Origin of the sequence: Sorangium sp. So ce327, assembly GCF_051530205.1 — a bacterium.
In the GTDB taxonomy this organism is placed as follows: domain Bacteria; phylum Myxococcota_A; class Polyangia; order Polyangiales; family Polyangiaceae; genus Sorangium; species Sorangium cellulosum_B.
The window spans coordinates 11,641,780-11,699,450 of the sequence record NZ_CP150330.1 but is presented as its reverse complement, the minus strand read 5'-3'; the positions used below and the strand labels follow the sequence as shown (position 1 = coordinate 11,699,450).

42 protein-coding genes (2 of these 42 only partly in view) are annotated in these 57,671 nt (G+C 73.1%); 20 read left to right on the top strand and 22 right to left on the bottom strand.

Annotated elements, in window-relative coordinates:
- Window positions 1-807, top strand: the final stretch of a protein-coding gene (locus WME95_RS43945) for a glycoside hydrolase family 15 protein (RefSeq protein ID WP_437905164.1). Its footprint begins 1,023 nt before the window's first position; 807 of the gene's 1,830 nt are visible here — the last part of the coding sequence; the start codon falls outside the window, past its left edge; its stop codon occupies window positions 805-807.
- Between the two features lie 217 nt (window positions 808-1,024).
- Here WME95_RS43945 and WME95_RS43940 read toward each other — a convergent pair whose 3' ends face one another.
- Window positions 1,025-1,768, bottom strand: coding sequence for a hypothetical protein (locus WME95_RS43940; RefSeq protein WP_437905163.1), 744 nt, complete (start codon window positions 1,766-1,768; stop codon window positions 1,025-1,027).
- Between the two features lie 1,036 nt (window positions 1,769-2,804).
- Here WME95_RS43940 and WME95_RS43935 point away from each other — a divergent pair.
- Entirely contained in the window at window positions 2,805-3,428 is a 624-nt protein-coding gene (locus WME95_RS43935) for a hypothetical protein (protein WP_437905162.1), read from the top strand.
- Here the strand turns inward: WME95_RS43935 and WME95_RS43930 are convergent.
- Window positions 3,410-5,515 carry a carotenoid oxygenase family protein gene (locus WME95_RS43930; protein ID WP_437905161.1) on the bottom strand — a complete coding sequence of 702 codons (2,106 nt, stop codon included), beginning with the start codon at window positions 5,513-5,515 and terminating at the stop codon, window positions 3,410-3,412. The two genes, WME95_RS43935 and WME95_RS43930, sit on opposite strands and share 19 nt — an antisense overlap.
- A 244-nt stretch (window positions 5,516-5,759) precedes the next feature.
- On the opposite strand from WME95_RS43930, the gene WME95_RS43925 reads away from it, so the two are divergent.
- From WME95_RS43925 to WME95_RS43915, 3 genes are all read left to right on the top strand, one after another.
- Window positions 5,760-6,881 carry a site-2 protease family protein gene (locus WME95_RS43925; RefSeq protein ID WP_437905160.1) on the top strand — a complete coding sequence of 374 codons (1,122 nt, stop codon included), beginning with the start codon at window positions 5,760-5,762 and terminating at the stop codon, window positions 6,879-6,881.
- Window positions 6,882-6,973: 92 nt separating this feature from the next.
- Complete coding sequence (locus WME95_RS43920) at window positions 6,974-7,390, top strand: hypothetical protein (RefSeq protein WP_437546690.1); 417 nt, start codon at window positions 6,974-6,976, stop codon at window positions 7,388-7,390.
- Between the two features lie 33 nt (window positions 7,391-7,423).
- The gene (locus WME95_RS43915; RefSeq protein WP_437546688.1) at window positions 7,424-7,864 is read left to right on the top strand and encodes a hypothetical protein; all 441 of its coding nucleotides are present in this window, start codon (window positions 7,424-7,426) and stop codon (window positions 7,862-7,864) included.
- 152 nt (window positions 7,865-8,016) lie between these two features.
- On the opposite strand, the gene WME95_RS43910 is transcribed toward WME95_RS43915, so the two are convergent.
- The gene (locus tag WME95_RS43910) at window positions 8,017-9,429 is read right to left on the bottom strand and encodes a sensor histidine kinase (RefSeq protein ID WP_437905159.1); all 1,413 of its coding nucleotides are present in this window, start codon (window positions 9,427-9,429) and stop codon (window positions 8,017-8,019) included.
- Window positions 9,430-9,581: 152 nt separating this feature from the next.
- Here WME95_RS43910 and WME95_RS43905 point away from each other — a divergent pair, with 152 nt between their 5' ends.
- From WME95_RS43905 to WME95_RS43890, 4 genes are all read left to right on the top strand, one after another.
- Entirely contained in the window at window positions 9,582-11,774 is a 2,193-nt protein-coding gene (locus WME95_RS43905) for a putative metal-binding motif-containing protein (protein WP_437905158.1), read from the top strand.
- A 47-nt stretch (window positions 11,775-11,821) separates the two neighbouring features.
- Window positions 11,822-12,754 (top strand): ABC transporter permease, encoded by a 933-nt coding sequence (locus WME95_RS43900; RefSeq protein WP_437546682.1) that lies wholly within the window; start codon window positions 11,822-11,824, stop codon window positions 12,752-12,754.
- Window positions 12,751-13,404: a hypothetical protein gene (locus WME95_RS43895; protein ID WP_437546680.1), complete on the top strand. Its 654-nt coding sequence runs from the start codon at window positions 12,751-12,753 to the stop codon at window positions 13,402-13,404. Before WME95_RS43900 ends, WME95_RS43895 begins: the two co-directional genes overlap by 4 nt.
- A 261-nt stretch (window positions 13,405-13,665) precedes the next feature.
- Window positions 13,666-14,550, top strand: a complete 885-nt coding sequence (locus WME95_RS43890; protein ID WP_437905157.1) for a zinc metalloprotease HtpX — start codon at window positions 13,666-13,668, stop codon at window positions 14,548-14,550.
- A 19-nt stretch (window positions 14,551-14,569) separates the two neighbouring features.
- On the opposite strand, the gene WME95_RS43885 is transcribed toward WME95_RS43890, so the two are convergent.
- From WME95_RS43885 to dapA, 6 genes are all read right to left on the bottom strand, one after another.
- Window positions 14,570-17,689: a hypothetical protein gene (locus WME95_RS43885; RefSeq protein WP_437905156.1), complete on the bottom strand. Its 3,120-nt coding sequence runs from the start codon at window positions 17,687-17,689 to the stop codon at window positions 14,570-14,572.
- Window positions 17,690-17,867: 178 nt separating this feature from the next.
- Window positions 17,868-18,077: a hypothetical protein gene (locus WME95_RS43880; protein ID WP_437905155.1), complete on the bottom strand. Its 210-nt coding sequence runs from the start codon at window positions 18,075-18,077 to the stop codon at window positions 17,868-17,870.
- Window positions 18,078-18,228: 151 nt separating this feature from the next.
- Complete coding sequence (glyS, locus tag WME95_RS43875) at window positions 18,229-20,328, bottom strand: glycine--tRNA ligase subunit beta (RefSeq protein WP_437905154.1); 2,100 nt, start codon at window positions 20,326-20,328, stop codon at window positions 18,229-18,231.
- Window positions 20,329-20,516: 188 nt separating this feature from the next.
- Window positions 20,517-23,006, bottom strand: coding sequence for a hypothetical protein (locus WME95_RS43870; RefSeq protein ID WP_437905153.1), 2,490 nt, complete (start codon window positions 23,004-23,006; stop codon window positions 20,517-20,519).
- Window positions 23,007-23,111: 105 nt separating this feature from the next.
- Entirely contained in the window at window positions 23,112-23,909 is a 798-nt protein-coding gene (gene dapB, locus WME95_RS43865) for a 4-hydroxy-tetrahydrodipicolinate reductase (RefSeq protein ID WP_437911091.1), read from the bottom strand.
- Between the two features lie 71 nt (window positions 23,910-23,980).
- Window positions 23,981-24,886, bottom strand: a complete 906-nt coding sequence (dapA, locus tag WME95_RS43860; RefSeq protein ID WP_012240636.1) for a 4-hydroxy-tetrahydrodipicolinate synthase — start codon at window positions 24,884-24,886, stop codon at window positions 23,981-23,983.
- Between the two features lie 295 nt (window positions 24,887-25,181).
- On the opposite strand from dapA, the gene WME95_RS43855 reads away from it, so the two are divergent.
- The 5 genes from WME95_RS43855 (at window position 25,182) to WME95_RS43835 (ending at window position 28,534) form a co-directional block, all read left to right on the top strand.
- Window positions 25,182-25,868 carry a NuoI/complex I 23 kDa subunit family protein gene (locus WME95_RS43855; protein WP_437905152.1) on the top strand — a complete coding sequence of 229 codons (687 nt, stop codon included), beginning with the start codon at window positions 25,182-25,184 and terminating at the stop codon, window positions 25,866-25,868.
- A gap of 40 nt (window positions 25,869-25,908) precedes the next feature.
- Entirely contained in the window at window positions 25,909-26,424 is a 516-nt protein-coding gene (locus tag WME95_RS43850) for an NADH-quinone oxidoreductase subunit J family protein (RefSeq protein ID WP_437905151.1), read from the top strand.
- A gap of 3 nt (window positions 26,425-26,427) precedes the next feature.
- Complete coding sequence (gene nuoK, locus WME95_RS43845) at window positions 26,428-26,736, top strand: NADH-quinone oxidoreductase subunit NuoK (protein ID WP_012240633.1); 309 nt, start codon at window positions 26,428-26,430, stop codon at window positions 26,734-26,736.
- Between the two features lie 253 nt (window positions 26,737-26,989).
- Complete coding sequence (locus WME95_RS43840) at window positions 26,990-27,235, top strand: hypothetical protein (RefSeq protein ID WP_044967022.1); 246 nt, start codon at window positions 26,990-26,992, stop codon at window positions 27,233-27,235.
- A 255-nt stretch (window positions 27,236-27,490) separates the two neighbouring features.
- On the top strand, window positions 27,491-28,534 hold the full coding sequence (locus WME95_RS43835) for a glycosyltransferase family 2 protein (RefSeq protein WP_437546651.1): 1,044 nt from the start codon (window positions 27,491-27,493) through the stop codon (window positions 28,532-28,534).
- A 65-nt stretch (window positions 28,535-28,599) separates the two neighbouring features.
- Here WME95_RS43835 and WME95_RS43830 read toward each other — a convergent pair whose 3' ends face one another.
- The 6 genes from WME95_RS43830 to WME95_RS43805 all read right to left on the bottom strand — a co-directional run bounded on the left by WME95_RS43830 (window position 28,600) and on the right by WME95_RS43805 (window position 36,920).
- Window positions 28,600-31,194, bottom strand: coding sequence for a hypothetical protein (locus tag WME95_RS43830; RefSeq protein ID WP_437905150.1), 2,595 nt, complete (start codon window positions 31,192-31,194; stop codon window positions 28,600-28,602).
- 132 nt (window positions 31,195-31,326) lie between these two features.
- On the bottom strand, window positions 31,327-32,376 hold the full coding sequence (locus tag WME95_RS43825) for a lysylphosphatidylglycerol synthase domain-containing protein (RefSeq protein ID WP_437905149.1): 1,050 nt from the start codon (window positions 32,374-32,376) through the stop codon (window positions 31,327-31,329).
- Entirely contained in the window at window positions 32,373-33,116 is a 744-nt protein-coding gene (locus WME95_RS43820) for a class I SAM-dependent methyltransferase (protein ID WP_437546645.1), read from the bottom strand. Before WME95_RS43820 ends, WME95_RS43825 begins: the two co-directional genes overlap by 4 nt.
- Window positions 33,117-33,119: 3 nt before the next feature.
- Window positions 33,120-35,897, bottom strand: a complete 2,778-nt coding sequence (locus tag WME95_RS43815; RefSeq protein ID WP_437905148.1) for a protein kinase domain-containing protein — start codon at window positions 35,895-35,897, stop codon at window positions 33,120-33,122.
- 55 nt (window positions 35,898-35,952) lie between these two features.
- A complete protein-coding gene (locus WME95_RS43810) occupies window positions 35,953-36,384 on the bottom strand; it encodes a hemerythrin domain-containing protein (protein WP_437905147.1) in 432 nt (143 codons plus the stop codon).
- A 92-nt stretch (window positions 36,385-36,476) separates the two neighbouring features.
- Window positions 36,477-36,920: a hypothetical protein gene (locus WME95_RS43805; protein WP_437905146.1), complete on the bottom strand. Its 444-nt coding sequence runs from the start codon at window positions 36,918-36,920 to the stop codon at window positions 36,477-36,479.
- 461 nt (window positions 36,921-37,381) lie between these two features.
- Between WME95_RS43805 and WME95_RS43800 the strand changes: the two genes are divergently transcribed.
- Window positions 37,382-41,170, top strand: coding sequence for a transglutaminase-like domain-containing protein (locus WME95_RS43800; protein WP_437905145.1), 3,789 nt, complete (start codon window positions 37,382-37,384; stop codon window positions 41,168-41,170).
- A gap of 193 nt (window positions 41,171-41,363) precedes the next feature.
- A complete protein-coding gene (locus WME95_RS43795; protein ID WP_437905144.1) occupies window positions 41,364-42,284 on the top strand; it encodes a DUF2267 domain-containing protein in 921 nt (306 codons plus the stop codon).
- Window positions 42,285-42,328: 44 nt separating this feature from the next.
- On the opposite strand, the gene WME95_RS43790 is transcribed toward WME95_RS43795, so the two are convergent.
- Both WME95_RS43790 and WME95_RS43785 read right to left on the bottom strand, forming a co-directional pair.
- The gene (locus tag WME95_RS43790) at window positions 42,329-43,330 is read right to left on the bottom strand and encodes an NAD-dependent epimerase/dehydratase family protein (RefSeq protein WP_437905143.1); all 1,002 of its coding nucleotides are present in this window, start codon (window positions 43,328-43,330) and stop codon (window positions 42,329-42,331) included.
- Complete coding sequence (locus WME95_RS43785; RefSeq protein WP_437905142.1) at window positions 43,327-47,910, bottom strand: AMP-binding protein; 4,584 nt, start codon at window positions 47,908-47,910, stop codon at window positions 43,327-43,329. Before WME95_RS43785 ends, WME95_RS43790 begins: the two co-directional genes overlap by 4 nt.
- A 293-nt stretch (window positions 47,911-48,203) precedes the next feature.
- On the opposite strand from WME95_RS43785, the gene WME95_RS43780 reads away from it, so the two are divergent.
- Window positions 48,204-49,154 carry a deoxyribonuclease IV gene (locus WME95_RS43780; RefSeq protein WP_437905141.1) on the top strand — a complete coding sequence of 317 codons (951 nt, stop codon included), beginning with the start codon at window positions 48,204-48,206 and terminating at the stop codon, window positions 49,152-49,154.
- Here the strand turns inward: WME95_RS43780 and hutU are convergent.
- Window positions 49,069-50,742, bottom strand: a complete 1,674-nt coding sequence (gene hutU / locus WME95_RS43775; RefSeq protein WP_437905140.1) for a urocanate hydratase — start codon at window positions 50,740-50,742, stop codon at window positions 49,069-49,071. The genes WME95_RS43780 and hutU overlap by 86 nt on opposite strands.
- 188 nt (window positions 50,743-50,930) lie before the next feature.
- On the opposite strand from hutU, the gene WME95_RS43770 reads away from it, so the two are divergent.
- Window positions 50,931-51,266 carry a hypothetical protein gene (locus WME95_RS43770; RefSeq protein WP_437905139.1) on the top strand — a complete coding sequence of 112 codons (336 nt, stop codon included), beginning with the start codon at window positions 50,931-50,933 and terminating at the stop codon, window positions 51,264-51,266.
- Window positions 51,267-51,377: 111 nt separating this feature from the next.
- Here WME95_RS43770 and WME95_RS43765 read toward each other — a convergent pair whose 3' ends face one another.
- From WME95_RS43765 to WME95_RS43750, 4 genes are all read right to left on the bottom strand, one after another.
- Window positions 51,378-53,444, bottom strand: a complete 2,067-nt coding sequence (locus WME95_RS43765) for a protein kinase domain-containing protein (protein ID WP_437905138.1) — start codon at window positions 53,442-53,444, stop codon at window positions 51,378-51,380.
- A gap of 22 nt (window positions 53,445-53,466) precedes the next feature.
- Window positions 53,467-54,447: a hypothetical protein gene (locus tag WME95_RS43760; protein WP_437546623.1), complete on the bottom strand. Its 981-nt coding sequence runs from the start codon at window positions 54,445-54,447 to the stop codon at window positions 53,467-53,469.
- Between the two features lie 198 nt (window positions 54,448-54,645).
- Complete coding sequence (locus WME95_RS43755; RefSeq protein ID WP_437905137.1) at window positions 54,646-55,416, bottom strand: hypothetical protein; 771 nt, start codon at window positions 55,414-55,416, stop codon at window positions 54,646-54,648.
- Window positions 55,417-55,510: 94 nt separating this feature from the next.
- Window positions 55,511-55,816, bottom strand: coding sequence for a YfhL family 4Fe-4S dicluster ferredoxin (locus WME95_RS43750; RefSeq protein ID WP_012240614.1), 306 nt, complete (start codon window positions 55,814-55,816; stop codon window positions 55,511-55,513).
- 168 nt (window positions 55,817-55,984) lie between these two features.
- On the opposite strand from WME95_RS43750, the gene WME95_RS43745 reads away from it, so the two are divergent.
- Window positions 55,985-56,725: a hypothetical protein gene (locus tag WME95_RS43745; RefSeq protein ID WP_437905136.1), complete on the top strand. Its 741-nt coding sequence runs from the start codon at window positions 55,985-55,987 to the stop codon at window positions 56,723-56,725.
- A gap of 53 nt (window positions 56,726-56,778) precedes the next feature.
- Window positions 56,779-57,671 carry the 5' portion of a HEAT repeat domain-containing protein gene (locus WME95_RS43740; protein WP_437546617.1) on the top strand. 136 nt of this gene lie beyond the right edge of the window, so the window shows 893 of its 1,029 coding nt (coding positions 1-893); it begins with the start codon at window positions 56,779-56,781; its stop codon lies off the right edge, out of view.

Sequence of the window (57,671 nt, the reverse complement as noted above, 5' to 3'; positions counted from 1 at the left end):
CGCGGGTCGCGGCCGGTCCGCGTCGGCAACGGGGCGACGACGCAGCTCCAGCTCGACATCTACGGCGAGCTCATCGACTCGGTGTACCTCTTCGACAAATACGGATCTCCCATCTCTTATGATTTCTGGCGCGAGCTCCGGCGCATGGCTTACTGGGTATGTCAGAGCTGGGAGCAGGCGGACGAGAGCATCTGGGAGGTGCGCGGCGGCAAGCAGCAGTTCGTCTACTCGAAGCTCCAGTGCTGGGTCGCGCTCGACCGGACGCTGCGGCTCGGCGACAAGCGCTCTCTGCCGCTCGACTGGCAGCGCGTCGCGCGCGCGCGCGACGACATCTACGAGGCGATCATGGCGCGCGGCTGGGACGCGCAGCGGAGGACGTTCGTGCAGGCCTTCGGCTCGAGCGCGCTCGACGCGAGCAACCTGCTCATGCCGCTCATGCGCTTCATCTCCCCCACCGATCCGCGCATGCTCGGCACGCTCGATCGCACGCTCGAGGAGCTCGCGAGCGACACGCTCGTCCACCGCTACGAGCTCGGCAAGGGCGCGGGCGACGGCCTGACCGGCAAGGAGGGCACGTTCAGCATCTGCACCTTCTGGCTCGTCGAGGCCCTCGCGCGCGCTGGCCGCCTCGACGACGCGCGCTTCATCTTCGAGAAGATGCTGACGTACGCCAACCACCTCGGGCTCTACTCCGAGCAGATCGGGCCGAGCGGAGAGCTGCTCGGCAACTTCCCCCAGGCGTTCACCCACCTCGGCCTGGTCAGCGCGGCGTTCTACCTGGATCGCGCGCTCGGTCAGGGCGGCTGAAGGTCGGATCTGGGTCCTCGCGCGTTTCCCGCCGGCGAGCGGCGGGGCGTGGCTCCTGCGCGAGCGGTGGGAGGGAGAGAGCGGCTACCGGCAGCCCGGGATATCCAACCCCGGGCGGCCGGCGCCCGCGAGCCTCGTCAAAGGAGGGGGACTGGCGCGGCGCCGAGGGATCCTGCGACGTGGAGTCCCTGGCGCCGGCCAGCATGGTGGGGTCAGATCACCAGCCGCCGAAGCCGCCGCAGGGGCTGAAGCAGGGGTTGAAGGCCGGCACGAAGCTGGTGATCGACGTCGTGATCGCCGTCAGACCGCAGCCGCCGAAGCCGCCGAAGCCGCCGAAGCCGCCGCAGCCGCCGAAGCCACCGAAGCCGCCGCCCCAGCCGAGGCCGCCGAAGAAGCGCTCGCCCTCACGCTGCCCGGTCTCCTGCCCGACCAGGCCCACCTGCCCCACGCCGGCCTGGCCGATCTGCGCCGGTCCCGCCTGGCCGATCTGCGCCGGGCCCGCCTGGCCGATCTGCGCCGGGCCCTGCCCGAGCTGCGCCGGGCCCGCCTGGCCGATCTGAGCTTGCGAGAGGTCGGACGCCTGGCCGAGCTGCGCCGGGCCTTGCTGCCCGTATCCGCCCTTGGTCGGGTAGCCGCCCTTGGTCGGGAGGCCCTTGGTCGGAAACTCACCCTTGCTGGGAAGGAGCCCGCCCTTGCTGGGCAGCTCGCCCTTGCTGGGGAGCATCGGAACGCCCTTCGAGGGCAGACCCTTGCTGGGGGGCAGACCGAGCTTGCTGGGCCCCATCTGGCCGACCTGAGCCTGAGCCTGCGACTGGGACGCGTATCCGCCGCGCTCGTCCGCCTCGAGCGCGCTGTTCGCGGAGTCGACGCTCTCATCATCCATATCGAAGTCGTCGTCCGCGCCGACCGCGCACCCGGCACCGAGCGCCAGCATCATCGCGAAACCCATCGTCTTGTGCATCGAGATCATTGGTCCTCCCCGGTGTTCCTGATGAGCCTTGCGGCCCCCGAACACCTTGGTGCACCCAAGAGCAGGCTGTGTGCCTCGCTCTTCTGTGCAGAGGCTGCCGCTTCGCACAGCATGGATTCGCGGGATGGAGTCCGCGAATCAGGCGCTCCTCGCATCTGCGCTCCCCTGGGATTTCTCCGCGATTCAATCGCGGTGGATCCGGGCGAGCGCGGCGCTCGCTGGAGCGGCGTCGCGATGACGATGGATAGGATAGAAGGAGCCCCGCCGCGCGCCGCGGGGCCGCGCGGGAAGAAGGAAGACGCGAGCGCGGCGCCCCGCGGCGCGGATCGCGCGCTCCCGCGCCGTGGCCGCGGCGAGCGGAGGTGTCCTCAAAACAGGGTGGACCTCCCTCCGGATCCAGAAAAGAGCGGGCTCACGACGCGTCGACATCACGGGACGTGATCGGACGTGATCGAACCCAATCGGACGTGATCGGACGTGATCGGACACAGGCGGATGGGATCGGACACAAACGGACGTGATCGGGCGAATTCGATGGCGCCGTCCGGGCGAGAGATGCGCCCTGCGCCCTGCCTGCTCAGCGCCTCGCGTTCCGACACGTTTGTGCATCCCTCTGCCCGTGAGAGCGGAATTGTCTCTTCCGGTCGGAATTGTCCGCTGGGGCGCGACGCGACGCGGCGAGCGGGCGACGAGACCGCCCGCGTCGCAATAGGGCCCTCCCGCTGCGGCGCTTTCCTGCTCCGGCGGCGGACGGAGTCGAATCGACTGTTATTCCCACTTGCGCAGGACGTTCTGTAAATGGTCCAGTGGAGGATGTCGGTGACGGGGAGGGAGCATCTGATTGTGTAGTTTGCCCCACGGCTCTCGACGACTCGGTGGTGGGTTGTCTCATGTCGTCCAGGACGCTGGCTCTCCAGCGTGCTCGGCGTTGGCCGAACGGCGGTGGTGGAGCGCCGGATCGAGCTGCCCTGGCCAAGGTTTGCAGGATCGGCGCGCGTCGGTCGCGGCGCCGTAACAGAGCAGAAACATGGTCCAGCGTCGCATCGCGGCCGTCGCCGCCTATCTGCCGGAGCGCGTCGTCACCAACCAGGAGCTCATCACCAGCTACGGTCTCCCTCACGCTGCGGACTGGCTGCACGAGGCGACGGGGGTCGTGGAGCGGCGCTTCGCCGGCGCGACGGAGACCACGCTTTCCATGGCCGCCTCGGTGCTGCGGGAGCTCATCGAGGTGGGGCGGCTCCGCGATCCCTTCGTCGATGTCCTCATCATGACGGGCGACGACGGCGGGGGAGGGGACGCGGGCGCGGCGGCCTTCGCCGCGTGCATGGCCGGCCTCGTGCCCGCGCTGACGATCGATCTCACGCCCGCTCAGGGCGGTTTTTCCGCGGCCGTCGAGCTGGCGAATCGGCACCTCGACAGGGGGTGTCGGCGCGTGCTCATCGTGGCGAGCGACGTGCGGTCGCGGCGCCTGCGCGAGGGGCAGCCGTGGGGCAACCACCAGATCACGGAGATCCTGGGAGACGGCGCCACGGGCGTGCTGCTCGAGCGGGTCGACGGCCTCGGGGCCGAGGTCCCCCCGCGCTGCGCCGAGCCGCCCTCGTCTCGCGGCTCCCAGCCTTTCCTCTCCGCGGCTCACGCGAACCGCGGATAGACCTCCTCCTCGAAGAGCGCCTTCACCTGCTCCCCGGGGGCCTCTGCCACGAACTCCTCGTAATCCTCCCGCACCGGCACCCTGTATCCACCCCTCCACGGAGCGACCGAGTTGAGCCACGCCGTGTGGAGGGTCAGCCCCGGCCGGAACGACGGGTGTCCCAGCTTGCAGAGCGGCCCTCGCGCCAGGTTCGTCGCGTCGAAGATCCAGACCTCCGCGCGGCACGGCGTCGCGACGATCGCCACGACGTAGCCGTCCGTGTCGGCCCCGCTGCCGCCGCGCCGCGGGACGAACTGGAGCGAGCTGAGCCAGGACCCCACGGCGCGCCGCGGGAACTCGTAGCGATCCTCGATCCGCATCGCGCGGTGGTTGAACCGGAACAGGCTGTCGGGGTGGCCGCCCTCCGCGCGCATCCGGCGGAGCGCCGGGAGGGGGAGCGACCTGTGCGGGTGCGCCGCATAGAGCCGGTCGATGAACTCGGTCGACAGCTCATCCCATATCCCGCCGCCGCGCCAGTAGACGTTCTCGAGGCGATCGGGCGGCATCCACGACGCGCCCGTCTCCCGGTACGCATAGAGGCCGACGCCGAGCGCCCGCGCGGCATCGGCGAACACCGCCTGGTCCACGACGCGCTCGGCCGCCGCGTCGAGGGTATACCGGCCGATCCGGTTCACGTCCGCCTGCCCGAGCGGGAACAGGCCGCGCAGGCGCGGCGGCGCCGGCGTCCTGTCGGCGGCGTGCCGATCGCAGGGCCGGAGCCACTCCCCGTGATCCGTCGCGCAGTTGTGCGCCGCGTGCACGGTGATGCGGTCCCCCGCGTCCTCGTAGTCGACGAGGAAATGGAGAGTCTCCAGCGGGACGACGACCCGCTTCACCACGACAGGCCCGCCGCCCGGCCGCAGCGCGTCCCGCCGGACCAGGTAGAACGTCGTGCTCGGCTCGTGGGGCATCGTGAGCAGCGACCGGACGAGGCGCTCGATCCCGGGGCTCTCCTTGGAGCCCCGGAACGCCACGCTCTCCAGGCCGATCCTGAACGCCGTGTCCGCGAGCACGACCCAGCGCCGCGTCAGGCCGATCTGGTGCACGCTCTGCTCGATGCGCACCGGCGCGCCGCTCGGCAGGACCAGCGGGTGCCGCTCGGGCTCGTTGTGGCCGTCCCATCGCAGGAGAAACGCGAAGTCGCCCGCCGGCTCGTCGAGCGCCACGCCGCCGAAGCGCGCCGCCTGCCGCGCGAGGAGGTCGCCCGGCCCGGGCGGCGCGCTCGGGCGGAGGCGCGCGGGCAGGAGCTCGAGCGCCCGCTTGGCGAACGCCTCGATCCGGTCCGCCCTCGGGCGGACGAGCTGCTGCTCGATCATCGACGCGGCCGCCGCGGCGAGCCGATCCCACGAGCGCGGGAGCGCGCCGAGCTCGTCGAGCCGCGGCAGCGACGCGACGAACAGGTGGAGGAGCGAGCGGCCGTAGTTGACGGTGAGGAGCTCGCCCCGCTCCGCGTCGAAGCAGGGGTGCGCGCTCGAGAGCGTCATCGGAAAGGGGTGATCGACGGGCGCGGCCGGGTACCACGTGCTGTTGCGCCCGACCGGCGTGACGAGCTCCAGCGTGGCCGGGTCGATCTCGTAGGGCCTGCCCGTGTCGCTCGTGACGAGCAGGCGCGCGGGCGCGCGCGGCGCGTGCATGGGCACGAACGCGGTGTTGAGGTGGTTCCGCAGGCCGAGGTGCGGCGAGAAGCGGAGCAGCCCTGCGTCACGGAAGCCCAGCGCCTCGAAGCGCGTGCCGGGGCGCGAGGCGGCGTCCGCGTGATAACAGGGCGTGCGCGCGATCTTCGAGGTCAGCCGGACCGCCGCGCCGCGGCCGAAGTCGAGCCGGTAGATCATCCCATTGCCATTGAGGATCGGCGCGCCGTCCGCTCTGGGTAGGTCGCCGTCCACCGAGCCGACGGGCCCGATCGCGAACACGTGGCCCGTGAGGTCCCTCGGCACGCCGCCCGAGTGGGATGACTCAAGGACCGCGAGCTCGACCTTCGTCAGCTCTTCCGTGCTCGCTGCCATCAATGCATCGGGGACGCGCTGGCGCATGACGACCTCGGTCACACCAAGCTACGCCAATCCGCGCGCCGCGTGGGCGCCGCGCTGCGCCGAGCGCCTCCGAACACGCTCCCCTCCCCGTGATTCCCGCCTGGGACGGACGCGCGCTGGCGCCCTCGCAGCGCCGCGCGCCCCTCTGCATTGCGTGGCGGCGCCGCGCGGCTGCCCTGGTCTTCCGCGCAGTGGCGCTGTCTCGGCGGCTTGCGAAGGTGCTTGTCGGCCCCATCTGTACCTGTGGATCAGGAGGCACATGTTCGACCAGGGGCTGACAGTCCTGCGGATCCGCGGAATCCCGATACGGCTGCACATCACATTGCTGATTTTCCTGCCGTACGTGGCCTATGTGGCGTCGTCGCAGTTCTCGGTGATCGCGTCGTCGCTCGGGATTCCGCGCGAGGAGATGCGCCTGCCGCCGCTCGCCTGGGGGGCGATCCTGGCTGTCGGGCTGTTCGTGGCGGTGCTCGTGCACGAGCTGGCCCACTCGTTCGTCGCGCTCAAGAACGGGATCCGGGTGCGCGCGATCACGCTGATGATGCTGGGCGGCGTCTCGCAGATGGAGCGCGACGATCCCGAGCACGAGGCGTGGATGGCGTTCGCCGGCCCGCTCATGAGCTTCGGTATCGCGCTCGCCAGCTACGTCGCGTATCGGCTGCTCCCGGCGCCGGCGGAGATCGGCGCCGCGCTCGTGGCCTTCGCGATCACGAACGCTCTCCTCGGCGCGTTCAACCTGCTGCCGGCCTTCCCGATGGACGGCGGCCGGGTGCTGCGCGGGCTGCTCCTGCGCCGTCTCGGGCGGACCCGCGCGACGCGCATCGCCACGGCGACAGGCAAGGTGATGGCGGTGGCCTTCGGGCTCTTCGGCTTGCTCTCGTGGAACCTCATCCTGGTGCTCATCGCGATGTTCGTCTACATGGGGGCGTCGGCCGAGCAGGCGCGCTCCAGCACCAACGAGCTGCTCCGCGGCATCCCGGTCGCGCGGTTCATGACCGATCGGCTCGGCGAGGCGTACGCGGACGAGAGCCCTCGGGCGGTGGCCGAGCGGCTCCTGCGCCACAACCTGGTCGGCGCGCGGGTCATCGACGATCCCCGGGACGGCGAGGGGCGCCGCGAGATCGGCGTCGTCACGGTCTGGGATCTCGCGCGCCAGCTGCAGGGCGGCGCCGCGCCGGCGACGGTCGGCGCGGTGATGCCCGTGGATGTGCCGAGAGCGCACGCGGACGACGACGCGTCCCGCTCGTTCGACGCGCTGGCGAGCGGCGAGGCGAGCGTGATCGCGGTGCTCGACGAGGGCGAGCGCGTGATCGGCCTGGTGACGTCGGCGGAGATCCAGCGCGCGCTCGCGCTCGCCGGGGCGCTCCGCGCGGCGCGCTGAGCGCTGAGCGCCGCGCCGGCGGAGATCCGGAGATCTCGAGTCGCGCCGCGCTGGCACTCGCGTTGCTGAGTTGCGCTCGGAGGAGCAATGACGTGAAGCAGAGCAACAACGTGACTCCGCCCGTGCGAGGGCGGTCCAGATCTCTCGGTGTGACGAGGGCCTCGCTCGCCGCGGCTGCGCTCGTGGTCGGCGCCTCGCTGCTCATGGGGTGTATGGGCACGGTCGGGACCGAGGGGGGGTTCGTCGTGTCCGGCGTTCCGGCGGTGCGCGCCGAGGTCGTCCCGGTGGAGATCGCCGCGTATCCGCGCGTCTATTTCCGCGGGACGTATGCGTACCTGGTCGACGGCCGCTGGTATTACCCGACGAACCGGGGCTGGGTCATCTTCGAGGAGGAGCCCATGGAGCTCGAGCGCTACAGGCAGACGTTCCGGACGTCGCCGCGGTACGTGCCGGAGCGCGAGCTGAGCTATCCGCGCGAGCGGGGGCGCCGTTACTACACACCTCGTTGACAGCGGGGCAGCAGCGAAAGGACGGGTACGAGGATGAATCAGGAGAAGAGCGTCTTTCCCCTCTGCGGCCTCGCGTTATCGAGCTTCCTGGCCCTGGGGTGCATCGTCGACGTGGAGCCCAGCCCCCAGCGCCGGCCGCGGCCCGTGCAGGCCGTCGGGAGCCTGACGCTGGAGTGGACCGTGGCCAACCGGATCGATTCGCGGGCGTGCTCCCAGCACAGCCGCGGAGGAGCGGATTTCGAGCTGATCGTCTACCGGGGCAGCCGCGAGGTGGCGAGAGACTACGCGCGCTGCGACGACTTCAGCATCACCGTGGATCTCCCGCCCGATGAATACACGGCCACGGCGACGCTCGTGGAGCGCGGCAACGACCGCCCCGTCACCACGACGCTGACGGTGGACGACATCAATATCGTGCGCGGCGCCACGCTCAACCTCGACGTCGATTTCCCGCCGAGCTCGTTCCTGCGGTAGCAGGCGAGAGTTCAACGCAAAGGCGCAAGGGCGCAAAGGCGCAAAAAAGAACAGATTTTGTGCAGGTTTGCGCCTTTGCGACTTGGCGCCTTTGCGTTGAATCTCTCTCCGCTCGCGAGGCAGAGCCGTGGCGGGAGTTCTGCCACGAGGCGCTATCCCGATCGCGGGATCGTGAGCCGCACCCGCGTCTCGCCGCGCGGCCCGTCCTCGATGGCGATACCGTAGTTCGTATGGGCGGCGATCGCGTGCGCCGCGATGAGCGGCAGCGCCGGCGGGCGGCCCTGCGCGACCGCCTCGAAGTCGCGGCTCAGCACGACGCTCCGCGCCGCGGCCGGGAGCGGCGGACCGGCGTCGTCGAAGGTGATCTCGACCCCGCTCGGGCCCTCGGAGAGGGACACGAGCACCTCGCTGCCCGGCGGCGACGCGCTGATGGCGTGATCGAGCAGCGCGTGCAGCAGCACCGTCAGCGCGCCCTGCGGCACCACCTCCTGCGCGGTCTCCGGCGCCTCGACCACCACGCGCACGTCGTGGCGGGCCGCGCGCGCGAGATCGTCCTTCACGACGTCGCGCAGCACGTCGGCGACGTCGCAGTGGCGCGGGAACTCGTGGAGCGGACACGCGCCCAACCTGGCGAGATCACTGACAATTTCTGACGCCGCCGTCACGTGGCGCCCCACCGACGAGGCCGTCTCGCCCGCGTCGCCGCCGTGGGTCCGGAGCGGCGCGATGTCGCGGCCGATCGCCGACAGGATGCCGCGCAGCTGCGTGCCGAGCACGCGCACCGCGGCGACGAGCACCGCGAGGCTGTCGCCGCTCGGCGGCAGGTGCGACACCGGCTCGCTGCCGCCGAGCCGCGAGATGACGCCGGACAGCGACCCGCGCTCGCGCTCGCCCTCGACCCGCGAGAAGACCGCGGCGAGCTCGCGCGCGTACGCCTCGCCCTGGGCCTGCGCGGCGGCGAGCTCCTTCTTGAGGCTCTCGACCTCGAGGCGCTGGAGATCGACCTCGGCGGGCAGCGTCAGCGTCTGCATCAGGCCGTCGAGCTCGAGCCGGCCGCCGTAGCGCAGCGCCATGCGCGACAGCCACACCCGCTCGGTCTCGAAGTTCACGGGCGTCTCCGGGCCGAGGTTGACCCGGACGCTGACCTCGTCGCCGACGCGGTGGATGCTCACGTCGGGCGCCCCGGTCAGGCTCGAGGGGTCGCCGCCCTGCGCGATGAGCACCTGGAGCATCCGCCGGAGCTCGGTCTCGTCGCCGAACACGGTGGTCCCTTCGCCCATCTCGATCTGCACCCGCGCCTCGGGCGCGACCTCCCAGAGGAGCGCGGTCAGGTCGACGCGGCCGCGCCGCCCGCGCGGCAGGGGGCGGCCGTGGAGCGACGCGAGCATGCTCACCGCCTCGTCGAGCCGGTTGAGCGTGCTCTCGACGCCGCCCGAGCTGTCGTCGGGCGACGGCGTCGGCGGCGGCGCGCTCTCGGTCGCGATCATCCCCACGCCCTGGCGGAGCTTCTGGGCGGCGCTCCGCGCCTCCTGCGCCAGCAGCCACGTCAGCTCGGGTCGGGTCAATCTGTCGCTGGTCACCCTGTTTTTCCCTCTATCCGCGACGCTCGGCGGAATCGCGCGCCATGATGCCAGACGTGGCGGTGCCCTGCTACGCTCATTGCCGCTCACCTCGTTCGATGCGGACTCACACTTCCTCCTTCTTGACGCCTTCCTCCTTGACGCGTCTCGCTCTCCTCTGCGGAGCGGTCGCCGCGGCGGCGCTCTCCGGCGCCGCCTGCGCCTCGAGCGCCCCGAGCCCCTTCCCGTCGGCCGGCGGAGCGGGCGGCGAGGGCGGCGAGGGCGGCGCCGGCGGCGAGCAGGCTCCAGCGGACCCGACGCTGGGCGGCCCGTGCGTCGACGACGATCAGTGCGAGGACGGATTTCCCTGCACCTTCGATGCGTGCGACACCGCCCTCGGGCGGTGCCGTTTCACGCCGGACGACAGCGCCTGCCAGAACGACGTCTACTGCGACGGCGTCGAGCGCTGCAACCCGCGGCTCGGCTGCGTGCCCGGCGCGCCGGTCGCGTGCGACGATCAGAGCACCTGCACGATCGACGCGTGCGACGAGGCGACAAAGACGTGCTCGAGCGCGCCGCGCGACGCCGATCTCGACGGCGATCCCGACGAGCACTGCGGCGGGGGCGACTGCGACGACGCCGATCCCACGGTGTCGTCGGCGCAGCCCGAGGTCTGCGGCAACGATCGGGACGACGACTGCGACGAGCGCGCCGACGAGGGCGGCTGTGTGTCTCCGGAGCACGACACGTGCCTGGATGCGCTGGAGATCTCCGCGCCGGGCTCGTACGCGATGACGACGGCGGGCGCGGGCTTCCACTACGCGAGCTCGTGCGGCCTGCCCCGCCCTGCGAGCACGCACGACGTCGTGGCCGCGGTGATCTTGCCGCCGGGGCCGCCGGTCGACGTCGAGGTGACCGCGCGGACGGAGGCCCCCGATGCGGAGACGGAGGCCACCGACGTCGCCGTGACGCTCGCCGGCCAGTGCGGCGACGCCGCGACCGAGCTCGCGTGCGGGGGGCCCCACGAGACGGCGGACGGCGGCAAGCTCGCGAAGCTCCGGGCCCGCGGCCTCGGCGATCCGGAGCGGGCGACGGCGCTGCCGCTCTACGTGACGACGAAGATGGGCGCGCCGGTCATCGTCGACGTGGCGTTCCTGCCGCCGGCGCCGGCGCCGGAGAACGAGACGTGCGGCACGGCGGCGCCCCTCTCGCCGGGGGCGCCGGCGCTGGCGACGATCCTCGACGCCGCCCTGGATCTCGGGACCGCGTGCGAGACCGGGCTCGGGGAGCTCGTGTACACGTTCGAGCTCGCCGAGCCCCAGGACGTCGACCTCTACGCGATCTCGACCGACGGCGACGGCGATCCCTCGCTCTCGCTGCGGAGCGCGGCGTGCGCGCTGCCGGAGGACGAGCTCGCGTGCCAGACGGCGGCGGCGCCGCACCTCTTCCGGCGCGCGCTGCCCGCGGGGGTGTACGCCGTGGCGGTCTCCGCGACGGCGCCGACCTCGGTGCTCGTGACGCTGGAGCTCTCGCCGCCGACCGAGCCGCCGCCGGACGAGGCGTGCGAAGGGGCGGCCGAGCTCGCGCCGAACCGGACGGTCTCCGTGTCGCTGCTCGGCCACCAGGACGACGTGGATCTCGGCTGCGGCCCGGCGGCCGTCGACGCCGTGTACGCGCTCGAGCTGCCGGTCGCGTCCGACGTGCTGCTCGTCGAGAAGCTGTCGGCCGGCGACACCGGCGCGATCGCCCTGTCCACGCCGGCGTGCGGCGGCGAGGGCGATCGGCTTGCGTGCAGCGAGGGGGAGGTCACGCCGCTCCGGAGCGCGCGGCGCAACGTCGCGCCGGGGTCGTACCGGGTCGTGGCCGAGGCGCAGCTCGGCCAGCCCGTGAGCGTGACGGCGTTCGTCCGGCCGGCGGTGCCGCCCACGCTGGTGCCCTTCTCCGACGCGTGCGAGGGGGCGCTGGAGATCCCGGAGAGCGGCGGCTTCTTCCAGGGCAACACGGCCAACGCCGCCGCGGACTTCGACGCCGGCTGCGACCGCGCCGGCACGGAGGAGGGCGGCGCCCGCGACCAGCTCCTCCGGCTCACGCTGACCGCGCGCAGGCGGGTCGTGCTCGACATGGCCGGATCGAGCTACGACACGCTGCTCTCGGTCCGCCGCGGCCCGGGCTGTCCCGGCGTCGAAATGCCGCTTTCCTGCACGATCGGTACGGATCCCCAGCGGAGCTTCCTCGATCTCGTGCTCGATCCTGGCGTGTATTACCTCCAGATCGACGGCCACGCGCTCGCGCACGGCCTCTGGTTCCTGGACGTGCGGGTCGTCGACCCCGGGGACGGCGCCGGCCCCTGACCCGCGGCCCTTTCAAGCTCCCCCCGTCCCTTGCTAACGTCGCCCCGATGTTCGGCCGCATCTCTGCGATCGCCCTCAACACCTACCGGGAGTCGCTTCGGGCGCGCATCCTCATCGGCCTCGCCGGCGTCGCCTTCGCGGTCGCGTTCTACTCGATCATCGTCGGCGCCTACACGCTCCGCAACGGCGCGCGGGTCGTCAGCGACCTCGGCGTCGCGTCGATCTCGCTCTTCAGCATCGCGGTCGCGGTCATCATCGGCGCGACGTCGCTGTACCGCGAGCTCGAGCAGAAGACGATCTTCCCGATCCTGGCCCGCCCGGTGCGCCGCGGCGAGTACCTCGTCGGCAAGTACCTCGGCACGTTGCTCACGCTCGGGGTGTTCATCCTGGCCGACGCCGGGCTCGTGCTGCAGATCAGCGCGGTGCTGGCCGGCCGCTCGCTGGCCCTCGTGGCGGGCGCCGGGGCCGCCTCGCTCGCGGCGCTCGGGCTCGTGGCGTGGCGCTCGCCGATGGCGCGCACGTACGGGTTCGTCCCCTGGGCGGCGGTCTTCCTCCTGCTCGGCGTGCTCTTCGCGGACGGCGCGCCGACGGAGCGGCGCGTCGTGCTCGCGGGCAGCGCGCTCGCGTTCCTCGAGGTCGGCATCGTCGCCGCGGTGGCGACGCTGTTCTCGTCGTTCTCGACGCCGTTCCTGTCCTCGCTGCTCACGCTCGGCGTCTTCCTCATCGGGCGCAACGCCGACTCGCTCGCCCGGCTGCCGGTGAAGTACTTCGGCCCCCAGATCAGCGCCGCGGCGCGCGCCTTCTCCAAGGTGGTCCCGAACCTCCAGATCTACGTGCCGCCGCGCCCGTTGCTCGCGGGCGAGGTCGCCGACGCGAACCTGCTCGTGTACCTGGGCTGGGCGGCGATCACGTGCGCCGGGTGGGCGCTCGTTCTCCTGTCGGTGGCGGCGTTCGTCTTCAAGAGACGCGACTTTCTGTGAGGCTCTCGGTCGTGCTCGGCGTGCTGCGCGGCCTCGCGGTCGCCGGCTTCCTCGTCGGCGCGGCGTCGCTGCGGGTGGTGGCCGCGGGCGAGCGGGAGATCGCGGAGAGCACGGACGCCCTGCGCGCCGGCGACGCGCACGCGGCGGCGCTCCACGCGCGGCGGGCGGCGGGCTGGTACGCCCCCGGGGCGCCGCACGTCCGCGTGGCGTACGAGCGGCTGATCGCGCTCGCGACGGCCGCGGAGGGCCTCGGTCGGGCCGACACGGCGCTCTTCGCGTGGCGCGCGGTGCGCACGGCCGCCCTGGAGACGCGGTGGCTCACGACGCCGCACGCGGAGGACCTGGAGCTGGCCAACGCGGCCATCGCCCGCCTCTCGGCGGCCGCGCCGCGCCCGCCGGGCACGCGGACCGAGCCTGCCGCGACGGTCGAGCGGCAGCACCTCGCGGCGCTCGCGCGCGACGACGCGCCGCGGGTCGGCTGGGTGGTCGCCCTCGTCGGGGCGTTCGCGGCGTGGGTGGCGGGCGCCGTCTGGGTGGTGCGGCGCGGGGTCACGGTGACGGGGCAGTGGGTGTGGCCGAAGGCGGCGCCGGGGCTCGCGGTGTGCGCGGCGGGCGTCGCGGTGTGGCTCCTGGCGATCTGGCAGGCGTGAGGCGCGCTGGCGGGCGCATTCCGCGCTGAGCTCGCGTATCGCGGTGCCAGAGGTGGAATGGACCGCGAGGCGAAATGGGGCGGTGGGGCGAAGTGGGGCGGGCCAGCAGGGGTGGCGGTCAGGAGAGCCACAGGCGGGAATCCGCAGGACACGACGTCTGCTGATCGGGGGGCGCGCGGTATTGCAATGCGACGCGCGCGACACATCGATCTCGGGGGAGCGGCTCTTGCAGCGCTCCGTTCCGAGGAGGGAACGAAGTTCATGAAGAATCAGATCAAGACGATCCTGTTGCTCGGCGTCATGTCGGCAATCCTGGTGTCCATCGGCGGGGCGCTGGGGCCCGGGTACCTCGTCTTGTTCGGCGTGCTCGCGCTCGCGATGAACCTGGGTGCGTATTTCATGTCCGACCGCATCGTGCTCGCGGTGCACCGGGCCGCCGAGGTCTCGCCCTTCGAGGCCCCGGGGCTGCACCGGATGGTGGAGGAGCTCTCGAGTCGGGCGGGGATCCCGAAGCCCCGCGTCTATGTCATCCCGGACGCGCAGCCGAACGCCTTCGCCACGGGGCGCAACCCGGAGCACGGCGTCGTGGCGGTGACCGAGGGCATCATGCAGCTCCTGAGCGAGCGTGAGCTGCGCGGCGTGCTGGCGCACGAGATCGCGCACATCAAGAACCGCGACATCCTGGTCTCGACGATCGCGGCGGCGTTCGCCTCGGGCATCACGTGGGTGGCCCATGCCGTGAGCTTCGCCGGGATATTCGGCGGATCGTCGGACGACGAGGACGGCGCGAGCCCGCTCGGCGGGCTGGCCCTCGCGATCGTGGCGCCGATCGCGGCGACCCTCGTGCAGCTCGGCATCTCGCGGTCGCGCGAGTACATGGCGGACGAGCTCGGCGCCAAGCTGTCCGGGGACCCGGAGGCGCTCGCCAGCGCGCTGTCCAAGCTGGAGCACGGTGTGGCGCTCGTGCCCCCCGAGGCGGCGCGCCCGGCGACGGCCAGCCTCTTCATCGTCAACCCGCTTGCCGGGGCTGGCTCGGTGCTGAAGTGGTTCTCGACGCACCCGACGACCGAGGAGCGCGTGAGCCGGCTGCTCTCGATGGCGTCGAGCGGCCGGACGGCGCGGGGCTGGACGAGCGTGATGGCCTGACGGCGGGTAGCGGCCGCCTTCACTCCACGGATTGCGGATCCTCGTCGTCGTCGTCGTCGTCGCTGTCGCTGTCCTCGCCGTCCTCGCCGTCCTCGCCCTGCTCGGGGGGCTTCGGCGCGAGCGCCACGCGCGGGTAGCGCTCGCCAGAGGTGTCACGGCGCCCGGCCTCCCAGGCGTCCTCGAGGTTGACGAGCTCATACCAGCCAAGGCGATTCACGGCCTCGAAGAAGAACTTGCCGTCAGCGCTCGGCTCGAAGCTGAGCGGCTCCGGCTCGAGCTCGGCGAGCGTGCGGACGCCATCGTCGTAGACGCCCCAGACCCGGATGGGCTTGCCTTCGGAGGCCTCCAGCACGGCCACGCGGCCCCCCGCGGCGCTCTCCACGACGCGCAGATCCAGATCGCCGCGCGCCTCCAGCCTGGAGGCGCCGCCGCTGACCGAGAAGATCCAGGTCTCCGACGAGGTGCCCACGATCACCCGCCCGGAGGCGAGCGCCTCGAGCGTGTAGATCTCGTCCTCGCTCTCCTCCTTGCTGAAGTCGTGCACGAGGATCGGCTTGCCGTGCGGGAGGTCCACCCACCAGAGCTTGGCGTCGCCGTCGGTCGCCACGAGCGCGGCGCTCCGATCCGCGTTCACGAGGCACGTCGACGAGGGGGAGCTCGCCTTCACCGCGGTCTCGATGAGCTCCCCGTCCTTCAGCACGGCGAAGACGAAGGAGCGCCGGGCTTCCTTCTTCCACCCGATGTACACGTCGGCGGGGCGGTAGCGCTCGAGCTCCCGCGCGCCCGCTCCGAAACGCGCGCGCACGTCCCTCGGGACGTCCTCCTCGTCCTCTGGCAGCGGGCGCTGCTTGCCCAGGTAGCGCACGCCGACGCGGCCCGGGGCGGGCTCGATGGCGTACTCCTCGGGGGCCTTCCTCGGGCCTGACTCCGGCGCCTCGTCGTCGTCATCGTCCTCCTCGGACGGCGTGTACACGGCGACCTCGGGGAACGCGTCGGGGTTCGTGGCCAGCCGCTCGACCAGCGCGTCGAGGCCGAGCAGCTCGTAGGTGTCGCCGCTGTGATCCATGAAGGCCCGGCCCTCGGCGATCCGGACGTCGCCCACGGAGGCCTTCACGCGGCCCACGCGGCGCAGCTTGCTCCCGTCGAAGCCGACGAGGGTCAGCCCGTCCTCGGAGTCCTCGCCCTCGTAGCTCTTGACGAGGAGCAGCCGGCCGCCGAGGGCGGGGGTCAGGCCGTAACCGTTCACGCCCCAGCGCTGATCGAGCACGGCGCCCTCTCCCTCGCGGCGGTAGACGTCGAGAAACTCGTCCGTGGCGAGGATGACGCGGCCCTCCGGGCCGTAGGCGATCTCGGAGATCGACGCCTCGTGCTCGAAGAGGCGGCGCAGCTTGCCGTCCGCGAAGGAGAGCTCGGCGACGAGCTCGTAGTCGAAGCCGAACAGCACCGCGCCGCCGTCCTCCCGCGCCGCGATGTAGCTGTGGGGGCTGGGCAGCGCCTCGCCTTCGGCGCGCTTGAGCTCCCCGCCCTCGATCCAGGCGGCCGTCGCCGGCTTGCGCCGGAGCTTCGCGATGCCGTAAACGCGTTCGCCGGGCGCGACCGAGACACAGGAGCTCGACCCGAACAGATCGCGCTCCGCGCGCTCGATCTCGGGCTCGGGCGGCACCTCGCGCGACCTCCGCCGCTCCAGGCGGAGCGCGCCCTCCAGGACCTCTGGCCGTGAGTCCTCGTCGCCCTCACCGGACGCGCTCTCGTCCTCGTCTCCGTCCTCGTCCTCGTCCTCGTCGCCGGGTTTGCGCTTCTTCAGCTCGGGGAAGGCGTCCGGCTGCGCGGCGAAGCGCGCGGCGAGCTCCTCCAGGCCGAGCAGCGCGTAGTACTCGCTGCCGTCCTCCACGATGACGCGGGCGCCGTCGATCACGATGTCGCCGATCGAGATGCGCACGCGGGCCAGCCGGCGCATCGTGGATCCGTCGTAGCCGAGGATCGTTACGCCGTCCGCGCTCTCGTCCTCGTCGTCGAAGCACTTCACGAGGAGCAGGCGTCCGCCGAACACCGACTGCATCCCGTAGCCGTCGAGGTCCCAGCGCCCCTCGAGCGCGACGTCCGGACCCTCCCGCCGGTAGGCGTCGATCGAGCCCGCGAGCACGAGCACCCGGCCCTCCGGGCCGTAGGCGACGTCGGAGAAGGGCTCGTCGTGCTTGAAGAGGCGCCGCACGGAGCCCTCCGCGAACACGACCTCCCATACGGCCTCCGAATCCTCCCCGATCAGCGCCGCGCCGCCGTCGTCGCGCGCGGCGACGTGAGCGCCGGTCGTGGTGGCGAGCGGATCGCCCTGAGCGGTGCGGAGCTCGCCGTGCTCGATCCACGCGGCGACAGGCGGCTTTCGCTTCGGCTTGGCGACGCCGAAGACGAGGCCGTTCGGCGCAATCTGCACCTCGCCGCTCCGCCCGAAGAGCTTCCGTTGCTCGTCGGGAGGCTCGGGCGCCTTGTAGCCCGGCAGGTGCTCCAGCCGGAGCCCGCCGGAGATGACCCTGGGCTTGTCGTCGTCGTCGCTGGCCTCCGCCTCGTCCGTCTCGTCCGCGTCGTGGTCGTCGCCCGCCGTGCTCGCCGGCGGGCGCTCCTCCTCGGGAGGCGCGGCGCGCGCCGCCTCGCGCGCGGCTTCGACCGCCGGATCCACCGCGCACGCGGCGTCGAAGCGCTTGCCACCGCCGAAGCGGGGCAGCTCGACGGGCCACCTCGGGCCCGTCGGGGGCTCGGGTCGTTGCTCGGCGGACCAGGCGTCCCAGTCGCTGTCGCTCTCGATCGCCTCGGCCAGGGAGGCCACCTCGATCGGGTGCGCGCCGTGCACCGCGGTGAGGGCCTGCTGGACCGCGCGCGCCATGTCGGCGACGCACGCCTTGCTCCACCCCGCCGGCCGCACCCGCACGAGCGCCCAGCGATCGGCCCACTGGAAGGGCTCGCCGTGCTCCACCGCGCGCGCGTCGAGCGCCCGCTCCCACGCCTCGCCGACGGCGCGCCGCGCGGCCGCGTCCGGGGGCGCCACGAAGCAGAGCTCATAGGAGAACAGGTCCCCTTCGAGGTCGAACCAGTCGCTCGGCGCTGCCCCGAAGAACGCAAACGGATAGGGCGGAGATCCCGGCATGGGGGCGAACGGTACCGCAGCTCCTGGCGAGCGTGCAGATCCAGACGCCCGACGGCCCAGCGAGGCCCGAGAGGCGCTGCTCATCGTTCACAGTGGTCTTACAGTGGGCTTATCGGTTCCGCGAAGCGAAGCGCATGGACGTGGCTTCATGGCGCTTTCGGAGTCGCCGTTTCGTGATCTATCGAGGTGGCCCGGCTGGAATCGCCATCGCGGTAGCGTCTACTGCCGTCCGTGGCTCGGGATGCCCAGGAAGCTCGGTTGTGCGCACGTGTTCTGCGCGCGCGACCACCTTGTCCCCTTCGGCGATCACGTCCTCGATCGACCATTGTTCGCTCACGAGATCGAGAATCCGTCGCGCGATCGATTTGTTATCTTCGATTGAAGACATCGCTACACCCCCTCCTCTTGTCATGCGGAGAGCGCATCGTCGCTCGGCTCGCCCGCAAAGCCAGCTCCAGGAGAGCCGCCGGCCGAGGCGCCCGCGGGAACGCCACTCTGAGCTGAAAAGGTGGCGCCTCGCGCGCCGCCGAGCCGGCCCGCTACGACGCCGCGCGCGGCGCCTCGCCGAGGAGCTCCAGCCTGGCCAGGCTCCCGCAGGTCTCCGCCAGGGCGCGCATCAGCCGCAGCCGGTTGTCCCGCACGGCCGCGTCCTCGGTCATCACGAACACGTCGATGAAGTACTGGTGCAAGAGCGGGGCGAAGTCCGCCACCGCCCTGAACGCGGTGTCGTACGAGCCGCTCCGGACGTCCGACGCGATCTGGTCGCGCAGCTTGAGGTACCCCGCGAAGAGCGCCGTCTCGCTCGGGTGCACGTCCTGCCCGAACGGCGCCACCGGCTCGCCGGCAGGCGCCTTGTCGGCGATGTTCGTGGCCCGCTTGAAGACCTCGCCCACCCGCGCGCGCACCTCCGGGCTCAGCGCGTCGATCGCGCGCACGCGGGCCCTGAGATCGAGCGGGCGATCCGCGGCGACGCGCAGGCACGCGAGGACCGCGTCCTGCGGGAGCCGGTCGGAGAGCAGGCCCCGCAGCCGCTCGGAGAAGAACTCGCCGAGGCGGGTCGCGAGCTCGTCGCGCGAGACGTTGAGCTCCACCCCGGCGTAGCCGTCGTAGGCGGCGCCGAACGCGGCGCCGAGGCGCAGATCGAGATCGCGATCCAGGAGCGTGCGCAGCACGCCGAGGCACGCGCGGCGCAGCCCGTACGGGTCGGCGGTGCTCGTGGGGACGAGCCCGATCGCGAAGCAGCCGACCAGCGTGTCGAGCCGATCGGCCATCGCGACCAGCGCGCCGGCGTTCGTCGGCGCCGTCGCGTCCGCGGCGCCCTTGGGCAGGTAGTGATCGCGGACGACGTCGGCCACCTCCGGGCTGACCCCCTGGGCGAGCGCGTACGCCCGCCCCATCTCGCCCTGGAGCTCGGGGAACTCGCCCACCATCAGCGCGACGAGATCGCACTTCGCGAGGTGCGCCCCCGAGGCCGCCGCCACCAGCGTCTGCTCGGGCAGCATCAGGAGCAGGCCGAGCTCGCGGGCGAGCCGCTCGACGCGCTCGGCCTTCGCCAGGACGCTGCCGAGCCGCTTCTGGAACACGATGCCGCCGAGCTTCTCGCGGCGGTTCGCGAGCGGGATCTTGACGTCCTCCCGGTAGAAGAACTGCGCGTCCGACAGGCGCGAGCGCATCGTGTTGTCGTTGCCGCGCTTGATCTTCTCGGGCGCCTCCGCGGTGTTCACGACCGCCAGGTACCTCGGGAGCAGCGCCCCCGTCCTCGCGTCGCGGACGCCGAAGTAGCGCTGGTGGCCGCGCGCGACCTCCAGGATCACCCGCTCCGGCAGCTCGAGGAACCGCTCCTCGAAGCTGCCGACGATGACGTGCGGCTCCTCCACGAGGGAGAGGTTCTCGCCGATCAGGAAGTCGTCCTCGATCAGCACGCCGCCCGCGTCCCGCGCCGCGGCGAGCAGGCGCTCGCGCATGAGCTGCGCGCGCGCCTCGGGGTCGACGAGCACGTGCGCCGCGCGCATCGCCTCGACGTAGTCCTTCGCGGCGCCGATCGCGATCTCGCCCGACCCGAGGAAGCGGTGGCCGCGGCTCGTGCGCCCGCTGCGGATGCCGGCGATCTCGACGGGGATGACCTCGCCGCCGGAGAGCGCGACCAGCCACTGGATGGGGCGGCCGAACGCGAAATCTCCCTGCCCCCAGCGCATCGACTTGCGGAAGGGGATGGCCGCGACGAGCGACGCCAGGACCTCGGGGAGGAGCTCGGCCGCGGGCTTGCCGGCCTCGCGGCGGGTGCCCGCGAGGTACTCGCCCTTCGGCCCCTCGACGCGGCGCAGGTCCGCGACGGTACAGCCGAGCTTCTGCGCGAACGCCTCGGCCGCCTTCGTGGGCGCGCCGTCCTTGAAGGCCGCCTTGACCGGCGGGCCGGTGACCTCCTCCTCGAGGTCCGGCTGGCGCGCCGCGACCCCGGAGACGAGCAGCGCGAGCCGACGCGGGGTGCCGAGCGCGCGCACCGCGCCGTGGCGGAGCCTGAGCTCCGCGAGGCGCTTCGTTGCGAGATCCGGGAGCGCGCGGAGCGCGGCCTCGACAAACGACGAGGGGAGCTCCTCGACGCCGATTTCGAGCAGGAGATCGCTCGCTTCGTTGGACATGGGACCGCGGACGCTACCCCAGAACCGCTCGTTCGGCGAGGTGGTCGAGCGATCGATCCGCGCTGTTCACGCCGGTTCACGCCCGTTCACCCCCGTTCACGCCGGCCGCGCCGTCCGCGTCGCTCGCCACGCCGTGGCACGGCGCGCACCACGGGCACGCGCCACGGGCGACGTGACGTTCGCGCGGCTCAGCGGGCCTGTGCCGTGTTTCGGAGCGCGCGCGAGAGCACCTTCTTGAAGGCGCTGGCCTCGCCTCCGTTCGGCTTGTTCTTGCGCCCGTAACGGGTCGCCGCGCCGACCCGGGCGACGCACTGGGCTGCGCGCATGTACCGCCGCGCCGCCTTCGCGACAGCCCGATCGCCCGGAGCAGACGCCGACGCGACGGCCGCGCCGAGCTCGTTCAGGGCCTCGTCGAGCGGCGTGCAGCCCTCGGGCGTGGGGGGCAGCTGGAGGGGGGGCGGGGCGTGGCAGCAGCGGGCGCGCAGGGTCGCGAGGGTCGCCATGTCGTGCCAGCCGAGCACAGCCCATTCCTTCGTGGCGTCCGAGACGCCCTTGGGCCCAGCTGCCTGCGCGAGCTGGCTCTTGAGCGCCGAGACGCCCTTCATCGGGTCGGTCTCGGCGCAGGCGAACGACAGCTGGCCCGCGATGGCGGCGTCGACGCTCTTGCCGGGAAAGAGAGGCATCGCGCATGCGGCGAAGTCCGCCGTGGCCGCAGGGTCCGGCGCTGCGCTTGCGGTGCCTGCGTCCGCCGGCGCCGCCGTGCCTGCCTGTTCCGCGCCGGCGTCACCGAGCGCCGGCGCGCTCGGCTCTACGGGCGCGGCGCATGCGGCGGGCGCAGCGTCCGCGGACGGCGGCGCCGGGAGGGACGGCGGCGCGGCGTCGCGGTGGCGAAGCCAGAACCAGGCTGCCCCGGCGGCGCCCGCGATGGCCACGACCCCCAGCGCCAGCGTGACCCACCGGCGCGCCGCGGACGGCGTCTCGCGGCTCGCTCCGGGCGCCGGCGCCGGCGCGCGAAGCGGCGTCGCCGTGCGCGGCGGCGTGCCGAGCCCGGACGCGCCGCCGCGCACGGCGACGCCGCCGGGCGCCATCGGGAAGGGGTGCGACGGCCGATGCGGGTCGTCTTCGCCCAGCCAGGGGAGATCGACGGCCGGGACGTGGGGAGTCGGCGCGCCGAGCCCGGGCGCGCCGAAGCGCGCGGCGACGCTGCCGGGCGCCATCGGGAAGGGGTGCGACGGCTCGTGTGTGTCGTCTTCGCCCAGCCAGGGGAGATCGACGGCCGGGACGTGGGGAGTCGGTGCGCCGAGCCCGGGCGCGCCGAGGCGCGCGGCGACGCTGCCGGGCGCCATCGGGAAGGGGTGCGACGGCTCGTGTGTGTCGTCTTCGCCCAGCCAGGGGAGATCGTCGATCGTTCGCGGGCTCGCTGGGGCATCCGCGTCGAAGAGGGGCACCGCGGTGGGCGAGAAGGGCGGCTGCGCCGTTGCTGCGGGCGCGACGGGCGGCTGCACTATCGCTTCGGGCGAGAAGGGCGGCTGCGCCGTTGCTGCGGGCGCGACGGGCGGCTGCATCGCTGCGGGCGAGAAGGGCGGCTGCGCTATCGCTGCGGGCACGACGGGCGGCAGCGCCGTCGCTGCGGGCACGACGGGCGGCAGCGCCGTCGCTGCGGGCACGACGGGCGGTCGCGGCGGTGGCTGCACGTGCGCGGTCGGGGCAGCCACTGCGCCCGCGCGCGAGCGCTCCTCCGTCGCTGCGCCGGCGAGCCGCGGCGATGCGGCAGGCAATGCGGTCTGCGCCTTCGAGGCACGGTCCGGCGCCTCCGGAGGCGGGGTGGTCGGCACGCCGATCGTCGACCGGAGCCCCAGGCTGGCGAGCCCGTGGAGGGGCAACGGCGTCCGGCGGGCCGAGGCGCCCGCGAGGGGCGGCGGCTGCGAGCTCGAGTGGCCATGCGGCGGCGCGCTCTTGCGGGGCGGCTGCGAGCCGGTGCCCTCGCGCGGCGGCGCGCTCTTGCGGGGCGGCTGCGAGCCGGTGCTCTCGCGCGGCGGCGCGCTCTTGCGGGGCGGCTGCGAGCTCGACGTCCCCCGCACCCCGCTGCTCGACGGGCGCGGCGCTGGAATCGTCCTCGCCGGCGCCGCGAGCGCGTGCTCATCGAGCGGCGGCAGCTCCTCCAGGCCTTCGCCCGGCCGCGCGGCCTCCAGCGCGCGACGGAGCGCCGCGACCTCGGTGATCCGCTGCTCGGCGCCGCGCGCGAGCGCCTGGTCCAGCACGCGCCACAGCGCGTCGCCCGCTGCGCCGGGCGGCGTTACCCGCGGCGCGGGGCCGGCGCCTTGCTTGCGGCGGAGCTCCTGGTCGCTCTCGGCAGGGAACGGGAGCGCTCCCGAGAGCGCCGTGTACAGGGTGACCGCGAGCGCCCACGTGTCGTCCCGGCGCGACGGCCCCTCGCCCGCGGCCCGCTCCGGCGAGCGGTAACCCACGAAGGCGGGCGTGGCGAGCGGGTCCGAGAGCCACCCCGTCGACGTGCACGGCTCGCCCTCCATGACCACGCACGCGGCCGACAGGCGGCCGTGCACCGTCCCGCGCGCGTGCAGGCTCTCGACGCGCTTCGCCAGGCGGACGACCCAGCCGACCGCGTCCCTGTCCGGCAACGGACCGGCGCGTGCGATCCTCGCAGCGAGCGTCTCCATACGAGCGCCGCAGCGTAGTGCGGCGAACCGCCGCTGACCACATTGTGGCTCCCTCGCGGAACGCCGGAGCGCGGATCGCCCGCGTCTGGCCCTGGAGCGCCGGGGTCAGCCGCCGATCACGTCGGCCATCGTGTATCGGCCGGGCGGCTTCCCGTGCAGGTGCCACGCCGCGCGCAGCGCCCCGCGCGCGAAGAGATCGCGGCTGGTCGCGCGGTGCGTGAGCTCGAGGCGCTCGCCGGGGCCGAGCAGGTGGACGGTGTGGTCGCCGATGACGTCGCCGCCGCGCACGGCGAAGATCCCGAGCTCGTTCGCCTTGCGCGGGCCGACGTTGCCTTCGCGGCCGTGCACGTCGTCGAGCGTCGCGGCCGGCTCGCGGGCCGCGCGCACGGCGTCGGCGAGCCGCACGGCCGTGCCGCTCGGCGCGTCCACCTTGGCGCGGTGGTGCACCTCGACGATCTCGACGTCGTAGCCGGGCCCGAGCCGCCGCGCCGCGCTCGCCGCGATCTCCGCGAGCACGTGGATGCCGATGCTCGTGTTCGGCGACCAGAGGACCGGGACGTGCTGCGCCGTCTCGTCGAGCAGCCGCTCGCACGTGCCGTCGAGGCGCGTCGTGCCGCTGACCACGGCGACCTTGGCGCGCATCGCGAGGTGCAGGAGGCGGGGGAGCGCCTCGGGCCGCGAGAAGTCGATGACCACGTCCGCGCCGAGCAGCCCGGCGCTGGTGTCGTCGCTCATCGCGACGCCGATGGTGCCTGTCCCCGCGAGCTCGCCGACGTCACGGCCGATGCGGGAGGAGCCGCGCGACACGATCGCGCCCACGATCTGGGCTCGCTCGTTCGCCGCGAGCCGGACGATGGCCTGCCCCATCTTGCCGCTCGCGCCGTGGATCGCGACCTTCAGCAGCCGGGCGTCGTCCCCCTGGGCGGCCCCCAGGAGCGCGCTCATCGGCACGCCTCGATGATCTCCGTTCGATTTCACGACGCCTCGCGCCTCGCCTCGAGCCGCCTCATCGCCTCGGCGATCTGCTGCCGGGTCGCCTCTCCGGCCGGCACGAGGGGCAGCCGGACGGCGGCGCTCATGCGGCCCAGGGCGGCGAGCGCGGCCTTCGCGGGGGCGGGGTTCGGCTCGACGAACAGGAGCCCGTGCAGCTCGAGGAGCGCGAGGTGGGCTGCGCGCGCGCCCGCGAGGTCGCCGGCCAGGAACCGCCGGGTCACCGCGCTGGTCTCGCGCGGCAGCACGTTCGACGTGACGCTGATGACGCCCTGCGCGCCGAGCGCCATCATCGCGAGCGTCAGCGCGTCGTCGCCGCTCAGGATCGTGAGCCGGTCGCCGAGGCGCCGCACGAGCTCCTGGCAGCGGAACACGTTGCCCGAGGCGTCCTTGATGGCGACGACGTTCGGCGCGGCGGCGCAGATGCGCTCGGTCGTCTCGGCGGAGAGGTCGACCACCGTCCGCCCCGGGATGTTGTAGAGCACGATCGGCGCCGGGACGGCCCTGGCCACGGCCAGCGTGTGCTCGCGGAGCCCGTCCTGCGAGGGCTTGCTGTAGTACGGCATCACGATCATCACGCCCGCCGCGCCGGCGGCGAGCGCGGCGCGCGAGGCCTCGATCGTCTTCTTCGTGGAGAACGAGCCCGTCCCCGCGATCACCGGCACGCGGCCGCGCGCCGCCTCGACGACGCGCCGGATGACCGCGGTCGTCTCGGCTTCGCTGAGGGTCGGCGACTCGCCCGTGGTCCCGCACGGCACGAGCCCGCTGACGCCGCCCGCGATCTGCGCCTCGACGAGCGCGTCGAGCGCGTCGAAGTCGACGGCTTCGCCATCGGGCGTGAATGGCGTGACGAGGGCGGTGAACGTTCCCGACAAGGGGAGCTGCGACATCAGACGACCATGATCGCCACCCCGGGGGCGCGTCAACAGGAGAGGACGGGTTCGCCGCGGACTCCCCGCTCTCCGCTGGTTCCCGCGCGGGGCGAAGCCGAACGGACGCGGCCTTCGGGCGGGCTGGCGGGAGCCCGCGGAGCTTGTACGGCGCGGGCTGGCGGGACCCGCGGGGCCTGCGGGGAGCGGGCCGGACGCTCCAGGGCAGGTCCGCGTCTGCTATCGTCCGCGGTGTAGCGCCTCGCTCCTTCGGGGGATTTGCCCGAGCGCGTCAGGTCCCTGAGAGGCACCGGCCATGGATCTCGCCCAGTACATCAAGAGCATCTCCAGCGCGGCCAATACCATCCTGGAGGGGATGGCGGTCACGTTCTCCCATCTGTTCCGGGAGCCCATCACCGTCCAGTACCCCGACAAGACGGACCGCCCCGTCAGCGAGATGCTCCCCCCGCGGTACCGAGGCTTCCTGGAGGTGCAGATGGACATCTGCACCGGCTGCAAGCGCTGCGAGCGCGCGTGCCCCATCGAGTGCATCGCCATCGATCTGGAGAAGGACCCGGCGACGAAGAAGCAGGCGATGAGCCGCTTCGACATCGACATGGGCAAGTGCATGTACTGCGGCCTGTGCGTCGAGGCGTGCAAGACGGAGTCGACAGGCGCGATCCGCCATACCCGCGAGTTCGAGGGGGCGGCGCCGACGCTCGACCACCTCACGTTCCGCTTCATCCCGGAGGGCCTCGTCCCGCTCTACAAGGCGCCGAAGGACCTCGGCGAGGTGCCCGTCGGCGAGTACGGGCCGCACGCCCGGGAGGCCCGCGAGCGCGCCATGCGCGACAACCCGGCCGCGCTGGAGGAGCTGCGCGCCATCTGGCGCAAGGAGCGCGAGAAGCAGCAAGGCGCCGAGGGCGCGGAGCCCGCGGGCGGGGGGGCCGGAGGGGGGCTGGAGGGGGGGCTGGAGCGGGGTAGGAGCGGGGGTCGCCCTTGATGGGCGGTGGGCAGCGGTCTAACGTCGCGGCCCTCACCCCATGCCCTCCCTGAGCGCACTCGTCTTCCTCGGGCTTGCCGCGCTGACGCTCGGCTCGGCCGGGCTCGTGGCGTTCTCCAGGAACATCATCCACTCCGCGCTGGCCTTGCTCGGCACGTTCCTCGGCATCGCCGGGCTGTACGTCTCGCTCTCGGCCGATTTCATCGCGGCGACGCAGGTGCTCGTCTATGTCGGCGGCACGCTCGTGCTCATCCTCTTCGCCGTGATGCTCACGAGCCGCATCGCGGAGATGAAGATCTCGAACCCGCGCGGCGGGCCGGCCGTGGCGTTCGGTCTGGTCACGGCGGTGCTGCTCCTGCTCGGCAGGGTGGCGACCCAGACCCCTTGGCCCGCCGAGGCCAGGCCGGCGATGCCGTCCACCGCCAAGCTCGGACACGCGTTCCTCGGAGAGTACCTGCTCCCGTTCGAGCTCGGCTCGGTCGTGCTGCTCGCCGCGATGATCGGCGCTGTCGTGCTCGCGCGTCGAGCCGTCAGGCGCGCCTGGGAGAGGGAGTAGGCGATGGAGGTCGGTCTCATCCATTACCTCACCGTCGCCGCGGTGCTCTTCGGGCTCGGGCTGTTCACCGTCATGACGCGGAAGAACGCGGTGGGCATCCTCCTCGGCGTCGAGCTCATCCTCAACGCCGCCGCGCTCAACTTCATCGCGTTCGACCACTTCGTCGCCGGCGGCGTGGCTGGCCAGGTGTTCACGGTCTTCATCATCGTCCTCGCGGCGAGCGAGGCGGCGATCGCGCTGGCCATCGTGCTTCAGGTCTACCGCAATCACCGGAGCATCATGGCCGACCAGCTGACCTCCCTGAAGAACTGACGCGAGAGCGGTCATCCGTGCGGAAGCGCGGGGTCGGCGTGACGCGTGTGACGCGCGGGATGGGCGCGACGTTCGGACCGGCGGCCGCCGCGTCGCGCGCCGGCGCTGCGCGCCGATGCCGATAGTCGACCGTCGACCAGGCGATGCGCTCGACGCTCCCGCGCTCTTCCTCTTCACGTGGAGCTCAATCCCAGCGACAAGCAGGAAAAACCTGACCTTGCTAAGGCCCAGCGGGCGACCCACGTTCGAAGGCATGCAGAACCTATCCAAGACGGAGCTGGTGGGGTTCGTGGAGCTCGAGGTCGGTTCGCTTGCTGTGCAGGTGCCGATCCGCGCCGCAGCGGCGGCGACAGAGCTGCCGCTCGCATCCTTCGAGGCTGAAGGGGACAATTGCGCCATCCTCGTGCGAGGCGACACGTCCTCGAAGGCGGTCGAGGTCGCGCTGCGAAACGCGGCGCAGGAGGCGGTCAAGCACCTCTCGAAGAAGTTGCTCAACTAAGCGGAGCGATGGTCCCGCTGGCCCGGCGCAGCGCTGCAGGCCAGCGTCTCCGCGATGTTCCGTGAAGTTCCGCGATGTCGGTGCCCCGGGGCACCGGCGGAGCGACGTGGACAGGTTTCTGCTGGCCGCCCGGCGCTCAGCGCGAGCGGGGCGGCCTTCCGGCCCGCGCTGGAGCCTCGCGTTGCGGGGAGCCCGCTGCGCGCCGAGGTGAATTTCTCGACGCACGTCGTGCTACGCTGCGCCGCGAAATCGCCCGTGAAGCTCATCATCCAAATCCCTTGCTTGAACGAGCGCGACACGCTCGCCCAGACATTCGCGGACCTGCCGCGGTCGATCGACGGTGTGGACGAGATCGAGGTCCTCATCATCGACGACGGCAGCACGGACGGGACGAGCTCGCTCGCCGAGCAGCTCGGGATCCACCACATCGTCCGCTTCGCCAAGAATCGAGGCCTCGCCGCCGGGTTCATGGCCGGCATCGACGCGTGCCTGCGGCTCGGCGCCGACATCATCGTGAACACCGACGCGGACAACCAGTATCGCGGCGCGGAGATCCCGCAGCTCGTCGCTCCCATCCTCGAAGGCCGGGCCGACCTGGTGATCGGCGATCGGCAGACCGATAGGATCGAGCACTTCTCGCCGCTCAAGAAGGTCTTGCAGCGGTGGGGCTCGCGGCTCATCCGGCGCCTGTCCGCCACGGAGGTGGCCGACTCACCGAGCGGCTTCCGCGCGGTGAGCCGGAAGGCGGCGCTGCAGCTCTTCGTGCACAACCGCTTTACCTACACGCTGGAGACGGTGATCCAGGCAGGCCGCCGCGGCCTCGCCGTCGCGAACGTGAAGATCACGACCAACCCGAAGACGCGCGAGTCGCGGCTCTTCCGTTCGATCCCCGACTACCTGCGCCGCGCCGGTCCCGTCATGTTCCGGGCTTATGCGATGTACCGCCCTGTGCAGCTCGTGGGCTGGGTCGCGACGGTCCTGCTCGTGTTCGGCGTCGCGATCGGCGTCCGGTTCCTTTACTTCTACCTGCGGAATCCGGACTACAGCGGTTATATCCAGTCGCTCATCGTCGGCACGGGCGCCGTCGTGATGGCGTGCATCCTGGTGGCCGTGGCGCTGCTCGCGGAGCTCATCGCGACGAACCGCCGCCTCGTCGAGGAGGTGCTGATGCGCGTGCGCCGGATCGAGACCGAGCTCGCGGAGCGGGAGCCGGCCCTCAGGCTGGAGGGGATCCAGTCCACCGGCGCGAAGCCGTGGCACAACCAGCAGGTGCAACCGGCGCGAGTGAGCGCGAGGTGAAGAAGAGCCCGGTCCCCTGGACTGGGCTGCTGGTCGAACAGCGCTCGTAGCCCCGGGCCGGGAGCTCAGCCGTCCGGGTCCTCCAGATCGTCGTCCTCCGGGGGAGCCACAGGGTCGCTGGGCTCCGGCCCGGGCGGCGTGCCAGCGGCCGGGGGCTCGGGCGGCGTGCCCGCGGCCGGGGGCTCGGGCGGCGGCTCCGCCCGGGAGGTGTCGCGCTGCTGCCGCAGGTAGACCGTGTAGTTCTTGAAGCGCTCCGCCGCGAAGAACACGCCGTCCAGCTTCACGTTCCGGCCGTTCCGCGCGTTCTTGCCGAGCACCACCGCCTCCGCGGCGTCGAGGAGCGCGGCCTGCGCGTTCGTATCCTTGGGCCACGCCCGTGCGGGCTTGGGCTCCTGGCCCTTGGGCGGCTGGAGCTTGGGGAGGATGTGGAGCGCCTCGACCGGGTAGAGCCCGTCCGTGTAGTAGCCCGGCGCGCCGAGCGCGAGCACCTGATAGGGCAGCTCGTCGGCCGGCGGCGGCTCCTTCGGCATGGTCACGAGCTGAAGGCTGCCGAAGCGGCGCTTCTCGGTCGCGTAGCGGTGCACGAGCTCGTTGAACAGCACGGCGGCCTGGAGCGTGTCCGGCGGGCGCTGGTTCGGCGGATACAGGATGTGGGTGATGCCGACGCTCCGGTAATGCGCGTAGAGCTCGGCCGGTCCTCGCACGGGCTCGTAGAAAATGAGCGATTGCCAGGCCTGGATATCGAAGATGATCTCGCGCTCGATACCGAGCGTCGTGCGGTAGTTGCGGGCGAGGATGCGCGCGTCGGGCGGGGTAGCCCCGTTGATCGCTCGGTGATCCTGGCGGAACTTGAACCGCTGCGCGTCGGTCCATCGCTTCTCGTAGGTGGAGCGGATCAGCGAGAGCGCGCTCTCCAGCCGGCGGGGGCCGGAGTAGAAGGGCACATCGCCGCTCCACACGATCTGGAACACCACGAGCGGCACGAGGCCGAGCCGCGCGACGGTCCCGAGCTGCCATGTGCGGACGAGCAGCGCGGCGGCGGCGGCGATCGGCACCGCGAGCATGCCCTGCAGGTACCGGTCCGCGGTGTACGTGTTGCTCCACATCCAGATGCCGGCGAACGTCGCCCAGGCCGCGAGCGCCGGCCTGCGACGCCCGCGGATGACCAGCAGCATCGGCAGGAGCAGCGTGAAGAGCGAGCCCATCGAGGGGACGTAGCGAGTGAACGAGTAGTGCGGGGAGAACGAGAACGTGAAGAAGTTGCCGGCCGCGATGAGCTGCCGCTCGAGCCCCTTCCCCTTGGGCAGGTAAGGCGCGTTGGGATACGCCTTCTCCATGAACTCCGCGGAGCGCGCGTGCTGCGGGTACGACCGCGTGAACACGCGCTGGGCCAACGGATAAACCGGGTTGTTATGGTAAATGGTGTTCTTGATCAGGTGCGGCGCGGCCGTGCCGAGCGCCACGCCCGACGTGATGAGCCCGGCCACGAGGACGCGGCGCGCCGAGAGCAGCGGCCGCCTGCGCTTCTTCAGGGCGCGGGAGGCCGCGCGCGCGAGCAGGTACGCGGCGCGCGGCACGACGACCGCCGCCGCCATGCCCAGGTGATAGACCGCCTGGTACTTCACCAGCATCGCGCCCCCGAGCGACGCGCCGAGCAGGACGGCATACCGCCTGTCGAAGCGCTCCGCGAAGCGCATGGACGCGAGCAGGACCGGCGCCGCGAAGAAGCCCAGGAAATGGTCGGCCGAACCGCCGGGGTTCTGGTCCTGGACGAACAGCGACGGGAACAGGAAGAAAGCCGCCCAGAGGCCAGGGACGCGCTCGCCCTGGAGCAGGTACCGCGCCAGCGCCGCGACGCCGACCACCTTCCCGAGGACGAACACGAACTCCAGGTGGAGCGCCATCATCCACCGTTGCTCCACGAGCATCCCGGGGACGCTGAAACCCCACGCGTAGAGCATGCTCGCGAAGTGGGGGAACGAGCGGTTCACGTCGCCGTAGAACGGCGCGATACGGCCGGCGCGCGCATAGTCCTGCCCGATCGGCAGGTGATACCAGGTCGCGTCGAAGCTGATGGAATCCGGGGTCAGCGACAGCAGGTAAAGGAGCACGATGCACATGGCGCCGACGCCCGTGGCCGTGAGCCACAGCCAGCGCATCGTCCCCTTCGGCGTCGTCGAGGCGTCGAGATCGTGCTTCAGCCGCGATAGCCAGCGTGGCAGCTCCAGGAGGCCGCCCGCGAAGAGGGCCGCCGGCATCACGAGCCCGTACCAGGGGCGGATCCAGCCGACCACGCCCGCGAGGTACATGCCGAACACGAAGGCGATGGAGCCGAGCGTCACGCCGAACAGGCCCTCTTCGAGCGGCGGCAAGTGCGCGAGGCGGAGCACCCGGCGCAACAGCACGAGGCCGATGCCGAGGCTGGAGAGCAGGAACAGCAGCGAATAGCCCCAGAGCGGCGCGAGCCGCCACAGGAGCCAGTGCTGGACTGGAATGTGCGCGTGGACCACGAGCGCGTAGCCGACGAGGCCCATGAGGCACGCGACGGCCGCGAAGGCGTTGCGCAGCAGCCTTTCCCGGGGCGAGCCGGAGGTCAGGGCGGCACAGAAGCGGGCCAGGGGGGAGTCGGGGTTCAGGGCAGCACGCAGACGGGCCAGCATGAGAGGGGGCGCATCCTAGCGAGGCGCGGCGCGTCGGCAAAGCAGCCGCGCGATCTAGCGAGGCGCGGCGCGTCGGCAAAGCAGCCGCGCGATCTAGCGAGGCGCGGCGCGTCGGCAAAGCAGCCGCGCGATCTAGCGAGGCGCGGCGCGTCGGCAAAGCAGCCGCGCGATGAGCAAGCCGCCCACGTCCACGGCGAGCGAGGTGGCGCGCGAGATGAGCGCGGCGCCCAGCGCCGCGGCCGGTCCGACGGCGGGGGCGAGGCCGACGGAGAGCAGCGCCTCACGCACGCCGATGCCGCCCGGCGTGGCCATCGCGAGGAAACCGGCGATGGGCGCCAGCACGAACAGGCCCGAGCCGCCGAGCGCCGCGCCCGGCGTCGCGCCGACGGCGAGCGCGGCGCACGCGCCGTGCGCGGCCCAGGTCAGCGAGTACACAGCGTGCACGAGCGGCAATCGCGCCGGCATGAGCGGCCCGCGCCCCTCGGGCGCGAGGAGCTTGCGCACGCGCTCGGGCGCGCGGGTACGATCCACGGTCATGAGCGCGACGAGGACCGCGCCCAGGGCGAGGAGCACGGGCAGCCTCCATGGACCGATGAGCGCGTTCGCGCCCGCGAACTGCTCGCCGCCCGCCGCGAGCAGGCCGAACCCCACCATGGCGCCGACCGCGATGAAGCTGGTGAACTCGATCGCGAAGGACGACCCCACCTCCGCGCTGGTCGTCCCGATGCGCGACGCGCCCAGCATGCGGAACAGCGGCACGCCGACCTTACCGGGGATGTACCGCGCCGCCTGCGACTCGATGTGCAGCGCGATCGCCGGCCAGCGAGGGATGGGCCGGCCGGTCAGCTCTTCCAGGATGAAGGCCCAGGCGAGCCCCAGCACGACGAGGCCGAGCGCGAGGGGCAGCACCGAGAGCGCCACGAACGCGGGACGGATGTCGATCGGCGCGCCGCTCTCCCACCTGCGGGCGAGGTCCCGCGCGGCGAGCCCGATGAACAGGGCAGCGACGACGACCATGATCGGGCGCAGCGCCGTGCGCACCCTGGCGAGCGGGCCCCCGATCCGCTGCGGCGGGCCGGGCGCGGGCTCGGGCGGATCCGCCGAGATCCTCGGGGGGGCGGGCGGGGCGCCGGTGGGCGGGGTGCTGGGGAGATCGGCGAGCGACGCGGATCTGTCCTTCATGCGGCCCAGCGCTTCGCCACGCAGAAGACCGACAGGCCGAAGCTCGGCCGGTAGCCGCGCGCGATGAGGTCGACCTCGGCACCGAGGACGGCTTCGAGCGCGGAGGAAGCGAGGCCCGACTTCGGCGAGGGCTGCTTCATGCTGGTCTTGCGAGGGCGCAGCTTGCGCGCGGCGCTCCAGACGGCGCGCGAGCCGACCGCGGCAGGGAAGAGGAGCTGGTTGAAGTAGGCACAAGCTTCCACGTGGAGCTCGGCCGGCAGCGCGGCGCGGAAGCTGCCAGCCGTGTACCGGCGGAAATGCTGCAATGCGCGGTCGTGGTCGCTGAACAGCCACGGATACGCGGGCACCGTGGCGACGAAGATTCCGCCAGGGCTCAGGTGGTCATGGATCCACCGGAGAGCGGCGCGGTCGTCCTCGATGTGCTCGATGACATCGAGCGCGCAGATCACGTCATAGCGTCGGTCGAGCTGGAACGGGATGGATGTGCCGTAGAGCGTCCTCGCCGCGCCGGCCTTCGCGATGGCCTCCTGTCCGAGAGGGCTCACCTCGTTGGCGTCGACGGCCCCGAACTCCGCGAGGACACTCAGGTTCTGGCCGACCCCGGCGCCGACCTCGAGCAGCTCGAGCGGCCGCCGTTCCGGGCCGAACTCGCGCACCAGATGGGCCAGCAGCCGGGCCCTCCCCTTCCTCAACCAGTCGCCGGATTCTTCGGAGTATTGCTGATAGGCAGTCGTTTCCACGCTTCACTCTGCATGCGGGGCCGGATCGCCCTGGGGCGATCCGGTCGGGGGCGGCGACTCTGCTGGTGAGGTCGGTTCCGCCTCGGCCGGCTCCGGGGGGATCGGGATCTCGATCGTCAGGTCGTCCACCTTGCCCGGCTCTTTCCGCGACTTCTTCGGCGGTGGCGGCGGCGGGCGCCGCTTCCGCGGCGGCGTCGTCGTGGCGGCCCTCGCCGACGGCTGCGCGGACGTGGCCGTGGCCGTTTCCACGGCCTTCGCCGTGACGGTCGGCTGGGGCGCGGGCTCTGGCGGCGGTGCGGGCTCTGCCGTGAGGGCGGGCGGCGGCGGGGCCTCGCTCTCGGCCGCCGGCGTGCTCTGTGGCAGGCGCTGCGAGCGGACGACCATCTGCCACGCGGCGACGCCGGCCAGGGCCACCAGCGCGAGGGCTGCCAAGCCGGCGCGTCGGCGCCGACGTGAGCCGGGGTCGAACTCCGGAAGCACGCTCTCGCGCGCCTCGTGCGCCACCCCGCTCACGCTGGACCCCTTCATCCATTGGTCCGGCGACTGGCCGGAGGGCAACGCGCGAGCCCGAGGGGCGAGCGGCGGATCGAGCGGGGGCGGCTCGCGCAGCGAGGCGGGGGGCGCGGCAGCCGCGACCGCCCCGACGACCGCTCGCCTGACGTTGTCGCGGAGCCTCTCCGACGACGGGTCCTGGCTCGGCGGCGCCTCGCGCTCGGGGGCGATCGCGTGCGGATCGGCCTGTTGCGGCGAGAGCACGTGTGGCGTTTGCGAGGAGAGCGGCGGCTCGGCCGTGGCGTCTGGCGCGACGGGTACGCCGCTCTGGGGCGCAGCCATCGCGGGCTCGGCCGGCGCCTGGGCCGCGGGCTCGGCCGGCGCCTGGGCTGCGGGCTCGGCCGGCGCCTGGGCCGCGGGCTCGGCCGGCGCTTGGGTCGCGGGCTCGGCCGGCGCCTGGGCTGCGGGCTCGACCGGCGCCTGGGCTGCGCGCTCGGCCGGCGCCTGGGCTGCGGCCGCGGGCTCGGCCGGCGTTGCGTCTGCGCGTGGAGCGAGCGCCGCGGATGCGGCCGTCGCCGTCCAGGGCTCGTCCACGTCGGTGTCGATCACGTCCTCTTCGAACTCGTCGATGTCGACGTCGACGAGCGAGGACGCGCTGTCGGCGGCCTTCCGGAACGTGTCGCTGGGCGCCGGCGCCGGTGCAGGCGCGCCTGGTGGGGCGTCCACGCCGTCTGTCGTCGCGGACGATGCACCGCTCGGCTGCGCGGAGACCGGCGTCCCGGTGGCGACCGGTGTTCCGGCAGCGACCGGCGTCCCCGTGGCGACCGGCGTCCCGGCAGCGACCGGTGTCCCTGCAGCGACCAGCGTCTCGGCAGCGACCGGCGGCTTCTGCGATGCGCTGTCGCTGTGCTGCGGCGGCGCCGGAGGTCGATCGCCGGGCCGAGCCGAGAGCGGCGGCCGTTCGCCGAGCTCGGACGAGCCCGGTGATTGCTCGCTGATCTGCGCCAGCGACGGCGTCTGAGGCCGCGCCGTGGGCCGAGGCGGCGCCGGAGGTCGCTCGGTGGCCCGCGGCGGTGCGAGAGGCCGCTCGCCGATCCGAGAAGACAGCGGCGGGCGCTCGCTGAGCGGAGGCCGCTCGGTGAGCCGCGGCGGCGCCTGCGGCCGCTCGCTTGGCACCGCGGGGACCCTCGCGCTCGATCTGGCCGACGGCGGAGCGGCCGGCATGTCCGCCGGCGGCTCGCCCGATCCTCGCTCGGGCGATCGCGTCGAGGCGGCGCCCGTGGGGTCGGCCACCCGGGGGAGCGGCGGCGCCTTCGGGATCACCGAGCCTGTCGCCGGCCGCGGCGGGGCCGCCGGCGGGCGCGTGGGCGAGGCCCGGGGCGGCAGCGGCGGCGGCGACTGCGGCGATCTCATGCTGATCGGGGCCTCGGTCGACAGGTCGGCGACGCGGGCGAGCGACTCCGCGAGATCGCGCGCGCTGCTGAAGCGCCGCGACGGATCGCGGTCGCAGGCGCGCGCGAACCACCCGTCGAAGCTCGCCGGCAGCTCCGGGTTCACCCTCGACGGGACCGGGATCTCGCCAAGCGAGATCTTGATCAGCAGGTCGCCCACCCCCTCGCTGTCGAACGGGAGCTCGCCCGTCACGCACTGGTAAGCGATCACGCCGAGCGCCCAGAGATCCGCGCGGTAGTCGACCTCCCGGAGCCCCTTCACCTGCTCCGGGCTCATGTAGTGCGGCGTGCCCATGAGCGTGCCGACGCTGGTGCGCTGGGCGACCCGCTTCCCCTTCCCCTGCCCCTTCACCTTGGCGATGCCGAAGTCGAGGATCTTGACGATCTCGTCGTCCTCGTTCGCGCAGAGGAAAAAATTCTCCGGCTTGAGGTCGCGGTGCACGATGCCGGCCCCGTGCGCGCGGGTGAGCGCGCGCGCGACCTGCGTCACGATCTTCGACGTCTCCTGGAGCGAGAGGCGGCGCCGGCGCGCGAGCCGATCGAAGAGATCCTCGCCCTCGAGCAGCTCCATCACGATGAACGGCTGCTCCCCGTCGATGCCGTGATCGATGATCTGCACGACGTGCGCGCTGCGCAGCTGCGCGGCGGCCGTCGCCTCGCGGCGGAACCGCTCGCGCGCGTCCTCCTGCTTCGCGAGCTCCAAATCGATGAGCTTGACCGCGACATGGGTGCCGAGCGCCAGGTGCTCGGCGACCCACACCGCCGCTTGCGCGCCCTGCCCCACGGGTCGGATGAGGCGGTAGCGCTCGCTCAGCACCTGACCAGCTGCAATAGACACGGCGGCAAAAGCCTACGTCGAGGACAACATCCGTGTCGAGTTCATGCGTACCACCTCAGATGCCCTGCGGAACGGTTTCCTTCATCAGCTCGCGCCATTCGTCGTGGGTGAGCTCTGGATAAATGTAGTCGCCCTCGAAATTTGTATGGTGCAGGAGCAACCGGGCGACATCGACGATGGCCTCCGCGACGTCGCCGCCCTGCGCAACGGCCGCCAGGGCGTCGGTCGCTTCACGCACGGCGGCGTGCTGCTTCAGCGCCACCTGGACCTCCTCGGCGAGCCCGCGCGCCTGAAAATGCGGGAATATGGCGGTCTCTTCGTAGCGCATGTGCCGCTCCATCGGCCCACGCAGGAACGCGAGCAGGCTCGCGCGCTCGGCGCGCGCCTCGTCCGCGGAGCGCTGCGCCAGCTCGATCAGCTTCTTCGCCGTGTCGCGAGCGAGCTCTTCCTCCTGGAAGAGCTCGCTCACCATCCGGTCCAGTTCCATGAGGTGCGGGCCGTCGTAGTCCAGATCCCGTGGAGGGTCGAGCGGGGCGCGGCGCGATCCCGCGGCGGAGCAGGTCGACTGCGTCGTGCGCGTCAGTCGTGCGCGCGGGCGCGGACGATCGCGGCGAGCCGGCCGACGACGCCGCTCGCGACCATGGCGAGCACCTGCTTCTCCAGCGCCTGCCGCTCGCTCGGCCTGCCGCCGAACGAGATGCGCGAGCGGGCGGTGGGGCCGCCGACGACGCGGCCGACGACGGTGCAGCTCACGCGGTGGACGTCGCCCCGCGTGGACGAGGTGAACTCGACGACGCGCGCGCTCAGCACGACCGATTTCGCCTTGCCGAAGTCCGCTTTCTTCGCGGCGCTGGAGAGCATGCCGCGCAGCGCGCGGGCCCGCTGGGCCTGGCCCTCGCCCGCGGGGACGTCGACGCTCTTCCATTCGACCTTGGTGTCGCGGGCGAAGGTCGATGCTGGCGAGGCCGTGAGCGTGGTCAGGGCCATCACCGCCGAGAGCAGCCATCGTGACGCGCGGCGCATGCGAGCAGGGTAGGGGGCCGCGAGCTCGCCGGCCAAGTTCGCGCACGGCGCGCGGGTGCGGCGCGGCCGCACCTGCGCGTGATCCGCGGCCGCACCCGCGCGTGATCGCCGCGCTCGCGCCGCGATCGGGCCCGCGCTATGCCGTGGCCGGGAAGCGAGGTTCGATGGAGCGCAGCTCGCCGGGGGGAGATCGACGGGATCGACGAGGACGAGATCGACGCGCGCGCGCCCGCGCGCTCCGCGGGGGCGGGTGGCTCGTTGCGCTGCTCGCGATCGCCGCCGCGCCCGCGGCGGGCAACGCACAGTCGCCGCGTCCGGGAGGCGCGAGCGCGCCCGCGGCGGGCAGCGCGCCGGCGCCGCGAGCCGGGGGCGCGCCGACGCTGCGTCCGGGAGGCGCGAAGGCGGGGGCGAGCGCTCCCGCGGCAGGCAGCGCGCCGGGGTCCGAGAAGCGCGCGCCCATCGTGCTGCCGCTGCGGTGGACCGCCGCGACGCCCGACGAGATGCTTGGCGCGGCGCTGGTCCGGGCGCGGCGGGGCGGAGACGACGCGTTCGCCGGGCTCGTGATCGCGGCAGCGCTCGCCGACCGCGCCGCGCAGGGCCGCGCACGGGAGGGCCTCGCGCAGATCGGGGCGTCCTCCTCGCCGCTCGCCGATGAGGCGCGCTGGCTCGCCGCCTCGCTCGCCCCGGAGCCGCCGGCGGCGACGTGGCCGGGCGCGCGCGCCGTCTCGTACGACGCGCCCCCGGACCCGTCCGGGCTCGTCAAGGCGTTCGCCGTCCTCGGCCCGTTCCAGGACAACTCGGGCGGCGGGCTCGCGCTCCGCGAGGGGCCCGAGGCCGAAGGCCAGCGCTTCTCCGACATGAGCGCCCGCTACGCCTGGGGGGTGTACGACGTCGCGTGGCGCAGGGTGCTGCCCGCCGCGTCGACCGCGCGCGGCGTGCCGCTCGATCTTTACATCCATCCGCGCACCGAGACCTGCACGTACCTCGCCTCGCGCGTGACCGTCCCGGCCGCGCTCGATCGCAAGCCGATCCTCGCCCACGTCGCCGCGACCGGCGCCGTGCGGCTCCTGTGGGACGGCGCCGACGTCGCCGCGAGCGAGGCGGCGCACGAGCGCCTCGTGCTCGACCGCATCGCCGCGCGCATCGAGGCGCCCGCCGGCGATCACCTGCTCGCCCTCAAGGTGTGCACCGGGGCCATCGCCGACGAGGGGCGCGTCCGCGTGCGCTTCACCGACGAGGACCGCCGGCCCGTGGCGCTCGCGACCTCGTCGGACCTCACGCCGCTCAAGCCGCCGGCCCCGCCCCCGGGCGCGCGGGCCGCGACCGCCGTCGCGACGGCGCTCGACAGGGCGCTCGACGCGGGCGCGTCGCAGTCGCTCGATCAGACCCTCACGGCCGTCGTGGCGCGCACGCTCGGGGGCGCCGACGACCAGCGGTCGCCCCGCGCGCCCGGGCTGCTCGACCGCGTGACGCGGTCGCCCGGGATCTCCGCCGACGCGCTCGCGCTGGCGGGGTGGGTGTCGCCCTTCGGCGCGAACCGCAGCGGCTGGCTCGAGGCCGCGCGCGCCCGGGGCCTCGCCGAGAAGGACCGGGCCACCGCGGCGTTCGCGCAGCGCCGGCTGGTCGCCGCCCACCTCGCCTCGGAGCGGGTCGACTGGGCCGCGGCCGCGCTGCGCGAGGAGCCGCTGCGCTCGGCGCGCGATCCCGAGGCGCGCGTCCTCAGGGCGCTCGTCAAGAAGAAGCTCGCGACGGCGGGGCTCACGCGGGCCGGGCTCGAGGAGCTGCTCGCGGTCGAGCGCGAGCAGAAGGACAGGACGCCGGTCGTCGTCTGGCAGGAGATCGCGGCCGCGGCCCGGCTGGACCCGGCGCTCGAGCTGCGGGCCGCGCGCAGGCTCGCCGAGATCGCGCCCGAGTCGCGGGGCGCGCCCTACGTGCTCGCGTTCGAGCCCGACGGCGGCGCCGCGCTGGAGGTGGCGGCCGCCGGGGCGCTCGCGCAGCAGACGTCGGCCGAGGACGTCATCCGGATCGGCCGCGCGCTCCACGACGCGGGCCGCGTCGCGTGGGCGCGCGAGGTGCTGTCGTACGCGACGCAGGTCGCGCCGAACCAGCCCGCCGCGTTCCAGGCGCTCGCCGCGGTGCGAGAGGATGGCGCGGGCGCGCGGCCGACGGCCGCCGCGTCGCGCGTGGCCACGGCCGCGCTCGCGCGGGCGCGCGACCTCACGCCCGGCGATCCGTACCTCAAGGCCGAGCTCGCGCTCCGCCTCGGCGAGGGCTCGGCCGGCGCGCCGGGCCGGCAGCGCATGCGCGACGAGCAGCACCTCGTCGCGCCCGGCGTCTTCCTCGCGCGCGGGCGGCAGACCCCGGCGAAGAAGGGGGAGGTGGCCGACCGGCAGCTCCACTGGGTGCGCGTCGTGACGTACCACCCGGACAAACGCGTCTCGCAGCTCATGCACTACGCGCGCGAGATCGTCATCGAGCCACGCACCGATCAGGATCTCTACGAGCGCGACATCCCCGCCGAGGGGGAGGACACGGAGCTCCTGCTCGCGCGGGTCCACCGCAAGGACGGCACGGTGGCGCAGCCGGACGAGCAGGGCGCGGGCGGGCAGAAGCCGTTCGTGCGCTGGCCCGAGCTCAAGGCGGGGGACGTGGTGGAGGTCGCGGTGCGCTCGTGGACCCGGGGCCCCGTCGGCCGCCGGGGCGACGCGCCGTTCTACTTCATCGACTACGTCGGCTCGACCGACACGCGGCCGATCCTCTACAACGAGGTCGTCGTCGACTCGCCGGCGAGCGACCCCCTGGCGATCGACGTGCTGAACGGCAAGGCCGAGCGGGTGCTCAGGTCCGAGAAGGACGGCCGCCAGGTGACGCGGTACATCTGGGACGACCCGCCCGAGGTGCCCGAGGAGCCGCTCGCCCCGCACCTCGCGGAGGTGCTGCCGGTCGTCGTGGGCTCGACGTTCCACGGCTGGCACGACTTCCGGGAGTGGTACCGGGGCGCGGTCGCCGGCTTCATGGAGCCCGACGATCAGGTCCGACGGCTCGCCGCGGAGCTCACCAAGGGCAAGGCCACGCGCGAGGCAAAGCTGCGGGCGCTCTTCGACTTCGTGGCGGACGACATCCGGTACGTGAACTTCGTGTCGGGCGAGTGGTGGCTGCCGAACCGCCCGCAGGAGCTCCTGGCGCGGCGCCAGGGCGACTGCGACGACAAGGCGATGCTGCTCATCACGCTGCTCAAGTCGATCGGCATCGAGGCGACGGAGGTGCTGGTGCAGACGCGCTACACGGGCCAGCCCTCGCTGCTCCGGAGCGAGGTGGCGGCGATCCCGGTGTTCGATCACGGCATCGCCTACCTCCCGGGCGCGGGCGGCGCGCCGGGCCTGTGGCTCGACGCGACGAGCCCGCAGAGCCGCCTTGGGCCGCTGCCCGCGATGGACGCGCGCACGCTGGCGCTGTTCGTCGACGAGGGGCCGCCGAAGATCGTGGAGACGCCGGCGAGCTCGCCCGCCGATCACGGCGTCGACGCCGCGTGGACGATCGCGCTGCTCCCCTCCGGCGCGGGCGAGCTCGCGGCGAAGGAGCGGCACATCGGCGACGCGGCGTTCGAGCTCCGGTCGAACCTGGCGGAGGCCGACGCGCGCGCGCAGTGGGTCGAGCAGTACCTCGCGTACGGCTGGTTCCCGACGGTCGACGTGAAGCCCAAGGTGGCTTTCCAGGCCGATCTCCCGCACGGGGCGGCGACGCTCGAGTACGAGGCGCGCTCCGAGGGGCTCGCCCGCCGCGAGGGCGCCGAGCTCTCCGTGCCGCTCTCGGGCGCGTCCACGATGACGTCGCAGCTCGCGCCGCTCGTGAAGCGCACGCTGCCGGTGGTCCTGCCGCCGAGCTTCGCGCCGCGGCACCACAGCCGGACGATCACGATCACCGCCCCGCCCGGCTACGCGTTCGCCGAGCTCCCGCCGGGCGGCGACGAGAACGGCGGCGCGTTCGGGCGGGCGACGATCTCCTTCGCGAAGGTGCCCGGCAAGAACGCCGTGGTGGTGAAGGAGCGCGTGATCCTCGATCAGTCGACCATCCCGGTGGCGCAGTACGCCGCCTGGCGCGGCTGGCTGCAGCGGGTCGACGGGCTCCTGCACCGGATGGTGCGGCTCGCGCCTGTCGCGCCCGCGACCAAGCAGGCGCGCAGCGCGCTGGGCACCGAGGCGGGCGGCGGCGCCAACGCGGCGCCGCAGGCGCGCGGCGCGATCCGCTGACGAGCGGCTTCGCTCCTCGTGCCGGCGGCGCGTAAGGCTCTTGCTCGTCCGCTCGCGGCGGCGATCGGCGATCCCGCGCGCCGCGTCCACCCGCCGGCCACGCGCGCCATCGCGGTTGGTACCGTTCTGGCTAGCCGTGCCCTGGCGTACGCACGCACAACCCCGAACGCGCTGCCCAGGGGAGGGACTCGCCATGTCGCTCGAAGAGTACCGACGCCCGAGAATGATCGTTCTTAGCCCGCGCTCGACCGCTTATGACGCCGTGAGGGCGATGATGGACAACCACGTCGGCGCGGTCCTGGTCCACGACGGCCAGCGCCTCGCCGGCATCGTGACCGACCGCGATATCGCGCTGGAGGTCGTGGCAGGCGACCTCGACGCGCGCAGCACGATGCTGCGCGACATCATGTCGGACGAGATCGCGACGCTCGAGCTCGACGCGTCGATCGACGACGCCGTGCGCACCATGCGCGATCATGCGTGTCGGCGCGTGCCGGTGACCGAGCAAGGGCGGCCCGTCGGCCTGGTGACCCTCGACGATCTCCTCGCCGATGGGGTCATCGACGCGGAGGCCGCCGGCTCCGTCGTCAAGGCGCAGCTCGAGGTGGCCGCCCGCTTCAAGCCGGAAGGCGCGCTGCACCCCGAGGGGACCGCGCGCCCGGAGCGCTCGCACGGCCGCGTGCGCGCCCTCACCCGGCGCAAGGCGCGCGCCGACAGCGCCTATGGCCGGCTGATCCACGCCGTCGAGCGCCACAGCGGCCTCCAGCAGCGCGACCGCGCCGAGCTCGCGCTCCAGATCGTCCTCGGCTGCCTCTGCCGCAGGGTGACGCCCCAGGAGGCGCGGCACCTCGTCGCGCAGCTGCCCTCGAAGCTCCACCCGTCGCTCGAGCCGTTCCTCGACGGGCCGGACAAGCGCATCACGACGGCGACCATCGAGGCCGACGTCGCGCGCGAGCTGCGCATGGACCGCGAGGCCGCCGGCTTCGTGCTGCAGGCGATCTGCGAGGCCGTCGCGGACAGCGTGTCCGCGGGGGAGATCGAGGGGTTCCGCGGTCAGCTCCCGCTCGACATGAAGGACCTGTTCCCGCCGACCCCGCTCCGCCGGGCCGTCTGAGCGGGGGTCGGCCCGGCGCGGCGAGGCCGCGCGCCGCGCTCCACCTACGCTTGCGGCCAGACCACGCCGCGGGCGCGCAGATCGGCGACCGTGTCCGCGAGGGTCTCGAGCGGGTCGCGCGGCGTCCAGCCGAGCTCGCGCCGGGCCTTGGTCGCGTCGAGGTACCAGAAGTGCTGGCCCATCTCGGCCGACACCGGATCGACCGGCAGATCGAACGGCAGCCGCTTCCGCGCCTGCTCGATGAGGTGCGCGCCCGCCTTCGCGAGCGCGATGCTCCGCGGCAGCCGCAGGGCGGGGGCCGCGACGCCCGAGATGCGCGCGAGGCGGCGGAAGAAGACCTCCAGGCTCATGTTGGCGGCGCCGAGCAGGTAGCGCTCGCCCGGGCGGCCCTTGTCCATCGCCAGCGCCATGCCCTGGGCCGCGTCGCGGGCGTCGACGAAGGAGAGGCCGCCCGCGGGGGTGAAGGGGAGCCGGCGCTCGAGGAAGCTCACGATGTCCCCGGTCGAGGCGCCGTGGACGTCGCCCGGGCCGAGCAGGATGCTCGGGTTGACGGCGAGGACCTCGAAGCCGGGCCCGCTGCGATCGAACGCCGCGCGCTCGGCGTACAGCTTCGAGCGGTAGTAGGGCCAGCCGGCGATGAGGTCGATCGGCGTCGCCGCCGTCTCGTCGCGGACGTCGTTCGGGTCCTTGCTGACCGCGACGACGCCGCTCGTGCTCGCGATCACCGCGCGCTTCACCCCCGCGTCGCGGCAGGCGTCAAGGGTGATCTTGGTCCCCTCGACGTGCGTCCGGTAGAGCGCCTCGGCGTCCTCGCGCCGCCGCGAGACGCGCCCGGCGCAGTGGAACACCCCGTCGCAGCCCTCGGCGGCGCCGCGCACCGACGCCGCGTCGAGGATGTCTCCGCGGCGGAGCTCCACGCCCTGCGCGGCGAGCGCGGGCGCCTCTGCCCGGCAGAGCGCCACCACGTCATGGCCACCCCCACGGAGCGCCGTGACGAGGTGCGATCCCAGGAAACCGGTCGCGCCGGTGACGAGATAGCGGCTCATGCGAGGTCGAACACCTTCTGGAAGGTCTGCAGGAGGGAGATGTCGTTCGATTTCACGAGGCCCGTCATGAACTCCATCGGGCTCGGTGTGTAGGCCTCGCGGACGATCTTGGTGAATATCTCGGGCGTGGTCTTGAGGACACAGTCCGCTTGCTGGCTTGGCTTACCGATCCGCGCCTCGCAGCTGGCCGCGTCGATCCGCAGCGTCCACTTCGCCTCGTCCTCCGTGCCGAGCGTCACGTAGTAGGTGATCGGCTGGCTGACCCGCCCCGCCACGTATTTCGACTCGAGCTCGCGGAACAGGAGCGTGAGCGGGTGCTCCTTGGTCGTGGTGGCGGCCTGATCGATGCTCTCGACCCGGCTCAGATCGAGGGCGCCGCCGTCCTTGAGCTTGATGACGGCGAGCTGCGTGAGCTCCGCGACCTTGCGGCAGGCCACCGCGTACTTCATCCCGGCGGTGAGCCGCCGGAGGTCGTCGATCGCGAGCGGCGGCCCGATGCGCGCGACGAGGTCGCGGCGGATCGGGACGGTGCGCCCCTTGGGGAGCGCCTCGAAGGTGCCGCCCAGGTAGAGGGGCAGGATGTCGACGTTGTGGGTGAGCGCGAGGTGCCCGATCGCCGGCTTGAACTCGAGGATGCCGCCGTCGGGGCTGCGCGTGCCCTCCGGGAAGAGGAGCACGGTCCGCCCGCGGTCCAGGATCTCGCCGGTCTGGCGCAGCGCCGTGCGGAGGCCGCCCTTGCGGTCGAAGGGCGCGAGGTTCGTGAGGTTCTCGAAGTAGGCGCGCCGCCAGCGGTTGCCCTCGAAGAAGTAGTCCTGCGCGGCCAGCGAGACGAGGCCGTCCCCGTAGCTGCCGAGCGCGAACTTCACGAGGCCCATGTCGAGGTGGCTCGCGTGGTTCGAGACGACGATCGTGTTGCGGTTGTGCGGGATGAACGCGCGCCCGTAGACCTTCGGGCGCATGACGTTCCCGTAGAAGCCGGACTGGACCTTGTTCATCCAGTGCTTGGCGAAGTCGGCCACCGGGCGGGGGATGTGGATCGGCTCCTCGCCCACGCCGTGCGCGTTCGGCTCCGTGGTCGCCGCGCCGGCGTCCTGCGCGACGGCCGCCGCGCCCGCGCCTGCCGCGGCGGCCTCGGCGGCGAGGCGCGTGACGATCGCCTTCACCTCGGAGCGCTTCACCTGACCGGACGCGGTGCGGGGCAGGTCGGCGTCGTCGAGGTGGATGGCCATGGGGTGGCACGGCTTGGGCAGCGCCTGGATCGCCGTCCGGAGCGCGTCGAGCGCGCGCTCGTGCTGCTTGGCCCGCGCGAGCGCCTCGTCGTCCTCGCCGTCCTTCGCGCCCGGCGCCGTGGGGACGGCGAGGCAGGCGACCTGCTCGCCGCCGCGGCCGTTGTCGATCCCGACGATGGCGAGCTCCCTGACGTGCTCGACCTTGCCGAGCATTCGCTCGATGTCGGCCGGGTACAGGTTCTCGCCCTTCGCCGCGCTGATGACCTCGCTCTGCCGGCCGACGAGGACGAGCCGCCCTTGCTTGTCGAGCTTGCCGAGATCGCCCGTCCGGAGCCACCCGTCCGCGTCGAGTGCCGCCTGGGTCGCGTCCGGGTCGTCGGCGTAGCCCTTCATCACGTTGGGGCCGCGCGCGAGCACCTCGCCGACGCCGTTCGCGTCCGGGTTCGCGATCTTGATCTTCACCCCGGGGATCGGCTTGCCGACGTTCCCCGGGCTCGCCGCCGGCGAGGGTTTGGTGACGGTCAGGAGCGGCGCCGCCTCGGTCAGGCCGTAGCCCTCGGCGAGCGGCAGGCCGAGCCCCTTGAACACGGCGGCCGTGTCCCTGGGGAGCGCCGCGCCGCCCGAGATGAGGAAGCGGACGTTGCCGCCGAGCGCGTCGTGGACGCTGCCGAAGAAGAGGCGCCCCGCGTTCAGGCCCAGGCTCTTGCCGAGCATGCGGTTCAGCTCCATGGCCCAGCTGAACGCGGTGGCCGCGGCGGGCCCCTGCTCCTTCACCCTCGCGACGATCTGGCGCTCCAGCATCTGCCAGAGCGCGGGCACGCCGACCATCGCCGTGACGCGCGCCTTCTTCAGCCCGTCGCTCACCCGATCGGCCGAGACCTCGTCGAGGTAGATGATCCGCGCGCCCTGCGACAGCGGCAGGAGCAGGCCGCAGGTGACCTCGAAGGTCTGGTGGAGCGGCAGCACGCTGAGCACGCGGTCGCTTGCCTTGAGCGGGAACAGCGGCGCCAGCGAGGCCAGCAGCGCCGTGAAGTTGCCGTGCGTGAGCAGCACGCCCTTCGGCTCCCCGGTCGTGCCGCTCGTGTAGACGACGCTCGCGACGTCCTGGCTGCCCACGCGCACGTCCGGGGGCGCGAGCCCGTCGCCGGAGGCCGGGCCCAGGTCGGGCACCTGGCCCTCGGCGAACCCGACCATGTCGAAGGCGACAAGGTTCGGCAGCGCCGCGCGCACGTCGGCGCCGAGCTTCTCCGCCACGCCGCCGTCCCAGAGGACGACCTTCGCCGTCGACGAGCGGAGGACGTCCGCGAACGCCTTCGCGTCGAGCCCGGGATCGATCGGGACGGCGACGGCGCCTGCGCGGAGGATGCCGAAGTAGGCGACGGGCCACGCCGGCTGGTTCGCGCCGGAGAGCGCCACGCGATCGCCGCGGCGGACCCCGAGCGCGGCGAGGCGCGCGGCGGTCATGCAGGCCGCGTCGCGGAGCTCGCGGTAGCTCGTGCGCGAGAGCCCGTCCTGCTCGAACCGCTGCACCGAGAGCGCGTGATCGAAGCGCTCGGCGACCTCGTCGAGCAGGTCGACCAGGCTGTCGTAGGGCCGGAGCGGCTTGATCTCCCGGCGGAGCATCTCCTCCATGAGCGGGAAGGCCCACTTCTCCAGGCCGGGGAGGTGGACGTTCCAGATGTAGTCGCGCCAGTCGATCTTCTCGGGCGCCCAGACGAAGCGCGCCCGCTCCTCGGGGGGCATGCGGGCCATCGCCGCGCGCGTGTTGGCGCAGGAGTAGACCCAGTCGCCCTCCGCGACGAACGGCATGAAGACCTCGAGGAGCGTGGCCGTCTTCTGCTCGGTCCTGGCGGCGTTCTCGAGCGCGGCCGCCGCCGGCTTGAGGAGGGCCGCGGCGGGGCCGACGCTCGCCGTCTTGAGCAGGCCGCCCAGGCCGCGGAGGGCGCCCTCGATGGCGCGCGCGCCGTGCGCGCCGTACTGCTGCCGGGTCAGCCCGCGCGGCTCGAAGCGGGACGACACGACGTCGAAGAGCGAGGTCTTCTTCCCCTCGAACACCTGCCGCCGCTTGTAGAGCCCGGCGAGCTCCAGGTAGCGCGTCACGCGGCAGCCGTTCGTGTCGGTCGATCCGTACTGGTACACCGCGGGCGCGCGGCCCTCGATGAGCTCGCAGAGCGAGGCGATCATGCCGCTCGCGGTCATGTCGACCGGGATGAGGTCGAGCCGCACGTCGTGGTCGCCCGGGAACTGCACCTGCCCCTTCGAGGCGAGGTAGAGGTACGGCGCCGAGGTGTTGATCCCCTCGTTCCAGCCGGTGAACGGGAACTCGACCGCTGTCTCGACGACGGCGGGGCGGACGATGGTGAAGGGCAGCCCGGAGCTCGCGAGGACCTGCTCGCCGATGCTCTTCGTGTAGGTGTAGATGTTGGTCCACCCCCAGAAGAGCGCGCGCTCCTTGCCGGCCTCGATGAGCCGGTCCTTGATGAACTTGCGCTTCACCCTGGCGAGCTCGTTCTCGAGCGCGCTGCCCCGGCACGGCTCGCTGCGCGAGGCCAGGTTGGCCTTGGCCTCGTCGAGGAAGGCGCTCTGCCGGAAGGCGTCCTCGCACCGCTGGCGCGCCTGCTGCACGAGGTCGAGGCACTCGCTGATCTCGCGCTGCGGATCCCAGTGCGATCGATCGAGGGTCCGCTTCGGGCAGGCGGCGCCGAACCACGTCTCGCCCGCGGCGCGGGGGAAGGGGATCTCGGCCGGGTGGTTCTCCTCGATGAGCCCGGAGCGGTAGCCCGCGACGAAGCAGGTGCTCGTGTGCATCACCTTGGCCCCGAGGGTCCGCGCGAGCTCGACGAGGTTGCTGATGCCGAACGCGTTGACCTCGAGCGCCTCGTCGAGCGGCGGGTTGAAGTCGACGACGCCGGCCACGTTCACGACCGCGGCGATGTTGCCCGTGAGCTCCCCGACGCGGTCACCCAGCCCGAGCAGCGGCAGGCCGACGTTGCCGTTCATGGGCGTGATCTTCTGCCGCAGGTACTCCTCGAAGGCGGGCCCGGGGTACTGCTCGCGGATCGGGTCGAAGACCGGCGAGGTCACGATCTGCGACCAGAAGCGCTCCTCCGGCGACTGGTTCTCCTTGGCCCGGACGAGCAGGTAGATGTGGGCGATCTCCGGGAACCTCGCGAGCAGCATGGCCAGCCAGACCTTGCCGAGGAAGCCGGTCCCTCCGACCACCACGAGCCGCTTGCCCGAGAGCACGTGCGACGGCACCAGCGGCGGGGCCGCCGCGGTTTCGTCGCCCTTGGCCCCACCCGGCGACCCCGGCACTGCCTCTCCGGCGCCGGCCCCGTTCGTAACACCCATATGGCTCATCGAGACTCCAGGAAGGCCGCTCAATTCGCGCCTGGGCAGGAACGCGTCAAGGGTGAGGTGCCGCGAACCGGGGTTCGCGCCCTCCCGGCATGCGGTTTGCTCGATTTGCTCGTGAAATCGGGGTCATCGCCAAGGACGGACGAGGCAGCCCGGGCGTTGCTCTCCTGCGTGAGAGCGCGTGGGGGCGCGCGGGTGCGCGCGGACGTGCGGGGGCCGTGGCAGATCCGGTGGGCTCGGAGCAATGCCTTGCCGGCGGCGGGGAAGCGCCCCAAGCAGTGCGGCCCATGATCTTCGGCGCGCACGAGTCCGTGGCTGGCGGCCTTCACCGCGCGATCGCGCTGGCGGGGGAGGACCGCTGCGAGGCGGTGCAGATCTTCACCAAGGTCTCGGGCCAGTGGCGGGAGCCGGCGCTGAGCGCGGAGCAGATCGCCGCGTTTCGCGCCGCGCGCGCGGCCTGGGCCGGCGCGGGGCGGACGCTCGCCCACGCGAGCTACCTCATCAACCTGTGCGCTGACGACGCCACGATCCTCGAGCGCTCGCGGGAAGCGCTGTTCCAGGAGCTCGCGCGGTGCGACGCGCTCGGGATCGACTTCGTGGTGTTCCATCCGGGCGCGCACCGCAGCCTCGGCGAGGAGGCCGGCCTCGACCGCATCGGCGAGAGCCTGTCGATCGTGCTCTCTCGCGGGAAGGGGCTCCGCGCGCAGCTGTGCATCGAGAACACGGCCGGGCAGGGGTCGACCCTCGGCGACCGCGTCGATCAGATCGCCGCGATGATCGAGCGCGCCGGGCCGGAGGGGTCGCGGCTCGGGGTCTGCATCGACACGCAGCACGCCTTCGCGGCGGGGCACGACCTCCGGAGCGAGGCCGGCTACGAGCGGTTCTGGAGCGACTTCGGCCGGCTGCTCGGGCTGGATCGGCTGCGGTGCATGCACGTGAACGACTCGAAGGCGGGGCTCGGCCAGCGGGTCGATCGGCACGAGCGGGTCGGCGACGGGGAGATGGGGCTCGCGCCGTTCTGGCGCCTCGCGAACGACGCGCGGCTCGCGCGCGTGCCGGCGGTGATCGAGCTGCCGCCGCTCGCGAAGGAGCGGCGCGGCTACCTGGAGGAGATCGCGCGGCTGCGCGCCCTCGAGGGCGCGGCGGAGCCGGTCACCCTGCCCGGTGCGGCACCCGGACGCCCTTCTCCTCCGCCACGCGGCACGCCGTCTCGTAGCCCGCGTCGGCGTGCCGGATGATCCCCATCCCCGGATCGATGGTGAGCACCCGCTCGAGCCTCTGCCGAGCGGCCTCGGTGCCGTCGGCGACGATCACCATCCCGGCGTGCAGCGAGTTGCCGATCCCGACGCCGCCGCCGTGGTGGAAGCTCACCCACGACGCGCCGCCCGCGGTGTTCGCGAGCGCGTTGAGGATCGCCCAGTCGGCGATCGCGTCCGAGCCGTCCTTCATCGCCTCCGTCTCCCGGAACGGCGACGCGACCGACCCGCAGTCGAGGTGGTCGCGCCCGATCACGATCGGCGCCTTCACCCGGCCGGCGCGGACGAGCTCGTTGAAGGCGAGCCCGACCTTCGCGCGATCGCCGTAGCCGAGCCAGCAGATCCGCGACGGGAGCCCCTGGAACGCGATCTTCTGCTCCGCGAGCTCGATCCAGCGGCGGAGATCGGCGTCGCCCGGGACCGCCTCGAGCACCGCGCGGTCGGTGGCGAGGATGTCCTCGGGATCGCCCGAGAGCGCGACCCACCGGAACGGGCCCTTGCCCTGGCAGAACAGCTCGCGCACGTACGCCGGCACGAAGCCGGGGATCGCGAACGCGTCCTCGGCGCCTGCCTCCATCGCGCAGGTGCGGATGTTGTTGCCGTAGTCGAAGACCTCGGCCCCGCGCCGCTGCATCGCGAGCATCGCCTCGACCTCCATGCGCATCCCCGCCTTCGCGCGCGCGACGTACTCCCCGGGATCGCGGGCGCGGAGCTCCGCCGCCTGCTCGAGCGTGAGCCCCGGCGGGACGTAGCCGACGAGCGGATCGTGCGCCGCGGTCTGCTCGGTGACGAGGTCGGGCGTGACGCCGCGGCGCACGAGCTCCGGGTAGACGTCGGCGGCGTTGCCGCAGAGGGCGATCGAGCGCGGCGCCCCGCGCTGGACGCTCTCGAGGACGGCGTCGAGGGCGCGGTCGAGATCGTCGATGCGCTCGTCGACGTAGCGGGTGCGGAGCCGCTTCTCGATGCGCGCCGGGTCGATCTCGACGCCGAGGCAGGCCATGCCCGCCATGGTCGCGGCGAGCGGCTGCGCGCCGCCCATGCCGCCGAGCCCCGCGGTGAGCACCCAGCGCCCGCCGCCCGGGGCGCGCGCCGCGTGCGCCTTCCGCGCGGCGACGAACGTCTCGTAGGTGCCCTGCACGATCCCCTGCGAGCCGATGTAGATCCAGGAGCCCGCGGTCATCTGCCCGTACATGGTCAGGCCGAGCGCCTCGAGCCGGCGGAACTCGTCCCACGTCGCCCACCGGCCCACGAGGTTCGAGTTCGCGAGGAGCACGCGGGGGGCGTCCGGGTGCGTGCGGAAGCGGCCCACCGCCTTGCCCGACTGCACGAGGAGCGTCTCGTCGTCCGCGAGCTCCCGGAGCTCGCGGACGATCACGTCGAACGCCTCCCACGATCGCGCCGCCTTCCCGGTGCCGCCGTAGACGACGAGATCGTCGGGGCGCTCCGCGACGTCCGGATCGAGGTTGTTGTGGAGCATCCGGAGCGCGGCCTCCTGGATCCACCCCTTGCAGCTCCGCTCGCTTCCCCGCGGCGCGCGCACCACCCGGGCCCCCTGCTCTCCGGTCGTCATGCTGTCGTGTACTCCACCCGGTCCGGATCGACCAGAAGGCGCGCCGTCCGCCGCGCCGCGCGGCCAGGCGAGGCGCACGCCGCCTCGCGACGCGAGCTTGCTCGATCCTCTCCGGGGCAGCCGGCTTCGTCCGAACCGGAGTATGCTTGCTCGGGGCGCGCGCAGCGCCCGTGTGTCCGGGAGAATCCATGATCTCGACGATCCGTTCGGCCCTCGCGCGTTGTCCGGTCCGGGCCCTCCAGCTCGCAGCCCTGGCGCTCACCCTCGCGACCACGGGGTGCGACAAGGTCGGGTGCTTCGAGTGGACCGAGATCGAAGGGGAATGCCCCTCCCAGGACGAGGCGCTCGCCTATTTCGGAAGCGACTCGTGCGGCGGCGAGGTCGAGTCGGTCGACAGCGAGGCCGAGTACGACGGCGATTACTGCTGCTACGACATCACAAAGCGCGACGAGTACGGGGGCACCTGCACCTCGCCTGGCGGGCGCATCTCGCCGCCGCCGCCCGCCCCGTCTCCGCCGAACTGAGCCGGCGCGCCGGACACCCCGCGCCTGCGCATCGCGGGCCTCGCGTAGGGCGCCGCCTCCGCCCTGGTTCATCGAGCCAGAGCTCGTCCAGCGCGTTCCTGTCGAGCTCCTCTAGAGCTCGTCCAGCGCGTTCCTGTCGAGCTCCTGGAGCGCCGCGAGATCCCGCGCTGCAAGCTCCTCCACATCGCCGGGAGCCTCGCGCGGGTAGGCCAGCGTGAGCTCGCCGTCGTGGACGTAAAGGTGCTGGCTGTCGATGCACCCGTGCGCGCCTCCGGCCGCGTGGAGCGCCGCGATGGCCTCGCCGAGGCGCGCACGCTGGGCCTTGGTCAGCGCGCGCGCCTCGTCGGCGAGCGCGCGGCCCTGGGGCAGCGCCACCCAGACCTCGCCGTTCGCGAGATCGACCCGGAGGACGGACGTCAAGGCCGCGTGGCCGGCGCGCGCGAAGGCTCGGGCCCGGGCGAAGGTCGCGTCGTCGAGCTGCAGCACGAGGACGTCGCGATCGAGCCAGGCGTCGTGCCAGCGCCCCTCCGTGTCCCGGCCGTCGCCGACCTCCAGGGTCGCCGCGAGCCGAGCCGCCGTGGCGGGCGGCGCGTCGCTCGATCGGGGCCGGCCGCTCCCGCGCGACCGCCGCGGCCGCGGGCGCTCTGGCCAGGCCATCGCGGTGATCGCGCGCCGCGCCTCGAACGCGTCGGCCGGCCGCGCGGCGGGGTCCTCCGCGAGCAGCGCCGCCACGGCCGCGTCGTGGGCCGCCGTGAGGTCCGGATGGACCTCGCTCGGCGCGGGATCGAGCTGCCCGCGCACGGCGGGGGCGGGCGGCTCTCCGGTGAGCAGCTCGGCGAGCACCGCGCCGACGCCGTACAGATCGCTCGCCAGCGTCGCCGGTCGGCCCATGCGCTGCTCCGGCGACATGTACGCGAACGTCCCGATCGCGCCCGCCGTGGCGGTGGACGAGAGATCCCCGAGGTGCGCCGCGCCGAAATCCGCGAGGTGAGCCGTCCCGATCTCGTCGAAGAGCACGTTGCTCGGCTTCACGTCGCGGTGGAGGATGCCGAGGCGGTGCGCCTCGCCGAGCGCGGACAGGAGCGCGCCCGCGATCTCGACGGCGCGCGCGGGCGTGACCGGATCCCCCCGCAGCCGCTCGATCAGGGACCCGCCCGTCATCCAGGCGAGCACCATCGCCGGCCCTTCGGGGTGGTACGCGCGGAGCGCGACGACGTTCGGGTGCCGGAGCTGGGCGAGGGCGCGCGCCTCGCGCTCGAACCGGAGGAGCGCGTCGCGGCCCGCTCCGAACGCCGCGCCCGCGAAGATCTTCACGGCGACGCGCTCCGCCGTGATCCGGTCGCGCGCCTCCACCACGCGCGCGTGGGGCGTGGCCGTGACCTCGCGCAGGGTCTCGTAGCGCCCGAAGAGGAGCGGCCCGACGGGCGCGGGGCCCGCGGGAGGAGGTCCCGCGGCGGCGCTGCCGGGAGCGGCGCCTCGCGACGAGAGCGCCTCCTGGCCTGGCGGATCGAGCCGGGCGAGCTCCTCGCGGACGGTCCGCGCGGCGTCCTCGAGCCCGAGCTCGCTCAGGCAGCGGCCGAGCAACGGCAGCGCGCGCGCCCGCTCGGCGGCGGCGGGCGGCAGCTGCTGGAGCGCCCGCACGGCGGCCTCGGTGCGGCCGTGGCGCGCGAGCAGCTCGCCCAGCGCGAGCCACGCCGCCGCGTCGCCCGGGCGGCGGCGGAGCGCGGCCTCGAGCACCCGCGCGCCGTCGGCGGGGCGGCCGGCGAGCTCGAAGCTCTCTGCGGCGCGGCACGCGTCGTGGGCCGCGGTGAACGCCTCCGCGGCCGCCGCGTGAGCGCCGAGCGCCGCGAACAGCGCGCCCGCGTGGCGCGAGAACCCGCGCGCCGCGAGGTCGGCGGCGGCGCGCAGCGCGGCGTCCCGGGGCGACGTGGCGGCGATCCGCTCGAGCGCCTCGCGCGCGAGCGCCTCGTCGCCGCCGAGCGCGGCCATCAGCGCCGCGCGGGCCGGGTCCCCGGCTGCCAGCGCCTCCCGGGCCGCGCCGGCGAAGTCGCAGACGCGCTCGAGCAGCTCGGAGGCGCCCGCGTGATCTCCGGCCGCCGCGAGGAGCGCGGCGCCGCGATCGCGCTGCCCGATCGCGGCGAGCTCGGCCGCGCGACGTCGCAGATCCTCGTACGCCACGCCGATGTCGGTCGGAGCGCCGTCAGCGCGCGGCGATGCGCGCTCGGCCGTTCACGGAGAGGTCGAAGCGCACCTCGCCGAGGTCGATCCCCGAGGTGTTGATCGGCACCTGCCGCGTCCGGTGCACGGCGAGGGTCGCGTTCGCCGGCAGAGGCCCGAGCGTCGAGGGATCCAGCAAGGAGCCCGGGATCACGCCCCGCCCGGTGTCCTTGAACGCGCACCGCACGGTCGCGCCGTGCGCCGAGGTCACGTCGACGTAGATGACGTCCCGCGCCCGGCCGGCCTCGCCGCTCTCGCCCGCGCGCCACTGCACGACCGCGCCGACCCCTGCGTCGAGATCGACGCCGTCGGCCAGCTCGGCGTCGCCGATGCGCACCTCCTCGGGACCCGCGGGGGCATCGGCCTCGAACGCGAACCGGTCGAGCTGCCCCGAGCCGGAGCTCTCGAACACGTACCGCGCCGGCGCAGGCAGATCGCTGGTGGCGTCGCGCGACGTGTAGAACACGCCGAAGACCAGGGCGCCCACGTCCGGGAACGCGCGGGCGGCGAGCGGCATCTCGGTGCTCTCGGTCTTCATCGTCACGTCGCCCGCGTCGAGGAGCTCGATGGGGCTGAGCGAGCTGAAGCTGCTCGCCTCGTCGTCGGCGGCGGGCGAGAGGACCATGCAGCTGCCGGCGGAGGGGAGGACGAACGGCTTCCCGACGGCCCCCTCGGCGAGCTCGGGATCCATCGCGGACGAGAGCCGCATGAACTTCGCCAGCACGTTCGTGACCGCCCCCGTACCCTCGGCGCCCGCGCTCGGAAGCGCGGCCTCGTCGAGCTCACCGGGGGCTGCGGTCGCGGCGGCGTCCCGGCTCAGGTTGATCGCGCGCTCGACGCGCACGACCCCCTGGGTGACCACGCCGTTGGCCTCCGTCGCGTCGCCCGCAACAGGCGCCGAACAGCCGACGAGAGCCGCACCTGCGAGCAGGCATGAGGTGGCGAGGGCGCCGTGGGGACGCATAGATCCGAGTCTAAGACGGGTCCTCCGGCCGGGCAAGCGCCTGTGCTTGCCACCGAAAATGGCAGGGAATCCGTCTGATTCCGTTTTGCTACGTTTTGTTGCGCTTTGCCGCGACTTGCCGCGCTTCGTTACGTCTGGGAACGCTCTGAACGCGGCGTTCGCCGACGTTGCAACGTCGTTGCGTTTGTTTCGACCGTGTCAGAAAGTGACCGTGAGGCCGCCGCCTGGGGCGACGGTGCCCTGATCGATCGCGACCGGATCGCCGGCGATCTCGCCCTCGGCGTGGTGGTAGGTCGCGGTGGCCTCGATCGCGACGTGCACATGGCGGAACCCCGCGCGGACGCCCAGCACGAACCCGAGCTGGAGATGCTGGCCCGAGGCGTCGACGAGCGGTCCTCGGAGCGCCGCTCCGGCGGCGGGCAGCCGCACCTCGCCGCCGAGGAGCTCGAAGCCGAGCCGGGGACCGAACCAGAGCGCGTAGAGATCCGCGTCCGACCGGAAGCCGAGCAGGAGAGGGACGTCGAGCCCTGCGCCGTGGACGTCGATCCCTTCTGCGCTGGGGCCCGGCCCGCCCGCGAGCAGCGCCGAGGCGCCGAGGCCGATCGACAGGGCCGCGTCGCCGAGCGGGAATGCGTGGCGCCCGTCGAGCCGGATGGCTCGCCCCGTGTACGTCAGCCCCGCCTCGTTCTCGCCCTCGATCCCGACGCGGGCGCTGGCCCAGGGCGCGACGCCCGGCGACACGGTGATCTCGGAGAGCTTTCGCCGCGCGGCGCCCTCCGCCGCCGCCGCCGGGCCTGTGGCGCTCGCCCCTTCGTCCGCCGCTCCGGCGACGACCATGTCACCCGACAGGCCGCCGCCGAGGCGCACGGCGCCGGGACGGAGGACGTGGGCCGGGTGGAGCAGCGGACCGCTGCCATGGCAGCCCGCGCAGGCACCCGCGAGGACCACTGCGGCCCAGCGCCGGATCACGGTGTGACCCGGGCGCCGCATTGAACCGACGATGCCGGCGGAGGCATGGGAAGCGCGGCCGGAGAGGCGACGCGATGGTGCGCGAAGAGGCGCGCTACTTGCGGAAGCGCGAGGGGTAATCGTTGGCAGCGGCCCGCTTCTTCAGCTCCCCGTCGTCGGGGTGCAGCCTGACGGCGCGCGCGATGAGGACTTCCTCGGTCTCCACGATCTGCGGGTTGGGCAGGCAGCACTCGACCGGGCACACGGCCTGGCACGCTTCGTGATCATAGAAGCCGACGCACTCGGTGCAGAGCTCCGGATCGATCACATAGATCTCGTCGCCCTCGCTGATGGCTTCGTTCGGGCATTCCGGCTCGCAGGCGCCGCAGTTGATGCAGTCTTCGGTGATGTAAGTCGCCATGGCCTTCGCTTCGTTCTCCGGGGTCACCCCGGTCCGCTCGTTTGTAGAGGCCTGACCGCAAGGTGTCAATTCGGGCGGAAGCCAGCGCCGGTTCCGGGACGGCGTCGTGGGCGTCGTGGGCCTGCGCTTGCGCGCGGGCGGCCCTGCCGGTACTAAGCGGCCTCCTCGATGCTCCGCCTCACCGAGCCCGCCCTCCTGCTCGCCTTCCTTGGCGCATCCTCGCTGCTCGCCGGATGTGGCCCCCAGATCGGCGATCCGTGCACCTCGTCGCTCGATTGCGTGCAGGCAGAGCAGCAGCTCCTCTGCGATGGGACGCAGCCTGGCGGCTACTGCACGGTCTTCAACTGCGAGCCGGACAGCTGCTCCGGGAGCAGCGTCTGTGTCGCGTTCAACCCGGTGATCGATCCGGCGTGCAGCGAGCTCGAGAACGTCCGCTGGCCGCGCTTCGAGCGCACGTTCTGCATGGCCACCTGCGATGAGGACGACGATTGCCGCAGCGGCTACTCGTGCGTCGCGCTGGGCAACATCCAGGGTGCTGCAGCGATAGCGCCGGGCGAGCGCAACGCCGCGATCGTCGACGCCAGGCCGGACGGCTCGAGGGCGTGCCTGCCGAACCCGCCGTCTGCGTCGAGCGTCGCCAGCGAGCCGCCGGGCGGCATCGAGAGCGAGCCCGGGGTGTGCAGGGCCGCTCCTGAACAGACGGAGGAATGGCCCCCCTACACTCCGGATGCCTCGGGCGCAGGAGGCGCTGGCGGCGCTGGAGGGTCGGGTGGTGCGGGAGGCGCCGGCGGCTCGGGTGGCGAAGGCGGCTCGGGTGGCGAAGGCGGCTCGGGCGGCGAAGGCGGCTCGGGCGGCGCTGGCGGCGAAGGTGGCGGTTCGGGTGGCGCTGGCGGCTCGGGCGGCGGCTGAGCGCCGCTCGGTGCGGCCCGGCTTTGCGCATCGACCGTGCTAGCGTTGGCCGCGTGTTCGGACCGGCCCCCGCGAAGAGAACGCTCGAGGCTGCGCTGCGCGACGTCGCTTCGCAGAAGCCCGCCGTGCGCGCGGAGGCCGTGAGCGACCTCGTCCCGTATGCCGCGACGGCACGGGAGCAGGTCGTGCGCGCCATCGAGGGCGCGCTCCGCGTCGATGAGCACGCGGCGGTCCGCGCGGCGGCGGCCATCGCCCTCGCCGACACGAAGGCCGTCGAGGCGCTCCCGGCCCTGCTCCTCGCCGTCGAGGACGTGGATCCCTACGTCCGGCAGATGGCGATCACGGCGCTCGGTGAAATCGGCGACATGCGGGCCACGGGCCGGCTCCGGCGCGCCCTCTCGGACGAGCGGCCCGAGGTGCGGTTCCAGGCGGTGATCGCGTTCCCGCGCGTCTGCGCCCAGCAGGCCGACGCGATCGAGGCCATCATGCAGGCCACCCACGACGACGATCCGCTCGTCTGCCACATCGCGCTGCGGATGTTCGAGGAGCTGGGGGAGTCCAGCGGCGAGCTGCCTCCGTTGGGCATGGAGCGGGCCCGCGCGCTGCTCGGCCACGCGTCCCCGCTCGTCCGGGCAGCGGCGGCCGTCGTCACCGCGCGCTTCGGCGATCCGGTGGGCCACCCCGTGCTCGCCGAGATCGTGGGAGGAAAGCTCCACGGCGTCGATCACGAGGACGAGGCCGCGGCCATCGAGCTCTGCGGCGAGCTCGGCCTCGCTGCTTCGCGGAGCGCCCTGGAGCGGCGCGCCTTCGGGCTCAGGCTCGGCTTCGGCCGCGATCCGCTGCGCTGGCACGCGCGCGTCGCGCTCGCGCGGATGGGCCACGAGCGGGCCATCCGCGACATCCTCAGCGAGCTCGGCGCGTGGGACCGCCACAAGCGCACGCTCGC

Coding starts and splice junctions, on each gene's coding strand:
- WME95_RS43785 (WP_437905142.1), bottom strand. CDS start 47,910: ATGGGTGTTACGAACGGGGCCGGCGCCGGAGAGGCAGTGCCGGGGTCG.
- WME95_RS43830 (WP_437905150.1), bottom strand. CDS start 31,194: ATGCTGGCCCGTCTGCGTGCTGCCCTGAACCCCGACTCCCCCCTGGCC.
- WME95_RS43855 (WP_437905152.1), top strand. CDS start 25,182: ATGGATCTCGCCCAGTACATCAAGAGCATCTCCAGCGCGGCCAATACC.
- WME95_RS43890 (WP_437905157.1), top strand. CDS start 13,666: ATGAAGAATCAGATCAAGACGATCCTGTTGCTCGGCGTCATGTCGGCA.
- nuoK (WP_012240633.1), top strand. CDS start 26,428: ATGGAGGTCGGTCTCATCCATTACCTCACCGTCGCCGCGGTGCTCTTC.
- WME95_RS43935 (WP_437905162.1), top strand. CDS start 2,805: ATGGTCCAGCGTCGCATCGCGGCCGTCGCCGCCTATCTGCCGGAGCGC.
- WME95_RS43810 (WP_437905147.1), bottom strand. CDS start 36,384: ATGGAACTGGACCGGATGGTGAGCGAGCTCTTCCAGGAGGAAGAGCTC.
- WME95_RS43885 (WP_437905156.1), bottom strand. CDS start 17,689: ATGCCGGGATCTCCGCCCTATCCGTTTGCGTTCTTCGGGGCAGCGCCG.
- WME95_RS43780 (WP_437905141.1), top strand. CDS start 48,204: ATGATCTTCGGCGCGCACGAGTCCGTGGCTGGCGGCCTTCACCGCGCG.
- WME95_RS43940 (WP_437905163.1), bottom strand. CDS start 1,768: ATGCACAAGACGATGGGTTTCGCGATGATGCTGGCGCTCGGTGCCGGG.
- WME95_RS43915 (WP_437546688.1), top strand. CDS start 7,424: ATGAATCAGGAGAAGAGCGTCTTTCCCCTCTGCGGCCTCGCGTTATCG.
- WME95_RS43850 (WP_437905151.1), top strand. CDS start 25,909: ATGCCCTCCCTGAGCGCACTCGTCTTCCTCGGGCTTGCCGCGCTGACG.
- glyS (WP_437905154.1), bottom strand. CDS start 20,328: ATGTCCAACGAAGCGAGCGATCTCCTGCTCGAAATCGGCGTCGAGGAG.
- WME95_RS43900 (WP_437546682.1), top strand. CDS start 11,822: ATGTTCGGCCGCATCTCTGCGATCGCCCTCAACACCTACCGGGAGTCG.
- WME95_RS43790 (WP_437905143.1), bottom strand. CDS start 43,330: ATGAGCCGCTATCTCGTCACCGGCGCGACCGGTTTCCTGGGATCGCAC.
- WME95_RS43825 (WP_437905149.1), bottom strand. CDS start 32,376: ATGAAGGACAGATCCGCGTCGCTCGCCGATCTCCCCAGCACCCCGCCC.
- WME95_RS43760 (WP_437546623.1), bottom strand. CDS start 54,447: ATGCGTCCCCACGGCGCCCTCGCCACCTCATGCCTGCTCGCAGGTGCG.
- WME95_RS43750 (WP_012240614.1), bottom strand. CDS start 55,816: ATGGCGACTTACATCACCGAAGACTGCATCAACTGCGGCGCCTGCGAG.
- WME95_RS43925 (WP_437905160.1), top strand. CDS start 5,760: ATGTTCGACCAGGGGCTGACAGTCCTGCGGATCCGCGGAATCCCGATA.
- WME95_RS43840 (WP_044967022.1), top strand. CDS start 26,990: ATGCAGAACCTATCCAAGACGGAGCTGGTGGGGTTCGTGGAGCTCGAG.
- WME95_RS43805 (WP_437905146.1), bottom strand. CDS start 36,920: ATGCGCCGCGCGTCACGATGGCTGCTCTCGGCGGTGATGGCCCTGACC.
- dapA (WP_012240636.1), bottom strand. CDS start 24,886: ATGTCGCAGCTCCCCTTGTCGGGAACGTTCACCGCCCTCGTCACGCCA.
- WME95_RS43745 (WP_437905136.1), top strand. CDS start 55,985: ATGCTCCGCCTCACCGAGCCCGCCCTCCTGCTCGCCTTCCTTGGCGCA.
- hutU (WP_437905140.1), bottom strand. CDS start 50,742: ATGACGACCGGAGAGCAGGGGGCCCGGGTGGTGCGCGCGCCGCGGGGA.
- WME95_RS43795 (WP_437905144.1), top strand. CDS start 41,364: ATGTCGCTCGAAGAGTACCGACGCCCGAGAATGATCGTTCTTAGCCCG.
- WME95_RS43880 (WP_437905155.1), bottom strand. CDS start 18,077: ATGTCTTCAATCGAAGATAACAAATCGATCGCGCGACGGATTCTCGAT.
- WME95_RS43770 (WP_437905139.1), top strand. CDS start 50,931: ATGATCTCGACGATCCGTTCGGCCCTCGCGCGTTGTCCGGTCCGGGCC.
- WME95_RS43870 (WP_437905153.1), bottom strand. CDS start 23,006: ATGGAGACGCTCGCTGCGAGGATCGCACGCGCCGGTCCGTTGCCGGAC.